The sequence below is a fragment of the Dyella marensis genome, assembly GCF_900112865.1.
GTDB lineage: Bacteria > Pseudomonadota > Gammaproteobacteria > Xanthomonadales > Rhodanobacteraceae > Dyella_D > Dyella_D marensis_A.
Map to the genome: position 1 here is coordinate 1 of NZ_FONH01000003.1, position 54,639 is coordinate 54,639.

The window sequence follows — 54,639 nt, forward strand, 5'->3', positions numbered from 1 at the left end:
GATTCCAGCCTGCGCCGGCATGACGAGCAAAAAAAGGAACGCCCGCTGCGTAGCGGCCAAGTCGCGGCCACGCGACCATCAGGCGACACGGAAACCGGATTCCGGCCTGCGCCGGAATGACCAGCCCCGTCGCGCCAGCGACCTACTTCACCCCCTCCACATACCAATACGTGCGCTTGCGCTTCCCAGTGCCAGGCGGCACCACCTTCTGCGTCCCCAGCGACGACGTATTGTTGCCGCCAACCAGCCCCAGCTGATTGCCACCGCCAATCAACACCGGCGTCAGCAAAGTCCCTCCGCCGGAAGTAGGCAACTGCACCAGTCCGAAGATCGGCGACGGCGGCATGCCGCCACCATCGAACTTCACGAAGCGGTTCGAATTCAAGCCGCTGCCATCCAGGAAACTGATCGCATAACCACGCGCGATACCCAGGTTCGGATAACACATGTTCGGGTTGTTCTGCGGATTCGCCGGCTGGTTCGTACCGAAATAGGTATAGCCGGCCACGGTCAGCGGCGCGTTCACCGCTTTCTCGCCAGCGTTGGTCAGGGTGACGTAGAAGCCGCTGCCGCTGCCGGTGTACAGCGTACTGGTGGCATCGGTCAGGTTGCTCTCGGCGATCGTGCTCCAGGTAGCCGCCACGCTGTTGCCGGTATTGGTATCCCTGAGGCTGTAGAAGCGGTTGATCACGCTGGAGGCGGCGTTGGAGGCCAGCGGGTGTTCGCGGTCGCCGGAAGCGGCGGCCACGGCGTCGTAGCTGGTGGTGGGCACCACGTCCGGCGGATAGAAGAACTTGCGTGCGCTGGTGCCGGTGCCGCCCAGGCTGGCGATCTGGGTCACCGTCCAGTTGGTCGGCGCGGTGAGTGCGTTCGGCTCCAGGTCGACGCGCCAGATGTTGCCGCCGAGGTCGCTGGCGTACAGGCGCTCGATATAGCCGTCGCCGTCACGATCGAGCAGGGTGATGTCGGAGGGGATCGCGTAGGTCATGTTCGCCACGGTCTTGCAGGTGCCGGGCTGGCCGGTGCAGCTCGGTGCCGCCATCCATACCGGCGCGCCGGTGACCGCATCCAGCATCACGATCGAACGGCCCATGCTGTCTGCGCTCTGCACCGGATCGGCATCCTCCGCGCTGTCATAGCCACCGCCCATGATCAGCACAGGGTTGGTGTTGCCCTTGATGCGCGCCACTTTCGGTTGCGACCAGGTCTGGCCCAGCTCGGGAATATCCGCGTTCGACTTCTTCCACAGGAAGCGCGGCGCCGTGGGCGTGGTCACGTCGAAGGCGTAGATGAAGCGGCCGCCGCGGCGCGCGGTGAGGTAGATGTAGGTCGTCGCCGGCGTGACGCGCTGGTCCTGGTACACCGTGGTGGTGCCGTCGAAGAAATAGTCCTTCGGCTGTGCGCTGGCGTCGGTGATGCCGGGCAGCTTGATGATCGGGCTGTTGTCGCGCAGGCGCTTGAGCTTGCCGAAAAATTCCGGCGCGATGAACGACCACAGCTCGCCGCCGGGGCGTACCGTGCCGATGCCCGCGGTCTGGTTGCCGTTGATCGCGCGGTAGAAGCCGTCGTTGGAACCGTAGAACACCACCACGCCGGTGCTGCCGCCGTAGTTGACGATGGCCGGGCGCGAATGCAGCACGTCGCCGTGGATGGACGGACGGATCGTCACCGCGCCGCCGGGGCCGGGCTCGGCTTCGTTGTTGGGGCTGGTGTTGTCGGCGCCGCGCACCCAGTTGATCAGGTTGGACAGGTCCGCGCTGGTGGTGCCGAGCGCGGCGGCGGTCAGCGAGCCGTTGGCGGTGTTGAAATTGGGCATGGCAGTGCTGGTGGGACAGCTGCCCACGCCGTTGCAGGTGTACACCGTGCGGCCCGTCTGCGAGGTCAGGTAATCGGCGCGCAGCATCTCGCCCACGCCGCCTTTTTCCACCACCTCGCCGTCCACCGCGTCGTAGGCCAGCGAGATGCCGGAGGGCTTGTTCACCCAGAAGCCGGAGGTGGGCCAGTTGGTGACCACGCTGCTGCCGGAGGGGAAGGTGAGCGGGCCGTTGCGTGGCGTGCCGGTCTGCTGGTCCGAGGTCCAGAAGCTCAGTGCGTTCGGCGAGATGAAGCCCGAGCCGTTGTTGCTGATCGCGGAATTGCCCAGCGAGTCCTCGGTGACCACGTTGTTGTTGCTGTCCAGGCCGAGCTGGTACTGCTTGAGATTGCCGATCCAGCGCGGCTGCGCGGTGGGGTCGGGACGGAACACGCCGACGTAGACCTGGTTCAGCGATACGCCCTGGCTGTTGACGCTGACCGGCAGGCTGACCGAGGCGAACACGCTGTTGATCGACTGCACTTCGTTGAAGATCTGCAGCAGATCGTTCACCAGCGCATTGAGCGCGTTCGGATCATTGATGTTCACCACGAAGGCCTTGCCGCCGCCGTGGCTGGACATGCTTTGCAGGAACTGCACGTAGTCCGGGTTGCTGCCGTCGGTGACCGCGATGGTGTAGGTGATGATGTTCTGCGGATTGGTGGAGGTGCCGCCGGACAGGTCGGTCTGGTACATGTACTGCGCCCACTCGTCGCCCCAGTTGGCCTGGTATTTGTTGTTGGGCGGCGGTATCACGATCTGGGTGGGGTTGGACTGCCCGGTCACCTGCTGCAGCGAGGACTGCGCGCTCGGCGAATTGCCGGCATCCTGCGGCTTGCCGTTCTTCACCGCGTTGGCGATGTAGATGACGAAGCTCTTCTGGCAGGGGCCGGACAGCGGCGAGCGGTAAGTGACGCCGGACAGGCCGGTCTTGCCGGCGAAGTAGGCCCACATCTCCTGCATGCCGCCGCCGACGGCGGAGTTGTTGGAGTTGTCGGCCTGGCGGTCGAGCGACTTGATGGTGTTCTGGAAACTGGCCACGCCGGCGGCGTTCATCAGCGGCAACGCGCCCGGGTCGGTGGCGCGGCCCACGTTGGGGTAGCGGAACCAGCCGCCGTTGCTCGACGGGTCGAACAGCATCAGGCCCATGTTGATCTTGCCCAGCAGCACCGGGTTGGAACCGATCGCGGTCACCGCCTGGTACAGCGAGCACTGCTCGAAGCCGACGTCCTTGCCGGCGTTATTGGCGGACACCACCCCCGCGGTGGGGCAGCTGAAGCTCACTGAGCCGTTCCACGCGCTGGCGTTGTCCAGCAGGATCAGCAGGTTCGGCGAACCGCCGTTGACCGGCGCGCCGGTGTACAGGTCGATGTCCTCGCTCAAGGCCAGGCCCGGCAGCGCCAGCAGGGCGGCGGCGAACGCCAGCCTGCGCAGACGGCGGCTCACGAATGGGCGCGTATCGGACATGGCGGCATCTCCGCGGGAACAGGCAGGTGAAGTGATCATGGACATGGCGTTCCCACGGGGACGCGCACTGACGCGCCCTGGTGCACGGTGACCGAGGTCGCGCTGTTGCCGGCGTCGGTGACGGAAGACTGGATTTCCCACTGCGTGTCCGAACACAGCGACAGCGTGGCCGCGGCGCCGCTGGAGCCGATCACCAGGTCGCCGCTGCCGCTGGTGGGCGTGCGGCAGACATCGCCCAGTGCCAGGTCGCGATTGAGCACCGGCTTGCTGTCCAGGCAGAACGGCGCGGCCACCTGCGCGACGTAGTCGTTGCTGCCGTCGCCGGTGACGTCCACCGGCACGGAAGAAGCCGGGATCGGGTTGAGCGTGAAAGCCTGGTTCATCACCGATTCGACGCCCTGCTGTGCCACCGCCTTGGCTTCCATGCGGTACTGCTGGTTGGAGGCGACCTTGGTATTGACCAGGCTGGAGCTGGCCATGGACACGGCGAACAGCAGGAAGATGACCAGGAAGATCAGCGTCATCATCAAGGTGAAGCCGCGCTGGCGCCGGGCCGGAGGGATGAAGGGGCGCATGCTCAGTTCTCCCGCACGCCGCCTACGTTCCACAGGCGCGCGACCGCGCTGTAGACGTGGCGCTTGTAGGCGTCGTTGTAGGGGCCGTCCGGCGTTGCGCGACCCAGGTTGTAGGTGCGCGTGTCGGTCCAGCCGGTGGTGGGGTCGAGATTGCGTGCGAGCACCGTCACGCGCACCGCGGTGACATTGGCCCAGTTGGTGGTGACGTTGGTCCAGGCGTAGCCGGCGCTGCCGGTGCACGCGGCGGCGTTGTCGATGGCCGGATTGTCGACATAGCAGTCGGGCGAGCCATTGCCGTCGGTGTCCACGCCGTAGCTCAGGTGCACGTCCTGGATGCCGTCCACCAGCGAGGAGACCTGGATCGAGCCGTTGATGAACTCGGCCACCTTCAGGGTCGGCGTGCTGTCGCCGCCGCTGCCGCAGTTGTCGCAGCCGGCCAGGTAATAGCTGCGCACCACGTACTTGCGCAGTTCCGCCGGGCTGGCGCCGCTGCAGGTCTTGCCGAGCAGGGTGAAGTTGGCGGCGCTGCTGTCGTAGATCAGCTGCTTGGTGTCGGTGGTGCAACTCGATTGCTGCAGGTAGTACTCGGTGCCGGACGCCGTCGCGGACACGTTGCCGGAGGCGTAGTGCACGGTGATCGCTTCGGTGCCGGTGGCCATGTCGGTCAGGCAGGCCGGCGCCGCGCCGCCGGCGGCCACGCCGGACAGCGCCACCGGCACGGTCAGCGGCGAGGTGGTGTTGTCGAAACCCATCGCGCTCTTGGCGGTGGTGCAGGCGCCGGGCAGGTTGTACTGCAAGGTGGCAGACAAGCCGGGGCGGCCGAAGAAGCCCGCCATCTCGATGTCGCGCACCATCGATTGCAGCGCGTAGCGGCCGTTCTCGACCTGCTCGCCGGTCTTGTTGAATTCGGCGCGCGCCTTGGAGGTGGCGACATAGAGCGAACTGAGCGCGGCCAGCATGGCCAGTCCGATGGTCACGCCGATCATCAGCTCGACCAACGACAGGCCGCGTTGGCGGTGGCGAGGCAGGCGGGTGGGCAGGGTGCGCATGGCGGCGGTCACGACAGGCTGGCGATGCGCACCTGCACGCTCACCGCGCGGCGCAGGCTGTCGTCACCGAATCTGTTCTGGCCGCAGGCCAGGCCTGGCGCGGCGGTGGGCATCAGCCCCTGCCACACCACGGTGACGCGATAGACGTTGTTGACCGCATCGATCTGCTCGACGCAGCCGACCGCGCCGATCATGGCGCCGACCTGGTTGCCGCCGGAGGCCTCGCCGGCGCCGAGCAGCGAGTTGCGCCACGCGGCGAGGTCGGCATTGGCGGTGGCGGCCTGCAGCGCGGTGGGCGTCGGCGTGCCGGTGACGCAGGCTGGCGGTGCGGCGGAGCCGGCGCCGGTGACCAGGCCGGTGACGCCATTGGAATAGCACGCCGCCACCTGCCGGTTGGCGTTGATGCGCGACACCATGTCCTGCACCAGGGTGAGCGCCTGCACGCGCTGGTACGACTCCATCTCGTTGCGCGTGGAGCGGGCCATCATCATCACCGTGCCCAGCAAGGCGATCGATGCGATCAGCATCGATACCAGCACTTCGATCAGCAATATGCCGCGCTCGCGCTTCATGAGCAGGCTCCCTTGGTGGTCTGCACGCGCCCGGTGGCGCCCACCGCGACGCACAGCGGCTGCTGTCCCTGTGCGGTGACGGTGGGCTGGAGGGTGAACGACATGCCGGTGCCGGACATGCGTCCGTCGCCGCCGAAGTTGAACGAGGTGTTGCCGCCGCCTTCGCTGATCTGCAGGCCGTCCAGCGCGCTCTGCGCACGGATCGTGCTGGCGGCGGTGACGGTGGCGGCGCTGCTGACCGTCCAGCCCCGGCTCCAGTCGGTGCCGCTGGCGACGACGTAGACATTGCTGTTGCGCTTGATCGCCTCGCTGCGCGCGAAGATCACGCTGGAGGCCATGTCCATGGTGGCGTTCTTCAGCCGTTGGCGCTGCAGGAACGGCCCCATCTGCGGCACGGCCAGCGTGGCCAGTACCAGCAGCACGGAGATCGTGACCATCAGCTCGACCAGGGTGAAGCCTTGGGACGTTTGGCGGCGCATGGCTATTTCTTCCAGCACGTGGTGGAAGTACCCGAGGCGCTCTTGCTCCCGTTGCTGCCGAGCTTGAGCGTGCCGCAGTCGGTATCGCGGGTCTGGCTGCCGATCGGGGTGGCGGTGATGGTGTAGGCGGGCGGCGGGCCGGCGCTGGTCGCCACCGCGATGGTGTAGTTCGGCGAGACCGTGTCCGGCAGGCTGGCGTAGCCCAGCTGCGTGTTGCTGGTGGTGTACTGGCGGCTGTCGATCATGTAGCGCTCCTGCGCGCTGGACATGTCGAGCATCACGTTCTCCGCCGCCACGCGGTTGGCGCGCAGCGTGTAGCGGAAATAGCTGGGAATGGCGACCGCGGCGAGGATGGCGATCACCGCCACCACGATCATCAGCTCGACCAGCGTGAAGCCGTCGACGGCACGGCGCCGCGCCTGCGCGGCGGACGGCGGATTCGTGGCGGGCAATGCTGGCGCGACCATGTGAAAGCTCCCCCTTGAGTCCACCTGGTTACTCCGTGATGGCGCCTTAATGCGGAACGCGTTGTCGGCGATTTTGGAATACGCGTGGAGCGTAGGTTTCGGGAATATCGAATGTCAATTTGCCGGTCGGCCGCCTGGAGCCGTTCGGCATTATGCCGTCAGGCGTAATGGCCTGCGTTTCGTCGCGGCCGGCGGATGGAGCTTATGCATCAGGCGTGCCGGCGAAAGTCAGGCGCAAGCTTGCTCGGATGAAAACGCGCAAAGCAGGGAAATAATGATTTTCCTGCGTGCTCAGGGCATTAATTTTCGATAATCGCGAGGGGTCCGGCTATATCTTTCGATATAGGCCTTTTCCCTATTCTGATAATGCGCCGACCAAAAAATGTCGCCGACGCCTGTTTTGGTCACCCGCCGGCATTCGGTCTATGCAGTGCGAGCAGTGCCGTTCTAAGCATCCGCTAAGCAAAGTGGGTTACCAAGACGGCCACCCGGGCGTCCGTGCTGGCGCAAACCCATGCGGAATATCCGGGCGCAGCGACGAAGTGGTGCCGGTGGTGCCGGGCTTCACGGCGACAGGGGGGGGCGCGAACCGGTCTTGAGAGAGGGTGATCGTTCGTTGACTCTTAACCAGGGAGACCATCATGTTCCTGAAGCAGACCGGTGCCGCGGGCGCCGCGTTGTGTGTCGCCGTCGGCATGGCATGTGCGGGAAGCGTGCGTGCGCAGGACCAGTCCGGTGCGGAAGCCTCGCCGGCCGCGCAGCACGATACCTTGCACTCCTTGCGTGGCGTGATGCCGCGCCCCGACGATTTCTCCAAGAGCCCGCGCGAGCACGGGGCGCGCCCGCTGCCGTGGATCGACGGCCCCGGCTCGCCGCCTGACGGTGCCGTGCAAGGCAGCGCCAGCGGCGCCGCGCCGACCGCCGGCAGCGGCGTGGACGGCGTGGGCCAGGGCTTCAGCGGGCCGCAGGGCACCTTCACGGTGGACAGCGCGCCGCCGGATACCAACGGCGCGGTCGGCGCCACCCAGTACGTGCAACTGGTGAACACCGCCTTCGCCGTGTTCGACAAGGCCACCAAGCAGGTCGTGTACGGACCGGTGCAGACCAACACCTTGTGGTCCGGCTTCGGCGGCCCCTGCGAGAACGACAACGACGGCGATGGCGTGGTGGTGTACGACAAGGCCGCCGGCCGCTGGATCATCACCCAGTTCGCCGTCACCGCGGCGCCGTACTACCAGTGCGTGGCGGTGTCGGCCACCAGCGACGCCACCGGCGCGTATTACCGCTACGCGTTCAACTACGGCAGTGTGTTTCCCGACTATCCGAAGCTGGGCGTGTGGCCGGACGCGTACTACATCACCTTCAACATGTTCAGCGGCAACAGCTTCTCCGGCGCCAAGCTGTGCGCCTACGACCGCAACGCGATGTTGAACGGGCAGGCGGCGACGCAGCAATGCTTCCAGCTTTCCAGCAGCTACGGCAGCGTGCTGCCGGCGGACCTGGACGGCGCCACCGCGCCGCCGGCCGGTGCGCCGAACTACCTGATGAACTTCGGCGTCAACAAGCTCAATCTGTGGAAGTTCCATGTCGACTGGAGCAACAGCGCCAACAGCACGCTGAGCGGGCCGGCCGCCATTGCGGTCGCGTCGTTCTCGGCGGCCTGCAGCGGCGGCACCTGCATCCCGCAGTCGGGCACCAGGCAGAAGCTGGATTCGCTGGCCGACCGGCTGATGTTCCGCCTGGCCTACCGCAATTTCGGCAATCACGAATCGCTGGTGGTCAGCCATTCGGTGAAGGTGGGCACGTCCAAGCAGAACCCGTACACGGGCGTGCGCTGGTACGAGATCCGCAGTCCCGGCGGCACGCCAGCGGTGTATCAGCAATCGACCTATTCGCCCGACACCACCTATCGCTGGCTCGGCTCGGTGGCGATGGACAAGCAGGGCAACATGGCGATGGGTTACAGCGCGTCGAGCAGCACCCTCCATCCGGCGATCCGCTACACCGGGCGCCTGGCCACCGATGCGCTCAGCACCATGCAGGCAGAGGCGAGCATGGTCGAGGGCACCGGTTCGCAGAGCGGCAACAACCTGTCGCGCTGGGGCGACTACAGCGCGATGACGGTCGATCCGGTGGACGACTGCACGTTCTGGTACACCAACGAGTATCTGAAGACGACCGGCTCGTTCAACTGGAATACGCGGCTGGCGTCGTTCAAGTTCCCGACTTGCCAATAGGCATTGCGAGTTGAAGCCCCTCTCCCGCCCGGAGAGGGGGGGAGGGTGCGGGCGAAGCGGAAGCGTGATGTGCACCGCTCCGCCCGCACCCTCATCCGGCTGCCGCCACCTTCTCCCGGAGGGAGAAGGGTTCCAACTTGGAACGATGAGGTGGTCCCCTCTCCCTCCGGGAGAGGGGTTGGGGTGAGGGTACGGGCGGAGCGCAAGGGTGATGTGCACCGCTCCGCCCGCACCCTCATCCGGCTGCCGCCACCTTCTCCCGGAGGGAGAAGGGATCCAGTTTGGAACGGAGAGGTGATCCCCTCTCCCTCCGGGAGAGGGGTTGGGGTGAGGGTACGGGCGGAGCGCAGGAGTGATGCGTACCGCTCTCCGTCAGTCCCCCGGCACGCCACGCAACGTGTCCACGATGCGCGCGAATTCCCCGTCGCGCAGCCAGGGACTGTTGGTGATGGTCAGCGACCGTGCGGCGAAGTCGCGCGCGTTCGGTAATGGCGTGGCGGGCACGAGGTCGCGCAAATAGCCGTAGTCGGGCAGGGCATGGATGAACAGGCGGCTGACGCCGAGGCCGGCGGTCCATAGCCGGTCGAGTGCGGCGTCGCGTGCGGCTGAAGTCGGCAGCGTAAGCAGCAGGAACGGCCAGGCGCCCTGCGTGCCGGGCGCGTCGCCGAAGACCTCCACGCCAGGCAGCGTGCGCAATGCATCCAGGCGCGCCAGCGCTTGCCGGCGCGTGGTGTCGAGGAAAGCCGGCAGGCGCGCGAACGCCGCCGTGCCCACGCCCTGGCGCCAGCGGCCGAGCGGATGCAGCGGGATGTCCGGGCCGAAATCGTCGCCGACCGCCGCGACCGGATCGCCTTGCGCCAGCGCGGCGCGCAAGGGCTTGCCATAGACCGCATAGAGCAGCGAAGGGCGATACGCCACCGCGTAGCCGAGCAGTTCCACCGCGCGCTGCACGCTCCAGCGCAGGCTGGGGCGGATCACTTCGCGCCGGCTTTCGGCAAAGGCGCGACGCAGTTGCGGCTCGCGCGACACCAGCACGCCACCCTCGTACAACGTGAGCCCCTTGCCCACCGCGAGGCTGAAGAAGCCGGCATCGCCGAGCAGGCCGACGCTGGCGCCGTCGCGTCGCGCGCCCAGGGCCTGCGCAGCGTCTTCGAGTACGTAGGCGCCGCAGGCCTGCGCGACGGCCATGGCGGCCGGCACGTCGACGACGCGGCCGGCCAGATGCGTCGGCACGATCGCCAGCGTGCGCGGGCCGCACAAGGCGGCGAGCTGCGCGGCATCCATGTCGATGCCGCCGGGCGCGAGGTCGCACAGCTTCAGCTTCAGTCCGGCGCGGTGGATGGCGAGTGCTACCAGCGGGCAGGTCCACGCCGGCACCACCACTTCGTCGCGCTGCGGGCGCAGGCGGTGCATGGCATGCAGCGCGACCACCATCGCGGCGGTGCCGGAGCATTCGAGCTGGACTTCAGGGAGGGCGAGCCAGGCGGCGAGATCCGCGGCGAAGCTCGCGCGGCGCGGCCACAGGTCCGATGGGTGCAGCGGCAGGCCGGCGGTGGGCGGCAGCTCGCGGCGCATGCGCATCAGTCTCCGGCGGTGACGCCGAGTGCGCCCTTGGCCTCGGTGGGCGCATCGCCTTCGGGATGCGCGCCGCTCTCGGCGAAGGCGAGGCAGACGATGCCGGCCACGATCACCAGCGCGCCGATGACGCGCGCCCAGGTCAGCGGCTCGTTGAACAGCCAGATCGAAAACAGCATCACGCTGACCACTTCCAGGTGCGTCACCGCGAAGGCCGGGCCGATCGGCGCGTGCTTGAGCAGGGTCATCCAGGTGAAGAAGTTGCCGATGTAGCCGACCACCGCCAGGTAGATCCACGGATGGCCGAACACACGCACGATCCAGGCCCAGTTGGCTTCGGGCGGAAACGCGTGGTTGCCGGCGTACTTGAAGGCCAGTTGCACCACGGTGTCGAACGCCACCAGGATCAGGAAGCCGAAGAAATAGAAGCGCCCCAGGCGGGCCGGCGACGATGTCATGCGCTCAGCCTCCACCGGCGATTCCCACGATGCACACGCCGGCGGTGACCAACAGGATGCCGGTGACGCGCAGCGGGGTGAGCTTCTCGCGGAACAGGATGCGTCCGGCGATCATGATCACCACGATATTGATCGAGCCGAGCAGCACGCCCTCGGACAGGTCGACCAGCGAAAGGAAGGCGATCCACACCAGGAACTCGGCGACATAAGAGCCGATGCCGACCCATATCCACGGCCGCGCGGCCATGTAGCGCCAGCGCGCCAGGCCGTCGCCCGCGTCCGGATCGCCAGCGGCGGCCTTGAAGGCCAGCTGGCCTACCGTGTCGAGGGTGACGTTGAGCAGCCACAGCGTGATGGCGAGCGGGCTCATGGCTGCTCCGCGATCAGGCCGCGGCGCGCGCGGCCGCCGCCGCGGCCGGATCGGCGACGCGGCCGAAGAAATCGGCGGAACGATCGATCAGCAGGCGGCGTTCGCGGTCGATGGTGATCATGTGGTAGCTGTCTTCGAGCAACAGCATCTCCACCGGACCGGATACCGCGCGCTCGACCAGGCGCGCATTTTCGAGGCTGGCGATGTCGTCCTCGACGGCATGCGCGATCAGGCAGGGCGCGGTGACCTTGGGCAGGTCGCGCTTCACCACCGCGGCCATCTCGTACATCTGCGCCAGCGACGGCCACGGATTGCCGGGCAGGCCGGCCGCGGCGCTGTCGCCGCCGAGCATCTGCGCGCTGACCTGGGCGCGGATCCGCTCGTCGCGCAGGCCGTAGGGTTCGTTCTCGTGCACCATGCGGTGCTTGCCGAGGCCCAGGCGGCCGATCAGCGGCAGCATGAAAGAGAGCTTGCTGTACCACGGCGTGGCCCAGCCGTCGTAGCGGAAGGTGGCGCCATAGACGCCCACGCCCTTGACCAGGTCGGGACGGTCGGCGGCGAGCTTCAGCGCCAGCACGGCGCCCATCGAGAGGCCGGCGACGAACAGGTGGTCCAGCTCCTGCGCATAGCGCTCGGCGGCGGCCTGCACGCTGGCGTACCAGTCCTTCCAGCCGGTGGCGATGAGATCGTCCGCATCGCCGCAATGGCCGGCGAGCTGCATGCCGTAGACATCGAAACCGGCGCGGTTCAGGCCGCGGCCGACCAGGCGCATCTCGGCCGGGGTGCCGGTCAGGCCGTGGATGAGCATGACGCCGGCACGGCCGCCTTCGAGGCGGAATTCGACGTTCTGGATCACGGCTGCGGGCCCAGGCGGGAAGAAAGGTGAAGCGTAACGGCTGGGCGCATGTTTTCGCGACAAAGGTAAGACTGACCGGCGCAGTCTGGCCGGAGGCTCTTTCTAAAAACTTTCGACCGGCCTTTCGATCCGGGGCTCAGCGCCGCCGGCTCGTAAGGATCAGCGCCCGTTGAAACGGCTGACGCCGATCGACAGGCCGATGCTGCCGGTGGGATGCGAGCAGTCGCCGGTGCGCTGGGTGATGTTCACGGCGCCGCTGTTGTAGGTGCCCGAACCCCAGTGATTGCCGGTGACCACGCCCATGCCCACGCTGCCGTGCACCTGGGGCTGGTTGTAGGTGGCGTCGTCGCAGTGCGGGCGGGCGGCGTCCGCCTCGGCCTCGTCCTGGGCGGCGGTGCGGCCGCTGGTGTCGCCGTAGTAGACGCCAGGGGTGGGACGGCTGGCGGCGGTGGAGGTACCGGCCGGACGGGTGTTCACGGCATCCATGGCCGGCGGGGCGTCGCTGGGCCGGGCGGGGGCGGTGCTGCTGCTGGCGGGGACGCTGCCGGGCGGGAGCTTGAGGTTGAGGCCGCCGCTGGAGGTCTGCGCGTGCGCGGCGGTGGCGAGCAGGACGAGGGCGAGCGCGGTGGGGATGAGCTTGGTGTTCATGGGGAGACTCCGGGGGCGCTGCCGATAACGGGTGGGGCGGGTGGGGCGTGTACAGCAAGCTGTTCGACGGTTGGGCCCGGAAGGAAGTTCCGAGGCGTTGCATCCGAGCGGCGTAGGTTGGGGTGAGCCGCAGGCGAACCCCAACATGGCCTATCCAGGCGCATCGCATTGTTGGGGTTCGCCTGCGGCTCACCCCAACCTACGCCGGTGGGTTGGCGAGGGGCTACGGCACTTCGGCTGTCCACTCGTGCTTGTGGAACTTGTTCGCCGCCAGCTCGCGCGCCCGCGCCAGCTCTTCCGGCTTCAAGGCGTCGTGGCACAGGCCGTGCAGGCGGTCGAAGGTCTCGATCATGCTCCCGATCACCGCCTCGCGCGGCAGGCCGGTCTGGCTGCGCAGCGGGTCCACGCGTTTGGCGGCGCTGGCGGTGCCCTTGTCCGAAAGCTTCTCGCGGCCGATGCGCAGCACCTCGAGCATCTTGGCCGCGTCGATGTCGTAGGCCATGGTCACGTGATGCAGCACCGCGCCGGCGTGGCGTATCTGCGCGGCGCCGGCGATCTTGCCGCCGGCCGAGGCGATGTCGTTGAGCGGCTGGTACCAGGCCTCGATGCCCAGGATCGCCAGCGCATCGATCACCCAGGCGTCCATCAGCGCGTACGACTCCTGGAAGCTCAGCCCTTCCACCAGGCTCAGCGGCGCATAGATCGAATAAGTGATGGTGTTGCCGGGCTCGATGAACATCGCGCCGCCGCCGCTGATCCGCCGCACCACTTCGATGCCGTGGCGATGCGCGGCATCGAGGTCGACCTCGTTGCGCAGCGACTGGAAGCGTCCGATCACCACCGCGGGCGAAGCCCATTCCCATACGCGCAAGGTGGGCGCGCGGCGGCCGGCGGCGACTTCGTCGGTGAGCACCTGGTCCAGCGCCATGTGCAGCGCGGGCGGCTGCGGGTCGTCGTGGATCAGCAGCCAGTCGTGCTGGTTCCAATCGCTGCGGCTCATGCCTGCGCTCCCTCGTGCAGGGCGCGGCGCACGGCCACCGCGATGGCTTCGGGCGAGATGCCGTACATCAGCACGTCGGCGGCGAGCGCGCCCTGGATGGCGAAGGCGAGCGCGGCTTCGTCGCTGCTCGCGTACAAGCCTTCCAGCGCGGCATTGATGTCGCGCAGCGCGCGGTCCGGCTCGAGGAAGAAATCGCCGCTGACCTGCACGCGGCACAGCTGCCCGGCGTGGACATCCAGATCCACCACCACCAGCTTGCCGCCGGGCATCTTGTACTCGCCGTGCATGCCTTGAGCCTCCGGCCGTCGCCGCCCCGGCGAACCGGGACGGCGTATTCGATCAACCCGTGGTCTCGATCCGCTCCACCCGGCGCAGGCCGCGCGGCAGCACGCCGCCGCGGGTGGCGCGGTTGGCGCCGAATTCGACCAGGTCGGACCAGCGCAGGGTCAGCTTGCGCTGGCCGGCATACAGGGTGACCTCGCCCTTGCCTTCGGTCACCACCGCCACGCCGGCGACGCGCTCGTCGCCCGAGGCCAGCTTGTTCTTGGGGATTTCGATCAGCTTGTTGCCCTTGCCCTTGTCCAGCTCGGGCAACTCGGCCACCGAGAACATCAGCAGGTGCCCTTCGGTGGTGACCACCACCAGGCGGTCACGCGCAGGATCGGCGCTGACCTGCGGCGCCAGCACGCGCGCGCCGTCGCCCAGGGTGAGCATCTGCTTGCCCGCCTTGTTGCGGCCGGTGAGCGCCTCGAAGCGGGTGACGAAGCCGTAGCCGAAGTCGGTGGCCAGGATCAGGCGCGTGTCGTTGTCGCCCGCGCACAGCGCGTCGAAGCTGGCGCCGGCCGGCGGGCTGAAGCGGCCGGTGAGCGGCTCGCCGTTGCCGCGCGCCGACGGCAGCGTGTGCGCCGGCGTGGAATAGCTGCGGCCGGTGGAGTCGATCACCGCGATCTGCTGCGTGGTGCGCGCCTTCACCGCGGCGAGCAGGCTGTCGCCCTCGCGGTAGGACAGGCCTTCGGCATCCACGTCGTGGCCCTTGCCGGCGCGGATCCAGCCCTTCTGGCTGAGCACCACGGTGACCGGCTCGCTCGCCACCAGGGCGCTTTCGTCCAGCGCCTGCGCGGCATCGCGCTTGACCAGCGGCGAGCGGCGCTCGTCGCCGTACTTGGCGGCGTCGGCGCGCAGTTCTTCCTTGATCAGGCCCTTGAGCTTGGCCGGCGACTTCAGCAGCACGTTGATGCGGGCGCGTTCTTCTTCCAGCTGGTCGCGCTCGGCATTGATCTTCATTTCCTCGAGGCGGGCCAGCTGGCGCAGCTTCGTTTCGAGGATGTAGTCGGTCTGTTCTTCGCTGAGCTTGAAGCGCGCCATCAGCACCGGCTTGGGCTCGTCCTCGCTGCGGACGATGCGGATCACCTCGTCCAGGTTGAGGTAGGCGATGCGCAGGCCTTCCAACAGGTGCAGGCGGCGCTCGACCTTGGCCAGGCGGTGCTCCAGGCGACGCGTCACCGTGGCGGTGCGGAAGCTCAGCCACTCGCTGAGGATGCGCTTGAGATCCTTGACCTGCGGACGGCCGTCCAGGCCGATCATGTTGAGATTGACGCGGTAGCTCTTTTCCAGGTCCGTGGTGGCGAACAGGTGCTGCATCACCTCGTCCGGATCGATGCGGTTGGAGCGCGGCACCACCACCAGGCGGATCGGGTTCTCGTGGTCGGACTCGTCGCGCAGGTCCTCGATCATCGGCAGCTTCTTCGCGCGCATCTGCGCGGCGATCTGCTCGAGCACCTTGGACGGGCTGACCTGGTGCGGCAGCGCGGTGATCACGATGTTGCTGTCTTCGCGCCGGTACACCGCGCGGGCGCGCAGCGAGCCGTTGCCGGTCTGGTAGATCGCCAGCAGCTCGTTGCGCGGGGTGATGATCTCCGCCTCGGTCGGATAGTCCGGACCCTGGATGTGCTCGCACAGGTCGGCGACCGTCGCATCCGGATCGTCGAGCAGGCGGATGCAGGCGCTGACCACTTCGCGCAGGTTGTGCGGCGGGATGTCGGTGGCCATGCCCACGGCGATGCCCATCGAGCCGTTGAGCAGCACGTGCGGCACGCGCGCCGGCAGCCAGCTGGGTTCTTCCAGGGTGCCGTCGAAGTTCGCCACCCAGTCCACCGTGCCCTGGCCCAGCTCGCCCAGCAGCGCCTCGGCGATGGGGCTGAGCTTGGACTCGGTGTAGCGCATCGCCGCGAAGCTCTTGGGGTCGTCGGGCGAGCCGAAGTTGCCCTGGCCGTCGACCAGCGGATAGCGGTAGGAGAACGGCTGTGCCATCAGCACCATGGCTTCGTAGCAGGAGCTGTCGCCGTGCGGATGGAATTTGCCGATGACGTCGCCGATGGTGCGGGCGGATTTCTTCGGTTTCGAAGTAGCCGACAGGCCCAGTTCGCTCATCGCGTAGACGATGCGGCGCTGGACGGGTTTGAGGCCGTCGCCGACGAAGGGGAGGGCGCGGTCCAGGACCACGTACATGGAGTAGTCGAGGTAGGCGCGCTCGGCGTATTCCTTGAGCGGGATCTGTTCGAAATTGGCTTGCAGATTCATTTAGTTACGAAGGTGGGTGGCGCGCGGGGCGCGCGGGGTTGGCCCGGGATGGTGCCAGATTGGGTGTTTGGCGTCATGCCGACGGGGGCGGGGGGCGATTTTTGCTCGTCATTCCTGCGCAGGGAGGAATCCGGTTTCCGTGTCGCCTGATGGTTGCGTTCCCGTGACCTGGCCGCTTATGCAGCGGGCATTTCGGACGCCTGCCGGCGCCCGAGTTACTTTTTCTTTGCTGGCCCAAAGCAAAAGTAACCAAAAAGAAATGGCCTAAGAGGGGGGGGGGAGGCCAGCTTTTTGCGCTGCGCTTTTGCCACACCCTTTCACCCCTCTCCCCTCCGGGGAGAGGGCAGGGTGAGGGGCCGGGCGGAGCGTTGTGCAGAGCCTCGCGATCCCGGCGTAGGTTGGAGTGAGCCACAGGCGAACTCCAACACCGCGGTGTGCGGAATCATTGCCGCTGGACTTCGATCCCCAGCTTCTCCAACTGCTTCTGCAGGCTGTCCGGCCCTGCCAGGTGGCCGGCGCCGACGGCGACGAAGGTGGTGCCGGGTTGTTTCATGCGCTCGGCAATGGCCTTGGCCCAGGCCTCGTTGCGCTTGACCAGCATGCGCTCGTACAGCTCCGGGGAGCCTTTGCGCAGGTCTTCGTCTTCGATGCGGGCGATTTCGTCGGTATCGCCGCGGCGCCAGGCGTCGATCAGGTCGCGCAGGCGGGCGGGGCCCTGGGCGACTTCGTCGAGGCTCTGGCTGAGGAAAGAGAGCTGCAGGGGTTCGGGCATGTCGGCGAGCATGCGCAGCTGCTGCTCGGCGGTTTCCAGGCCTTCGACCGGTTTGCCGGCTTTTTCCATGCGCGCGCGCAAGGTCTTGTCGACGCCGGCGGCCGGATCCATGCCGGCGCGCACCAGCGGGGCCACGGCCAGGGTGACGGCGGCGAGCCAGGGGCGCATGGCCTGCAGGGTGGCTACGCCGCCGGGGACTTCGGCGTCTTCGGCGGCGCGCTCCAGGCGCGTGCGATCGCGCGGCGAGAGCCTGGTCGACAGCGGATGCGCCGGATCGAGGCCGTACTTGATCACCTGCGCCTGCATGTTGGCGGGGTTGTCGTCGGTCAGTTCGATCAACAGGCGAGCGCTGGCATCCAGGGCGTTGTCCAACTGCTTGGACGACCAGTTGGCATCGTGCGGCAACAGGTGCACGGTGCCGAACAGGTAGACGGTGGCCTGGTCCTTCTTCGCCACCCACAGCGCGGGGTTGGCGAAGGCGGGGGCGGCGAGCAGCAGGCACAGCGCGAACAGGACGCGGATACGGCGGAACGGCTTCAACGGCAACTCCAGGTGGGGCGGCGGGCTGGGCGGGTGTCAGTGGGCGGCGCGCCCGGCTTCGACGTCCTGCAGGAAGCGGGTCAGGCCGTCGAAGTAGGTGCGCTGGTCATCGTACATCGCCATGTGGCTGCCCTTGGGGCACAACAGGAAGCGGCCCTGCGGCAGTTTCTTCGCCATCGCGGCCATGTACGCGGGGTCCATGGTGTCGTACTGCGCGCCGATCACCAGGGTAGGCACGCGGATCTGCCGCAGGTCCTTGCTGCGGTCCCAGTGTTCCAGGCGGCCGCTGGCGCCCAGTTCGCTGGGGCCCTGCATCAGGGTGTACACGCGTTCGTTGAGATGCGCGAAGGCGCGCTGCACCGGATCGGGCCATTGTTCCTGCGGCATGCGCAGCACGTGCTGCTCGTAATGCATCGGCGTGAGGATCTGCATGTAGCGCGGATCGGCGGTGCGGCCACTGGCTTCGAGCTGCTTGGCCTCGGCCAGCAGCTTGGGATCCATCGCCGGCTCCAGCACCTTGCTGGCGTACACGTTATAGGCGGGGATCGAGTCCATCATGTTCGAGATCACCAGGCACTTCAGGTGCTGCTGGTACTTCAGCGCGTACTCCATCGCCAGGATGCCTCCCCAGGAGTGGCCGAGCAGGCAGAAGTTGTCCTTGTCCAGGTGCAGCGCCTGGCGTACCTGCTCGACTTCCTCGACGAAGCGCGCGGTGGTCCACAGCGAGTCGTCCTTGGGCTGGTCGCTGTAAGCGGAGCCGAGCTGGTCGTAGTAGTAGTACTCGACGCCCGCGGCGGGCAGGAAGCTGTCGAAGGCTTCGAAGTATTCGTGGGTGGCGCCGGGACCGCCGTGCAGCAGGAGCAGCTTCAGCTTCGGGTTGTTGCCGACGCGCTTGGTCCATACGCGGAACTTGCCCTTGGGCGTGTCGATCACGATGGTCTTGACGCCGCCGCTCAACACGTCGTCGCGGCCGGTATTGTCGAAGTAGGCGGCGTTGCTCTTGGCCGGAGCTTCCGCCGCATGCGCGGCGCACAGGCCCAGCAGGGCGACCAGGGTGGCAAGCATGCGCTTGATCGGCAGGCCTTTCATCGGTGTGTTCCCCTTCATCGATGCGGATCGAATGCTCCAGGCACTATCCCGCGCCCGTCGCACGGCAGCAAGCACGGTTCAACGCGGCACGCGGTAGCCGCCGGGCACGCCCTCGGGACTCAGCGTCAGCTGCCACAGCTGGTCGCGCCGGCTGCGGAACACCGCGGCCGACACCGACAGGTAGAACTGCCACATGCGGCGGAAGCGCTCGTCGTAGTTGGCGGCCAGCCGCGGCCAGGCGGCGTCGAAGTTCTCGCGCCAGGCAGCCAGCGTGCGGGCATAGTCGGCGCCGAAGTTGTGCCAGTCCTCGACCACGAACAGGTCCTGCAGCGCCGCAGTCACCTGCTGCGCGGACGGGATCATCGAGTTCGGGAAGATGTATTTCTCGATCCATGGATCGGGTCGCGACGGCGTGCCATTGCTGCCGATCGAATGCAGCACGAACAGCCCTTCGTCCTGCAGGCAGCGGCGCGCCACCTGGAAATAGGTGCGGTAGTTGAGCGCGCCGACGTGTTCGAACATGCCGATCGAGAACACCGCGTCAAAACGCTCGTCCAGCTCGCGGTAGTCCTGCAGGCGGATTTCCACCGGCAGGCCGGCGCACAGCTCGCGGGCGAACTCGGCCTGTTCCTGCGAGACGGTGACGCCGACGCCTTCGATGCCGTAGCGCTCGGCGGCGAATTTCAGCGCCTCGCCCCAGCCGCAACCGATGTCCAGCACGCGCTGGCCGGGCTGCAGGCGCAGCTTGCGGCAGACCAGGTCGAGCTTGGCGGCCTGCGCGTCGTCGAGGTTGTCGGCCTGCGCCCAGTAGCCGCAGGAATAGACCAGGCGCTTGCCGAGCATGGCCTGGAACAGGTCGTTGCCCAGGTCGTAGTGGACGCGGCCGATCTCATAGGCATGCTCGCCGCGCTGCAGGTTGACGAAGCGGGCCTTCAGGTGCGCCAGCAGCGTGTCCAGCGTCTTCAGTTCCTGGTCCACATGCGAGCGCAGCAGACGGGTGAACATGCCGGGCAGGTCGTCCGCGTCCCACCAGCCGTCCATATAGGCCTCGCCCAGGCCGAGCGAACCGTGGGCGAACACGCGGGCGTAGAGGTCGTCGTCGTGCACGCGCAGGTCGGTCGGGGCCTGGCCGTCGAGGTGGATGCCGGCGTGTTCCAGCAGGGTGACGGCGCGTTGCTTCAGCGAATCCCGGCTCATGCTTGCCCCTTTCGGTGGACAGACTGCGCGTGGATGGACGACGTGAATGGACGACCGGCTCAGTGCTTGCCGAGCACCTCGAAGCCTGCCGCCAGCGATGCATAGACGACGTCGACATGGGCGGCGCGCACGGCGGCCAGCAGGGTGCCGGCGCGAGCCTCGTCCAGCAGGAATTCGACCTTGACCGGCAGGTCGTCGGCGAGGTCGAAGAACTGTTCCTCGTGCAGCACGCCGTGGCGGCCGTAGCCGGCGATGGCGCGGAAGGCCGAACCGCCGCCGATGCCCTGGCGCCTGGCCAATTCCAGCAGCCATTCGTAGACCAGCATGCCGTCGTGCCGCGCGCGCTGGTGGCAGTAGAAGACCAGCAACCGGCCCGGATGGATGGTGTCGGTGTTCATCGCTGCCTCCTTCAGGCGCGCAGCAGCAGGCGGGTGGCGGCGATGCCGGCCACCGTCATCGCGATCGAGCCGACCAGGTGGAAGGCCACGTGCCCGGCGAACCACAGGTACTGCTGGCGCAGCAGCAGGGTGGTGGCCTCGGCCGAGAAGGTGGAGAACGTGGTCAGGCCGCCGAGGAAGCCGGTGGCCACGAACAGGCGCAGTTCCGGCGGCAGGGTCTGGTAGTGGTCGAACACGCCCAGCACGCAGCCCATCAGCAGGCCGCCGATCAGGTTGGCGGCGAGCGTGCCCATGGGCACGGTGGGGAACAGTGGGTTGAGCATGACGCCGAGGATCCAGCGCAGCCAGCAGCCCAGCGCGCCTCCGATGCCGACGACCAGGAATCCGGAATAACTCAAAGCCAAGTCTCCTGAAGGTTGCTGCCCCTCCGGAACCAGGCATGCGCCTGCGCCCCGGCAGGAGCCGGTGTGCAGGCATCATCAGCGGCGGGCCTCAAGCTAATGCATGGGGCTCCGGCGCGGTTCGTCCGTATCGCGGCACGGAACGGGAGGCATGCCATCTCCCTTGCGTTGCGCATGCTAGCCGAACGGCTTGGCGGCGCGCCAACCCCGCGGTGACGTGCGGACCATGCGGGCCTGGCGGCGCGCCCTTATACTCGCGGGCCTCGCGCCTCTTACGTCCCCCGCCATGCGCGCCGATCCGCTCCATGCCAATTCCCGCGCCGTGCCGCGCAGCCTGCCGGTGCTGCTCGCGGGCCTGTCGATGATCGGCCCGTTCTCGATCGACGCGGTGTTCCCCGCCTTCCCCCTGATCGGGGCGCAGTTCGGCGTGGACAACGCGCAGCTGCAGCAGTTGATCAGCATCTACCTGCTGACCTATGCGGCGATGAGCCTGTTCCATGGCGCGCTGTCGGATGCAGTCGGCCGCAAGCCGGTGCTGGTCACCGGCATCGCGGTGTATGCGCTGGCCTCGGCGGGAGCGGCGCTGGCCACCTCGTTTCCGCTGCTGCTGGCCTGCCGCGGCCTGCAGGGCATGTGCGCCGGCGCCGGCCTGGTGGTCGGCCGCGCCATCGTGCGCGACTGCTACGAAGGCGCCGCGGCGCAGCAGCTGATGTCGCGGGTGATGATGATCTTCAGCATCGCGCCGGTGATCGCGCCGATGGTGGGCGCGCAGATTCTCTACTTCGGCAGCTGGCACGGCATCTTCTGGGTGCTGATGGGCTTTACCGCGGTATTGGCCACCGCGCTGGTACTGCTGCTGCACGAGAGTCATCCGCCGGAAGCGCGTACGGTGTTCGCACCGCGCGCGCTGCTGGCCGGCTATGTCGGCTTCGCCCGCGACCTGCCGTTCCGGCCGCTGCTGGTGTCGTGTTCGGTGAACTTCGCCGGGCTGTTTCTCTATATCGCCTCGGCGCCGCGCATCGTGCGCGACCTGCTGCACCTGTCGGCACAGGGCTTTCCCTGGCTGTTCCTGCCGGTGGTGGCGGGGCTGATGGGCGGCGCCTGGCTGTCCGGCCGCCTCGCGGTGCGGCGCAGCCAGGTCTATACGGTGAACCTCGGTTACTTCTCGATGCTGGCGGCCTGCGCGCTGCATCTGCTGCTGGCGCTGGCCTTGCCGCAGCCGGTGCTGCCGTGGTCGATGCTGCCGCTGATCCTGCATGGCGTGGGTGTGCAGCTGGCGTTTCCCACCTTGACCCTGCTGTTGCTCGACCGCTTTGCGCACCATCGCGGCGGCGCGTCCTCGGTGCAGGCCTTCGCCAGCCTGCTGTTGTGCAGCGTGGTGGCGGGCGTGCTGTCGCCGCTGCTGGCGGACCGGATGCTGTACCTGGCGCTGGGCGCATCCGCGCTCACCGTGATCGGCTGGGTGTCGTGGCGCTGGTATCGGCGTTCGGTGGAGAAGGTGGCGCGCGAGGCGGTCGAAGCGGCTTAGCGTCCGGCGTAGGTTGGGGTGAGCCGGCAGGCGAACCCCAACGGGCCTTGCCCGGATGCGCCATGTTGGGGTTCGCCTGCCGGCTCACCCCAACCTACGGAGTGGGGCGTCCCTGGCTGTCGAGCAGCGCATGCTCGACCAGCCACTGCCGCGCATTCTCCGCATCCCCGGCGAACCACGCCGTCGTCGAGCCGAGCCGGAAGCTGTAGCCCCACGCATCCATGTCCGCCATCAGCCGCGCGCGGCCCACGCCGGGCAGCTCGTCGGCGAGCACGATCTGCAGATAGCAGGTGGCGTCTTCCTCGGCGATGGAATCGGTGGCGTCGGTATGCACCTGGGCGCGGCGCTCCGGCGGCAGCACGATCAGGTGGCCGGCTTCGTGCAGCAACGAATGCACCGGCGTGTCGCCGCGCGCATACACCGTGGTGCCGATGATGCCGGCCTCTTCGTCGCCCCAGAAGCTGCCCGGGATGGGTTGGCCGTCGGGCACGCGCTCCAGGCTCAGGCCGTAGCGGGCGAGCAGGGCGCGCGCATCCGCCTCCTGGAGATCGGCCAGGCGCAGCACGGCGGGTGGGGCGAGTGTTTCTTGCATGCGTCGCGGCGCGGACGGTGTCCTGCGCGGAATTCGATAAGGGGGAAAGAGCCGGCGGGCCGTCGCCCGCCGGCGGCGGATCAGCCGGCGACCGGCGCGGTCGATCCGGGCTTGCTGTTTTCGGGCAGGGCCACGGACAGCTCCAGGATTTCGTGCCCGCTGTCGCGCTCGACGTTGATGTTGATCGCTTCGATGTCCACGTGGACATACTTCTTGATCACTTCGAGCAACTCGTTGCGCAGCAGCGGCAAGTAGTCGGGCGCTCCGCGGGTGGAGCGCTCCTGCGCCACGATGATGCGCAGGCGCTCCTTGGCCACCACGGCGGACGGCTCAGGCCTGCGCTTGAGGAAATCAAGAATACCCATCGCGTTCAACCTCCGAATACGCGCTGGAAGAAGCCCTTCTTCTGCACTTCGAGGAAGCGCAGCGGGCGCTCTTCGCCAAGGATGCGGGCCACGGTGTCGCTGTACGCCTGGCCCGCATGCGAGTTCTCGTCGAGGATCACCGGCACGCCCGAGTTGGACGCGGCCAGCACGTTTTCCGACTCCGGAATGACGCCGACCACCGAGATGCCGAGGATCTCCTCGACGTCCTTGACGCTGAGCATTTCGCCCACCGCGACGCGCGCCGGGTTGTAGCGGGTCAGCAGCAGGTGCTGCTTGATCGCGTCCTCGCCCTTCTCGGCGCGGCGGGTCTTGCTGGCGAGCAGGCCCAGGATGCGGTCGGAGTCGCGCACCGAGGACACCTCGGGGTTGACCACCACCACGGCGTGGTCGGCGAAGTACATCGCCAGGTGCGCGCCCTTCTCGATGCCGGCGGGCGAATCGCACACGACGTAGTCGAAGCCTTCCTCGGACAGGCCCTGCAGCACCTTCTCCACGCCCTCCTGGGTCAGCGCGTCCTTGTCGCGCGTCTGGCTGGCGGCCAGCACGTAGAGGGTTTCGTAGCGCTTGTCCTTGATCAGGGCCTGCTTGAGCGTGGCTTCGCCGTGCACGACGTTGACGAAGTCGTACACCACGCGGCGCTCGCAGCCCATGATCAGGTCGAGATTGCGCAGGCCGACGTCGAAGTCGATCACGGCGACCTTCTTGCCCTGGGCGGCCAGGCCGGTGGCGAGCGAGGCGCTGGTCGTGGTCTTGCCCACGCCACCTTTGCCCGAGGTGACAACGATGATCTCTGCGGTCAAGGGTTCATCTCCCGGAATATGTTTTTTGTAATGGTGTTGCGATTAGTAGTGTCGCGATCGTTGCAGGCGGGCGGCGCCGCGTCAAAGTTTCGCGATCAGCAATTTTTCCCCGTCGAGCCAGCATTGCACAGCCTGGCCTTCGAGGTCCTTCGGCAATTGTTCAAACACGCGGTAGTGGCCGGCGATGGCCACCAGTTCCGCGCGGAAGTCGGACACGTAGATGCGCGCCTTGGCATCGCCCTGGGCACCGGCCATCGCGCGGCCGCGCAGGCCGCCGTAGATGTGGATGCTGCCGTCGGCGATCACTTCGGCGCCGTTGGCCACGCCGCCGGTGACGATCAGGTCGCGTTCGCGCGCATAGATCTGCTGGCCCGAGCGCACGGTGCCGTCGTGGTATTGGCCGCCCAGGCCGGCGGCGGGTTCGGCCTCGCGCGCGACCGGAGCAGGCGCCGGGGCCGGCGCGGCGGCAGGCGTGGGAGCCGCCGGGGCGGGAGCCGGCGGCTCGATGCTGCCGCCGTCGGCGGGTTCGTAGGCGGCGCGGAACTTGGCGATCAGCGGCAGGCCCATGCGGCGCGACAGCGCCTCGGTCTCGCTGGTGCCGTAGGCCAGGCCCACCGGCAGCATGCCGGCACTGCGGATCGCCTCGAGCAGGGCGTCGACGGTGCCGTCGTCGGGCAGGTTGAGCAGGTGGCTGAGGTCCAGGATCACCGCCGCGCGGGAAAACAGCTGCGGGGCGGTGCGCACGCGGCGCTCCAGCTCCTCGTAGAGCGCGGCGGCGTCGGCGCGGCGTACGCGCACGCTGGAGATTCCGACCTGGCCAAAGCGCAGGTCGCAGACATCGGTGGTATCCATGCGGGCATTCATGGGCGCCGCTCTCCGGCGAGGCGGCGCTTGTCGTTGTTATGGGTGGGGCGGGGACGCTCGGCCAGCCAGCTCACGTCGGGCAGGCCGTCGCGCTCCAGGTAGGTCTCGCGCACATAGGGATAGCTGGGCAGTTCCTTGGCCAGCAGGCTGACCTGCGGACCTTCCTCGCCCATGCGCTGCTGGCCGACTTCCTGGAAGCCGTAGGTGCCGTGGAACAGCAGGACCTTGTCGTCGCGCGGCTCCAGGAACACTTCGCAGGTCAGCAGCGGGGCGCGCACTTCCGCATAGCTGGTGGCGTCGCAATAGAAGATGCGACCCAGGCCGTGGCGGCGGTAGGCGTTGGCGATGACGATGCGGTCGATGTAGACGAACTGCGCATAGCGCTCGCCGAACCACTGGTAGTTGGTGCTGGCGTACCCGCCGCCTTCGCGCAGGGCGATCAGGAAACCGGCGATGTGGCCGTCGATCTCGGCCACGCGGAAATAATCGGCGTGCTCGTAGAAGTAGCGCAGTTGCCCGGCGTCCAGGGCGAGGATGGTGCGCCCGGCGGCGTTGTTGAGCGCCAGTACGGCATCCAGGTCGTGCTCGCGCACGTCGCGGATGGCAAGGGCCATTCGTTGCTCCGCAATAGTGTGTTGCTTGGATCTTGCTCAGGGATGTCGCCGGACCGGCTGACGGCCCCGCGTAACGGGGCGCATTATGGCACGGGGGCAGGGGGCGCACATATCACGGCGCACCATGTAAAACCTTTGTAAAGCCGGCGCCGGCATGGCTTCCGGCAGGGGTGGGCCAGTGACTTCTCGCGCATTGCACCACGCTGGCCGCCGGCCGAAGATGGTGCGCATGGCATGGTCCAACATCAATCACATCCGGCTGCTGCGCTACGCCGGGCTCACCACGTATCTGTGCGTCGCGCTGCCGCTGCTGCCGGGCAGCTGGAGCCTGGCGCGGGTCAGTTCCTGGTGGAGCAACCCCAATATCTCCGGCTGGGTGTTCTCCTACCTGATGTTCGGCGTCACCTACGTGCTGCTGACCCGCAGTTCCACCCTGAACCGCCAGGAAGGGCTGCCCACCATCAGCCGCCTGATGGGCCTGACCGTGCTGACCGTGTCGGCGATCGCCATGGGCTGGTTCAGCCAGAGCGGCCTCTCCGCCATGCTGATGCTGGTGATCGCCGTGGTGCTGCCGTGGCAGCTGCCGGCCGGTATGGGGCTGGTGTGGATGCTGCTGCAGAATCTGATGCTGATCCCGATCATCGCCAACTACCGCGAGTGGACCCTGATCCAGGCGGTGCTGCAGGTCTGCATGTACCTGGCGATTTCCGCGCTGGTCTACTTCACCTCGATGATCGCCAGCCAACAGGCCGAGGAGCGCGAGATCCAGCGCCGGCTCAATTCCGAGCTGCGCGCCACCCGCGCCCTGCTGGCCGAATCGACCCGCATCGCCGAGCGCATGCGCATCGCGCGCGACCTGCACGACCTGGTCGGCCACCACCTGACCGCGCTGAGCCTGAACCTGGAAGTGGCCAGCCACCTGAGCAATCCCGCCGCGGCCGAGCACGTGCTCAAGGCCCAGGCCACCGCCAAGCACCTGCTGCGCGACGTGCGCGAGGTGGTCAGCGAGCTGCGCCAGGACGACGCCATCGATTTGACCCAGGCCCTGCGCAGCCTGGTCGAGGGCGTGCCGGGCTTGAACGTGCACGTGGAGACGCCGCCGCGCTTCAGCGTGGAGGATCCGCGCCGGGCCCAGGTGCTGCTGCGCGTCGCGCAGGAAATCATCACCAATACCGCCCGCCATGCGGGGGCGCGCAACCTGTGGCTGGACTTCGCCTATGACGAGGCCGGCCTGCTGGAACTGCACGCCCGCGACGATGGCCGCGGCGCCGACCAGTTCCGCCCCGGCAATGGCCTGTCGGGCATGCGCGAGCGGCTGGCGGAGTTCGGCGGCACGGTCAATGTGGACACCGCCGCCGGCCAGGGTTTCGCCCTCAACGTGAGCCTGCCGCTGGGCGAGGAATCGGCCCTGGCGCATGCGCCGACCCGCTTCGAGCCGCCCGCCCTGAGCGTGTCGTGAGTCCGCGCCGCCTGTCTTCAGCCATGCCAGAATGGGCGGCCGGCCCGGATGGCCGCACCGTTGTTTACACCGTCGTTCCCGGCGATGGCGCCGGGGGACGCAATCGCTCCGAGGAACCGCGATGATTTCCGTGTGTCTTGTCGACGACCAGAACCTGGTACGCCAGGGCGTCCGCTCGCTGCTGGATCTGGCTGAGGACATCCGCGTTGTGGCCGAGTGCGCCGACGGCGCCCAGGCCGTGCAGGACATTCCCCGCATCAAGCCCGACGTGGTGCTGCTGGACCTGCGCATGCCGAACATGAGCGGCCTGGAAGTGCTGCAGGCGCTGTCCGCCCGCAACGAACTGCCGCCGACCATCATCCTGACCACCTTCGACGACGACCAGCTGGTGCTGCAGGGCCTGAAGGCCGGCGCGCGCGGTTATCTGCTGAAGGACGTCTCGCTGGAGCAACTGGTCGAAGCGGTGCGCACCGTCGCCGCCGGCGGCTCGCTGGTCGCGCCGATGGTGACCCAGCGGCTGCTGGCCGGCGTCGGCCGCATGCAGAACCAGTTCACCAGCCTCGAGCAGCCCGATCCGCTGACCGAGCGCGAGACCGAGATCCTGCGCCTGCTCTCCGGCGGCTACAGCAACAAGGAGATCGCCAACTCCCTGAAAGTGGCGGAGGGCACCGTGAAGAACCACGTGTCCAACATTCTCTCCAAGCTCGGCGTGCGCGACCGCACCCGCGCCGTGCTCAAGGCACTCGAGCTGGGCATCGTCTAAGGCCCTGCAAGGCCCTGCACGGAGCCCGGAAGGCCCATCCGGCGGCCTTCCGGGGGCCTCTCCGAAGCGGATAGCGTTCCAGGCCATGAACCGGTACCATCGGTGGCTTCGGCGCTGGCCGACCCCTGTCACGAATGCGATTCCTTCGGGCTTTTTCTAAGGAAGCGCCTCCGTGGCGGACCGGTCTCCGGCGACGCACTCGTGCCGCCAAGAGAGATGTTCGGAGAGCCCTGGAATGATGCGTGTTCTTGAATTCATTGTTGCCCTAGTCATCGTCGTCGTCGTCGGCGTCGTGGTGGGCGTGATCATGCCTGGCAGTGGCCATGTGGAGAGGTCGCTGGTGGTCGGCAAGGACATGCGTCAGGTGTACGACGTGCTCGCCAATTTCCGTCGCTACCCCGATTTCACGGTGCAGCGCAAATACGACCGCAATACCCAGTTCACCTTCTCCGGCAAGCCCTATGGCCCCGGTGCGGAGATCAGCTGGAGCAGCAACGACGACAAGGTGGGCAAGGGCAAGCTGACCGTTGCCAGCGCCGATCCGTCGTTCGACAAGATCGACCCGAGCGCCAAGTCCGCCAAGATCGTCTGGAACCTGGACAACGACTGGCGCGGCCAGGACAAGCACTTCACGCTGGACCTGGATCGCCAGGGCAGCCGCGGCCAGCTGACCAAGGTCACCTGGTCGTATGACGTGGCCTACGGCTTCAACCTGATCGACCGCTACTCGAACCTGTACATCCACGGCGACCCGGATGCCTTCATCCAGTTCAGCCTGAGCGATCTGCAGAACGTGCTGGCCTCGGTGCAGAACATCGACTACGGCAAGCTGATCCCGTACATCGAGCAGACCCAGCCGACGCCGGTGCTGCTGGTGTCCAGCTCGATCGAGCGCAAGGGCGGCCTCGAGGCGCTGAACGAAGCGACCGACAAGGCCGAGGCGCAGATCCAGGCCACCGCCAAGAAGCTGGGCGTGACCGTCACCGGTCCGCGCATCATCTACACCACCAACTACGGCGACCAGACCTACTCGTTCGACGTGGCCCTGCCGATCAGCGCGACCAGCCTGACCGTCAACGGCCAGAGCCACGAGCTGACCGCTGCCAAGGCGCCGGACCTGAGCGCCGCCGCGCCGGCCAGCAGCAGCACCGCCGCCGCTCCGGCCCAGGACAACACCCCGGGCAGCACCGACCGCTTCGGCCGCCTGATCGTCGACAACGACGTGCGTGGCGTGCTGGCCTTCGGCGGCCCGGCGCTCAAGGGCATCTGGAACGGTACCGCCGCCGGCGTGCCGCAGACCCGCGACATGCTGAAGGCCTACTCGCAGACCCACGGCTACAAGTTCGACGAAGTGGTCAACCGCCCGTACGACATCCTGGTCAAGCCGGAAGTGAAGCAGGGCGACCAGGTGACCAGCTACGCGCAGTTCGCCATCTACCTGCCGCTGACCGGCGATGCACCGGAGAAGACCCCGGAGCAGGAAGCCAACCTGCAGCCGCCGTCGCTGGACGCCGGCACGTCGCAGGCCCCGGCCTCGTCGGGCACTGCCGCCGCCCCGGCCTCGGCCGCCAGCGCCGGCCAGCAGTAAGCCGAAGCCTTAGCAAGACACGAAAGGCCCTTCGTTCGCGAAGGGCCTTTTTCTTTAGGCGTTATCTTCAACTTGGAACCCTTCTCCCTCCGGCGACCCGAAGGGAGAGGGGCTTCTTGCGGCGCGAACTTTTGCATCCCGATGGGGTACATTGCTTCGTCGTTGCGCCGCTCGGGCCCAAGACCGCTCCGCCGCTTCTCTTTCCGCCCCGGACATGATCGAAACCGAACAGCTCACCCGGCGCTACGGCACGCTCACTGCGGTCGACGCGCTCAGCTTCCGCGCCGAACCGGGGCAGGTATTGGGCCTGCTGGGTCCCAATGGCGCCGGCAAATCCACCGTGATGCGCATGATCGCCGGCTTCCTGCGGCCGACCGCGGGCACCGCGCGGGTGTGCGGCCACGACGTGCGCAAGGAGTCGCTGAAGGCCAAGCGCGCGCTCGGCTACCTCCCCGAAGGCGCACCGAGCTACGGCGAACTGACGGTGCGCGAGTTCCTCACCTTCATCGTGCGCTCGCGCGGCCTGTCGGCCGACCAGGGCTACCGGCGCTTCGAGGAAGTGGTCGGGCACCTGCAGCTGGAGACCGTGCTCGATACCTGCATCGAGACCTTGTCCAAGGGCCTGCGCCGCCGCGTCGGCCTGGCCCAGGCGATCGTGCACAACCCGCCGGTGCTGATGCTGGACGAACCCACCGATGGCCTCGATCCGAACCAGAAGCATGCCGTGCGCCAGCTGATCGATACGATGGCGCGCGAGCGCACCATCCTGATCTCCACCCATCTGCTCGAAGAAGTGCACGCGCTGTGCAACCGCGTGGTGATCATCGCCGACGGCCGCCTGCTCGCCGACGCCACGCCGGCGGAGCTGGAGGCGCGCTCGCGCTATCACGGCGCGGTGTCCTTCAGCGCGCCGGGCAGCGGCGTCTCGCAGGAGATGCTGGGCCGCCTGCCGCAGGTGGCATCGATCGAAGTCGATCCGCTGGATGGCCGCATCACCGTGTTCCCGCGGCCGGGCGAACGCATCCTGGAGCCGGTCGAATCGCTGCTGCGCCAGCAGGGCCTGGAAGTCTCGGAGATCCAGCTCGAACGCGGCCGCCTCGACGAGGTGTTTCGCCAGATCACCACCGGCCAGGCCGGGCCGGAGCCCGCGCGCGAGGCCAGTCCATGAGCCCGGTGATGGCGGTGGCGCGCCGCGAACTGCGCAGTTATTTCGTGACGCCGGTGGCCTATGTATTCCTGGTCATCTTCCTGGTGCTGGCCGGCATCCTCACTTTCTATGCCGGCGATTTCTACGATCGCGGCCAGGCCGACCTGCAACCGTTCTTCGTGATGCATCCCTGGCTCTACCTGCTGCTGGCGCCGGCGGTGTCGATGCGCATGTGGGCGGAGGAGGCCAAGGGCGGCACGCTGGAGCTGCTGCTCAGCCTGCCGATGACGCTGGCGCAGGCGATGCTCGGCAAGTTCCTCGCCGCCTGGCTGTTCATGGGTATCGGCCTGTTGCTGACCTTCCCGATCTGGATCACGGTGAACTACCTGGGTTCGCCCGACAACGGCGTGATCGTGGCGGGCTATCTCGGCAGCTGGCTGATGGCCGGCGCCTTCCTGGCCATCGGCGCCTGCCTGTCGGCGCTGACGCAGAGCCAGGTGGTCGCCTTCATCCTGACCATGGTGGTGTGCTTCCTGCTGCTGCTCGCGGGCCAGCCGCAGGTGCTGGATTTCCTGCAGGGCTCGATGCCGCGCCGGCTGCTCAATGGCGTCGCCCACCTGAGCCTGCTGCGCCACTTCGAGGCGATCGCGCGCGGCGTGCTGGACGTGCGCGACGTGCTGTACTTCGTGCTGTGCATCGCCTCCTGGCTCACCGCCGGCGTGCTGGTGCTCGACCTGAAGCGGACACCCTGACCGATGCGCCGCCTGACCTTCACCCGCCGTGTCCGCGTGATCGGCCTGCTGGTCCTGCTGGTGGCCGTGTCGGTGACGCTGGCCATGGCCGGCAGCCGCTGGATGCGCGCCACGCGCTTCGATCTCACCTCCGACCGGCTGTACACGCTGACGCCCGGCACCGTGCGGATCGTCGACAAGCTGCGCGCGCCGCTGCGCCTGACCCTGTATTTCTCCGAACACTCCACCCGTGACCTGCCGCAGCTGCGCAGCTACGAGCAGCGCGTGCGCGAGCTGCTGCAGGAGATGGTGGCGCGCTCGCACGGCCGCCTGCGCCTGCAGGTGGTGGACCCGGTGCCGTACTCGGACGACGAGGCCGCCGCCGAAGGCAACGGCCTGAGCCCGCTGAGCGGCGGCACCAACGGCGAGCGCGTGTTCTTCGGCCTGGTCGGCACCACCTTGCCGGGCACGCAGGACGGCGAGGCCGACAACGAAACGCGACCCGGCGCCAAGACCCTGGCGATCCCGCTGTTCGATCCGGGCCGCGAGACCTTCCTCGAATACGACGTGGCCAAGCTGTTGTACGAGCTCAACGAGCCGGCCAAGCCGCACATCGGCGTGATCAGCAGCCTGGCGGTGCAGGGCAATCCGGTGCTCGGCGAGGAGCCGTGGACGGTGATCCGCCAGCTCGGCCAGCTGTTCGAGGTGAAGACGCTGGACCCGAACAAGCTCGACCGCGTCGGCGACGACATCCAGGTGCTGCTGCTGATCCATCCCAAGCACCTGTCCGAGTCGGCGCTGTACGCGATCGACCAGTACGTGCTGCGCGGCGGGCACCTGGTCGCCTTCGTCGATCCGTATTCGGAGCTGGACACCACGCCGTTCGTGGACAGCAACGGCGTGATCGACGACCACGACTCCGACCTGCGGCGCCTGTTCGATGCCTGGGGCGTGCAGTTCGATCCGCAGAAAGTAGTGCTGGACCGCTCGCGCGCGCTGCGCATCGAGCTGGCCGACAACAGCGCGGCCAACCATCCGGCCATGCTCGGCCTCACCGGGCAGGAGCTCAACCACGGCGACGTCACCACGGCGAGCCTGCAGCGCATCAATCTGTCCAGCGTGGGTTACCTCGACCTCTCGCCGAAGGCCACCTCGCGCCTGATCCCGCTGATGCAGACCAGCACCGACGCCGAGGTGGTGCCGGCGCAGCGCGTGCGCGAGGCGACCACCGACCCCAATGCGCTGCTGGACGGCTACAAGGCGGACAACACCCGCTACGTGGTGGCGGCGCGCGTGCGCGGCGCCTTCACTTCGGCCTTCCCGGAGCGGGCGAAGCAGCCCGGCTACATCGCGCAGGCGAAGGGCAATGCCGAGGTGGTGCTGGTGGCGGACACGGACCTGCTCACCGACCGCCTGTGGGTGTCGTACTCGCAGAGCCTGCTCGGCCCGCTGCAGTTGAGCGCGCTGGCCAACAACGGCGACTTCGTCACCAACCTGGCGGATAACCTCAGCGGCTCCTCCGAGCTGCTGTCGATCCGCGGCCGCACCAGTTCGCAGCGGCCGTTCACGCGCGTGCAGGCGCTGCAGGCGGCGGCGGACCAGAAATTCCTGGCCAAGAAGCAGGAGCTGCAGCGTGAGCTGGCGGTCACGCGCAGCCGCCTGTCCGAGCTGCAGCCGGCCAAGGCGGCGCGCGGCGACAACGCCGGCAGCGAGCAGCGCACGGAGATCGAACAGTTCCTGCAGCGCCAGCTGGCGATCAACAAGGAACTGCGCGACGTGCAGCACCAGCTCAACGGCGAAATCGATGCGCTGGGCATGCGCCTGAAGTTCCTCAACATCGTGCTGGTGCCTGCGCTGGTGACGCTGTTCGGCCTGGCCTACGGCTGGCGGCGCTCGCGCCGCAACCGACGCCGGGCATGAGGCTGGCGGCCATTCGCCGCAGCCCGGCGGTGCACACGCGGGACTATGCTTGGCGCTTGCCGTAAGCGCGGACCCGACGACCGATGATGACCAGCCTGCTCAAGTGGATCGTGCCCTGGGAGTTCTCCTGGGTGTTCCTGTTGAGCTTCGCGGCGATCTGCGTGCTGTACGTGCGCGGCTGTGCCCGCCTGCCGGTGAGCGGTGGGCGCCGTCTGGCGTTCTGGACCGGCATGGCTATCGTGTACGTGTCGCTGCACACCTACTTCGATTACTACGCGGAGCACGAATTCTTCATGCACCGCATCCAGCAGGTGCTGCTGCATCACCTGGCGCCGCTGCTGCTGGTCGGCTCCTATCCCGGCACGGTGCTGCGCGCCGGCCTGCCGCTGGCGTGGCGCGCACGCGCGCTGCGGCCGCTGGAGCGCTCATGGCCGTGGCGCGCCATGACCGGCGTGCTGCTGAACCCGGCGGTGGCCACCGTGCTGTTCGTCGGCTTCATCCTGATCTGGCTGATCCCGTCGATGCAGACGCTGGCCATGCTGGACTGGCGCATCTACCGCTTCATGAACTGGACGATGATGCTCAGCGGGCTGAGCTACTGGTGGCTGGTGCTGGACCACCGCCCGCGTCCGCCGGGACGGATGACGCCCGGCCTGCGCGTGCTGTCGCCGGCCATCACCATGAGCCCGCAGATCCTCGCCGGCGCCATCGTGACGTTTTCCAAGACCGACCTTTATCCGATCTTCGAGATCTGCGGCCGCGCCTTCACCTTCAACGTGCTCACCGGCCAGCTCGCCGGCGGCGTGATCATGTGGGTGCCGGCGGCGATGATCGAATCGATCGGCGGCCTGCTGGCGCTGCGGCAGTGGGTCCGCCTGTCGCGCAACGGGCGGATCAAGTCGAAGCGGCAGCTGCAGCTCGAACGTAGATTGGGGTGACAACCCCAACGTCGTTCATCTGTTTATGCACCGCCTGTTGGGGTTGTTACCCCAACCTACGTCAGTGGTGATGCATCTGCGACATGTCGCCGCCGTCCACCGTATTGGCCGGCTTCGCCTCGAACTCCGTGTCCAGCGTGCTGCCGTCGGCGAAGCGCAGGGTGACGCGCACCTTGTCGCCGACCTTCACCGGCGCCGCCGCCTTCATCAGCATCAGGTGATAGCCGCCGGGTGACAGCGCCGCCTTGCCGTGCGCGGGGATCGACAGCGCGTCCACTTTCTCCATGCGGCCCATGCCGGTGTCGGTGCTGCTCTTGTGCAGCATCACCTCGGCATAGGCCGGGCTGCTGGCGGCGCTCAGCGACACCGCGCGGTCGCCATGGTTTTCCAGCACCACGTAGCCGCCGGCGGGCAGGGCGCCGGGCATCACGCGGATCCAGCCGTGGCTCGCCGCGACGCGGTCGGCATCGCCGGCCATGGCGGCGCCGGCGCACAGCAGGCCCGTCATCAGAAGCGCGAAACGTGCATTCATGGCTTGGCTCCAGTGTCGAGCAGCAGGTGCAGGTCGTGGACGAGATCGTCCTGGGCGTCGGCGGCGGTGGAGAGCAGGCGCGCCTTGCCGTCGCGATCGAAGAGATAGATGGCCGAGCTGTGGCTGACTTCGTACTGGCCGTCGCCCTTGTCCGGCTCGCGTGTGTAGGCGGAGCGATAGCGCTTGCTCAGCGCCTCCAGCGCTCGCGGCTCGCCGGACAGGCCGACCGCGCGCGGATCGAAGGCGTTGACGTAGGCGTGCATCACCTCGGGCGTGTCGCGCGCGGGATCGACGCTGACGAACAGGATGCGCGCGTCGTCGGCCAGCGGCCCCAGGCGCTGCATCACCACGTGCAGCTGGGCAAGGGTGAGCGGGCAGACATCCGGGCAATGCGTATAGCCGAAATACATCAGCACCACCTTGCCGCGGTAGTCGGCGCCGCTGACCGGCTTGCCGTGATCGTCGACCAGCTTGAAGTCGAGGTCCGGCATGTGGCCGCTGACATTGGTGAGCTTCCACGGCAGCTCGCCGCCGCGCTGGCAGCCGGCCAGCAGGAAGGCACCGAGCAGTACCGACAACAGGAGCAGGGCGCGGACGAGGCGGCGGGGCTTCATGCGAGAATCCTGGTTCGACATCGCGCCAGCATACGACAGCGGCGCCGCCGCCAGCCCGAGGACGGTTCCCCCATGCGACAAACTGTCAGCTCCGCTACCGGCCTGCTGGCCGGCCTCGCCGGCGCCAGCGCGGTGCTGCTGGGCGCATTCGGCGCGCATGCGCTGCGCGGCGTGCTCGACGAGCGCGGTATCGAGCTGTGGCATACCGCGGTGAACTACCACTTCTGGCATGCGCTGGCGTTATGGCTCGCCTTGCTGTGCCTGGGCGCGCCGCATCGGCGCCGCGCCATCGTGGCGTTCGGCCTGGGCATCGTGCTGTTCAGCGGCAGCCTGTATGCGCTGGCGCTGGGTGCGCCGCGCTGGTTCGGGGCGATCACGCCGCTGGGCGGCGTGGCGTTTATCGCGGGGTGGTTGCTGCTGGGCTGGGGTGTCGGCCGCCGCGGCGGCTGACGCAAGCTCAGGCCAGCGCGGCCAGCGCCAGTTGCGCGCCGACATGCAGCACCAGGTCGGCGCTGAAGTGCGCGACCATCGCGTGTTCCAGTCCGTACTTCCAGAACAGCCAGCCAAAGGGCAGGCCGACCAGCGCGTTCAGCAGGATGATGCGGCCGATCGACAGCGGGCCGTGCGCCATGCCGGCGGAAAACGCCGCCGGCAGGTGGCCGGCGCCGAACAGCAGCGCGGCGAGCACGATCGCCGCCCCGTACATCCATGGCCGCACGCCGCCGCCCACGCGCGCCAGCAGCCACAGCAGCAGGCTCATCAGGAACAGGCGGCACTGCGTTTCCTCGGCGATGCCTCCGTAGAACGAAGCGAGCGCGCCACGCCAGGCCTGGTCCAGCAGCCGCGAAGCGGGAGCGTGCACCTGGCCATGCCAGTCGAGCGCGAGTACGAGCACGGCTGAAACGATGCCGAGCAGCACCGCCCACAGCCATTTTCCCCGCGCCGGTGGCGGCGCTTCGCGATAGATCCATGCACGCAGCCATGGCGCGCCCAGGCCATAACGCTCGCCCAGCCACAAGCCGAGCCAGGCGAGCACACCGCACAGCGCGCCTGCCTGCAGCGATTGCGTGATGGCCAGCAGCGGGACCGATATGGGCAACCGGGTGAGCCGCGGCATCAGCACGATCAGGTAGGGGAACAGCGCCAGCGTGGCGATGGCCGAAGCGATGCCCAGCGCCAGGGCCAGTTTCAGCCGCGGCGCGCGGGTGGCGGGCAGGGCGGGCATGGTGGTGTCCTCGGGCTCAGTGATGCGGTTGGATGAAGAATCCGGCCACCTTGCCTTGCGCGTCGCAGGTGACCTTGGCGTCGATCAGGTTCGGGCCGTAGTGCAGCGTGGTGAGCACCAGCGTGCGGTCGCCGGCCGGTGTGACAATGGCAGCGTCGCGCGGTCCGCGCTCGCCGAATCGCTGCAGCATCTCCGGCCAGAGCTGGCCGAACTTTTCCGGCAGCTGCCTGGCTTTCATGATGTCGTTGAAGTCGCTGGTGGCGCCGGCGTAGTCGCCCTTGTCCAGCGCGTCGAGCAGGTGCGTCGAGGCGGTTTCGCATACCGATTCGGCATGCGCCCCCGCGGCGGCGGCCAAGCCGATCCCAAGGCAGGCGATCGCTGCCAGTTGCTTCTTCATGTGGTGGTGCCCCTGTTTGCCTGCGTGGAATTAAGTGGAGTCGTCCTGGTCGTCCGCCACCGGCGCGGCCTGGCCGGGCTTGAGGCGTCCGCTCTTGCGCAGCGCTTCGCGCAGTACGTATTCGATCTGCGCGTTCACGCTGCGCAAGTCGTCGTCGGCCCAGCGCTGCATCGCCTCCAGCACGGCGGGGCTGATGCGCAGCGGATAGGCTTTCTTCTCGGCCGGCACGCGCGTCTCGCTCAGCCGCCGTAGAGCGTGCCGGTGTTGACCACCGGTTGCGTGGCGCGGTCGCCGCACAACACCACCAGCAGGTTGCTGACCATGGCGGCCTTGCGCTCTTCGTCCAGTTCGACCACGCCCTGCTCGCGCAGGCTGTCCAGCGCCATCGCGACCATGCCGACGGCACCTTCGACGATGCGTCCGCGCGCCGCCACGATCGCGCTCGCCTGCTGGCGCTGCAGCATGGCCTGGGCGATTTCCTGGGCGTAGGCGAGGTGGCTGATGCGCGCTTCGATCACGCTGACGCCGGCCTTGTCCAGGCGCGCCTGGATCTCGTCGCGCAGATGGTTGTTGATCACTTCGCCGTGGCTGCGCAGCGAGGGCTTGCCGTCGTCGTGCGCGTCGTAGGGATAGTTCTGCGCCATCTGGCGCAGCGCCGATTCGCTCTGGATGTGCACGAAGTTCTCGTAGTCGTCGACCTGGAATACCGCCTCGGCCGTGTCGACCACCTGCCACACCACCACCGCGGCGATCTCGATCGGATTGCCGTCGCTGTCGTTGACCTTGAGCTTGCCGCTCTCGAAGTTGCGCACGCGCAGCGAGACACGGCGCCGGGAATAGAACGGGTTGGTCCAGCGCAGGCCTTCCTCGCGCACGGTGCCGGCGTACTTGCCGAACAGCTGCATGACCTGGCCTTCGTTGGGAGCGACCTGGAAGAAACCCTTCAGCAGGAACGCGGTGAACACCAGCACGACCACTCCGCCGAAGAAGCTGGCCAGTGGCGGCTGGTGGCCGGCCGAGCTGAGCACCAGCCAGATGCCGAAAGCGGCCAGCAACAGGCAGAAACCGACGAACGGGATGCCGGCAAGCGAAAAACCCTGACGCTCATTCATGGTGGATACCTCCCTTGGATGGGAGGTATCTGATATCAAAATGATGTCACTTGCAAGTGCCTACTGGCCGCCGCCGCCCCCGTTGCCGACCGGGGCGCTGGGGGCCGCCACTACGGGGGCGGTGTTCATGAACTCCCACGAGGGCATCACGTCCACGATCTGCATGGCATTGAACAGGTTGGTGACCGCGAAGAAATGCCAGGGATCGCCATCGCCGGTGTCCAGCGCGATATGGGTGCTGTCGAAATGGCGCAGGGCCGCGTCGTAGCTTTGCCAGCGCCCGTTGATCCAGGCCTGGACCCATTCGTGCGGCACGAACACCCGCGAGGTGCTGGCATAGCGGTCGGCGTAGACCATGCCGGTGACCACCCGCGCCGGAATGCCTTGGGCGCGCGCCATCGCGGCCAGCAGCACGGCGTACTCGGTGCAGTCGCCCTGGCGCGTGTTCACCACTTCCAGGGCCGAGGCATAGCCGACGTCCAGGCCGTGCTGGGTGATGTAGTGGCTGACGAAGCTGCGCAGCCGGCGCATCTTCTGCCGGTCGTCGACCGCGCTGCCCACCGCCTCGGCGGCGAGCATGCGGATAGCCGGCGCATCCGACTGCAGCCAGTCGTTGGCGCGCAGGTCTTCCGGCTGCGGCGGCGGCTGCCCGCCGGCATAGGCGTTGCCGACATCGATCTGCCAGTCGCGGCCGCCCAGGTGCAGCACGCGCTGCTCATCGGTGTTGATCAGCGGCACGGCGACGTCGCCCTGGATGGTCAGGCGATAGCGCAGGAAGGAGTCGCGCAGGTTCGGCGTGAGCGGCCGCGGCGAATCGACCATGGCGGCGCGGAACATGTCCACGTCCTGCTCCGGCGCGAGCGCGCAGGCCTGGTCGCAGGCGATCATTTCGAGCTGGCGCCCGAGCATCGAGATGATGCCCTTGCGCGCCCGGCCCCGGCCGTCCAGCCACAAGTCCAGGATCTGGTCGCCGCGGTCCTGGTGCAGGCGCTGGCGCTGGTGGCTGAGCGTCTCGGTGCCACCGGGCAGGTTCACCGGCTCGTTGCCCAGCACTTCCACGCCCACGTCCATCACCTGCTGGGTGGCGGGGTCGAACATCTGCAGGCGGTAGTGCAGGCCCGGCTGCCTGGCGGCATCGAGCATGGCCTTGCGCTGGCCGTCGTTGAGCAGGGCCTGGCCGGGCCAGGCGATGTAGCTGTAGCGGGTGGAACCGCCCACCGTGGTGGCGATCCGGAACGAACCGTCCGACTGGCGCTCGCCGTTCACCGTGCTGTCCATCGAGGACATCGAGGTGCGCGTGGAGAAGCCCAGCGGCTCGCCGCCGGTGGTCTCCACGCTGCGGATCATATTGGCCAGCGGAATGCTCTTGCCGCTGCGGTTGAGCAGAATCGACAGCGTCTGGGTGGTGGTCACCGTACCTTGCGCGGTCTCGCGGTCGATGCGCAGGTGGCCGATCTTGCGGCCGCCCAGCAGGACGCTCATCCAGGTGGTGTCGGCGGAGGTTGCGGGCACGGCGTCGGCGGCCAGCGTCCCGGCGAAGGGACACGGCAACAGCAACAGCACCAGCAATAGCTTGGCGGTCTTCAGTCGCATATGCGTATCCGTGGGGACGGCTTGGATGACAGTGAATGCCGACTTAAGGCTGCCGTCAATCCGCAATGCAGCGAGGTTTCCGGCAGGCTTGCGGCATGCTGACGACGGCGTTTGTTTTTGCGTCCGGCGAGGCCGTTTGGCCGCCTGGCGGTTGTGCGAGGATGACCGGTCTCATCCAACCCATCGGCGCGGCGCCGGCCGCATCCTCAAGGCAGGAGCAAGCATGCAGTCCTCGGCATTCGCACACTGGCTGGTCGTCCTGGTGGAGACCTTCGCGGCGCTGTTCCTGCTGCTGCTGGCGATCGGCGTGATGGTGGTGCTGGTGGTGTGGCTGGTGGACCGCAACCAGACTTCCAACTCGGTGTTGCGCAACTTCCCGGTGATCGGGCACTTCCGCTACTGGTTCCTGCACCTGGGCGAATTCTTCCGCCAGTACCTGTATTCCAGCGACCGCGAGGAAATGCCGTTCAACCGCGCCCAGCGCATGTGGGTGTACCGCGCTGCCAAGGACGTGGAGAACACCAATGCCTTCGGCTCCACCCGCGACCTGCACGCGGAAGGCCTGCCGTTCTTCGTCAATGCGCCGTTTCCCTCACTGGGCCAGCAGCATGTGGTGCCCAGGCCGATCACCCTCGGCCCGTATGCGCGCGAGCCGTACAGCCACTCGGCCTTCTTCAACATCTCGGCGATGAGCTTCGGCGCGCTGTCGGCGCCGGCGGTGCGTGCGCTGTCGATCGGCGCGGCCAAGGCCGGCATCTGGATGGATACGGGCGAGGGCGGGCTGGCGCCGTATCACCTGGAAGGCGGCTGCGACATCGTGTTCGAGATCGGCACCGCCAAGTACGGCGTGCGCACGCCCGAGGGCAGGCTGGACGACCAGAAGCTGCTGGAGATCTGCCGGCACCCGCAGGTGAAGATGGTCAGCATCAAGCTGGGCCAGGGCGCCAAGCCGGGCATGGGCGGCCTGCTGCCGGGCGCGAAGGTGACGCCGGAGATCGCCGCGATCCGCGGCATTCCGGTGGGCGAGGATTCGCAGAGTCCCAATCGCCACCTCGACATCGGCAACGTGCGCGAGCTGATGGATGCAGTCGTGCACATCCGCGAGCTGACCGGCAAGCCTACCGGCTTCAAGGCGGTGTTCGGCGGCATGGAATGGATCGACGAGCTGTGCGAGGAAGTGCGCCGCCGCGGCATCGAGAGCGCGCCGGACTTCATCATCGTCGACGGCTCCGAAGGCGGCACCGGCGCCGCGCCGCAGACCCTGATGGAAGGCGTCGGCCTGCCGCTGCGCGAGGCGCTGCCGGCGTTGCTGAACACGCTGATCCGCCAGGGCCTGCGCGAGCGCATCAAGGTGATCTGCTCGGGCAAGTGCATCACCGCCTACGACGTGGCCTGGGCGCTGTCGATGGGCGCGGACTTCGTCAACTCGGCGCGCGGCTTCATGCTGGCGCTGGGCTGCATCCAGTCGCTGCAGTGCAACCGCAACACCTGTCCCACCGGCATCACCACGCAAAACCCCAAGCTGCAGCGCGGCCTGGTGGTCACCGACAAGAGCGAGCGCGTGTACCACTACGCCAAGAACGTGATGCACGAAGTGGGCATCATCGCGCACAGCTGCGGCGTGGACGAACCGCGCGAACTGGACCGCACGCATTGCCGCGTGATGGGCGACGACGGCATCTCGGTGCCGCTGGTACGGCTGTTCCCCTATCCGGAAGGCTACGTACCCGGCGTATGAGGCGTAGGTTGGGGTGAGCCGAAGGCGAACCCCAACGGCGCGACATCCGCATGCGCCTGTCGGGGTTCGCCTTCGGCTCACCCCAACCTACGGCATGTCCACCCAGCCATCGATGGTGCGGATCTGCAGCGGGCGGAAGTGGCGCTTGTAGTCCATCTTCGGGTGCCCTTCGATCCAGAAGCCCAGGTAGATCCATGGAATGCCGCGGCGCCGCGCCAGTTCCACCTGCTGCAGGATGGCGAAGGTGCCCAGGCCGCGCTCGGTCTCGTCGGGGTCGAAGAAGGTGTAGACCGCCGACAGGCCGTGCAGGGACAGGTCCGTCACCGCCACGCCGAGCAGGCGCGGGCCCTGGCGCAGTTCCAGGAACAGGGTGGGGCTCCACGGTGCGGTGAGGAAGCGGCGGAAGTCGCTGGCGTCGGCTTCGTCCATGCCGCCGCCGGGATGGCGCTGGCGCAGGTAGCGCTCATACAGCGCATGGCGCTCGCTGTTGTAGCCGGCCATGGACTCGACCACCTGCAGGTCGGCGTTGCGCTTCAGGCAGCGCCGCTGCGAGCGGCTGGGTTGGAAGCGTTCCACGTCGATGCGGCAGGGCGTGCAGGCCCGGCAGCTGCTGCAATAGGGGAAGTACAGGTGCCCGCCGGCGCGGCGGAAGCCGCGCTCCAGCGCCGGCCCGTACAGCTGGTCCAGGTGCGGGGCGGCCGGATCGATGACCAGGTTCTGCGCCGTGCGGTCGGGAAAATACCCGCAGGCGTGAGGCAGGGTCTGGAAAAGGCGGACGCGGTCGGAGCGCATGGCAGATTCTATGTCCGAGGCGGCTTGCCGTGACAAGCGTCTCAAATCCGCTGGGGCGGCCATACGGCCTAGCACGGAAGGCGCCGCCGGCGCCTCCGGCTCAGATCAGGCCCATGTAGCGCAGCATCACCACCACGAAGGCCCCCGCCACGGCCAGCATCACGATCCGGCGCACCCGGTTGGCCACGCTGCCGCGGCGCATCTCGGGGGTGGGGTTGCGGGCCAGGGCCAGCTCCTCGCCGTGGCGGATCACCGGCTCGATGCCCACCTCGCGCAGCAGGGTGCGGGCGCGGGTGTAGTCATCGGCCTTGCTGACCCAGACCTGCTCCCAGCGGTCGCGGTTTTCCTTGCGCTGGGAGTAGCTGAAGCGCTCGTAGCTGCGCTTGTTCCAGTTGGAGCGGTTTTCGATCGAGCATTCGATGCCGTGCTCGCCGAGCATGGCGGCGACGCGGTCGATGTTCTCGGGGCGGGGCGAGGTATAGATCTGGCGCATGCGACGAGTTTACTCCGCCCAGTCAGCTGCGCAGGCGGATCAGGCCTTCCTGCGCGGTCGAGGCGACCAGCCGCCCGTCGCGGCTGAAGATCTGCCCGCGCGCCAGGCCGCGCGCACCCTGCGCGGTGGGGCTGTCGAAGGAGTACAGCAGCCACTCGTCCACGCGGAACGGGCGGTGGAACCACAGCGCATGGTCCAGGCTGGCCATCTGCACGTTGTGCGTGTAGTACGAGATGCCGTGCGGCAGGGTGGCGGTGCCGATCAGATTGAAATCGGAAGCGTAGGCCAGCAGGGCGCGGTGCAGCACGTCCGAGTCGCCCACCGGCGCGGCCACGCGGAACCAGATGTGCTGGTAAGGCGGGCGCTTGCTCGGGTGCAGCTTGTCCTGCGGCCACACGTGGCGGAACTCGATCGGCGCCTCCAGGCCCAGCCAGCGCTGCAGCTTCTCCGGCAGCTTGGCCAGCTTGTCCGGCGGCAGCGGCTGCATCGGCGCGATGTCTTCCGGCGCCGGTACCTCGGGCATGGCGGTCTGGTGCTCGAAGCCGCTTTCCTCGATCTGGAACGAGATCGAGCCGTTCAAGATCGGCTGGCCGTGCTGGATCGCCACCACCCGGCGCGAGGAGAACGTGCCGCCGTCGCGGGTGCGTTCCACGCTGTAGACGATCGGCGCGTCGATGTCGCCGGCGCGCAGGAAATAGGCATGCAGCGAATGCGCCGCACGCGAGGGCTCCACCGTCTGCTGCGCCGCCGACAGCGCCTGTCCCAGCACCTGCCCGCCGAACACGAAACGGGTGCCGATGTCGCGGCTCTGGCCGCGGAACAGATTGTCTTCCAGGCGTTCGAGCTGCAGCAGATCGACCAGCTCGCGGACGTGGTTTTCCGTCATGTCAGAGAAATCCAGGGGATAGTGCCGAGGCAGCGCGAATTATAGCCGCCGGCCGGAATCCTCACCCTTGCGCCGTCCGAGCCGGCAGGCGATTCAGGCCGCTGCCGGCCAGCACCTGGACCCAGGGGAACATCGGACCCGGGTCGAGCTTGCGCGGCACCTCGCGGCCGGGATCGTCGCTGGCCGGCAGGCGGGCCAGGTCCAGGTCCTCGTGGCCGGCGATGTCTCTCAGATGCGGGAACTCGCCGCGCAACCGGGCCAGCAGGGCGCGCAGCGCCTCGATCTGCGCGGCCGGGTAAGGCTCGGTCATGGTCTGGTGGTCGGCATGCCACCAGTGCGGATAGCGGCCGAGGTTGACCAGCTCGATGCCGATCGAGTGCGGATTGAAGCCGCGCACGTGGTGCGCCACCCGCGTGCCGGGCACGTAGCGCCAGGTCGTGCCGTCGCGGTCGATGTAGTAATGCCCGCAGTTGCCGGTGCCGCTGTCGTGCACGATGCGTTCGCCGTACTCGCGCGCGGTGGCCAGGTCGGGCAGTTCGGTGCAGTGGATCACCACCAGGTCGACGGCGGTGGCGGGGCGCTCGGGCAGGCGGTCGACGTAGGGCAGGAAGTGGTCGCGGATGGTCGGTTCGGGCATGCGGGCGAGTCTCGCATGCGGCCCGGTATCATAGGCAACCTGCATACCCCGCTTTTGGAGACCGCGATGCGCGGCCAGATCATTCTTTCCCACGGTTCGGATTCCGGCCCGGATGCCACCAAGGTCAGCGCGCTGGCCGCCATCGCCGAATCGCTGGGCTGGACCACGCAGCGGCCCGACTACCGCGAGGACGACCGCCTGGGCTACGCCGGCTCGGTGGTCCCGCGCGTGGCGCGCCTGCGCGCGGCGATCGACGCGCTGGACGCGCCGCCGGTGCTGGTCGGTTCCAGCATGGGCGCGTTCGCCTCCGGCCTGGCTTCGCTGGAGCGGCCGGTGGCCGGGATGTTCCTGCTGGCCACGCCGGTGGCCATTCCCGGCTACCAGGCGGCCTTCGACCTGCGCCAGGACGTGCCCAGCTTGCTGATCCACGGCTGGCACGACGAGATGTGCCCGCTCGACGACCTGCACGACTTCGCCCGCCGGCGCAGCCTGCCGCTGCTGGTGCTGGACGACGTCCATCGCCTCAGTTCCAGCGTCGAGACGATCGGCGCGCAGTTCCGTCTGTTCCTCGACAGCATGGCGAGCGGCCAGTGAGCGCCTACTTCGCCACCTGCCCGAAGGGCCTCGAATACCTGCTGCGCGACGAACTGGCCGCGCTGGGCGCGGAAGACGTGCGCGAAGCGCTGGCCGGCGTGTACTTCTCCGGTCCGCTGGAGATCGCCTACCGCGCCTGCCTGTGGTCGCGCCTGGCCAGCCGCGTGCTGCTGCCGCTGGCGGAGTTCGATGCCGCGGACGGCGACGCGCTGTACGCCGGCGTGGAAGCGATCGACTGGTCGAAGCACCTGGCGGCGCACGGCACGCTGGCGGTGGAGGCGGTCACCGCGCAGAGCAAGCTCACGCATAGCCAGTTCGTCGCGCTGCGCGTCAAAGATGCCGTGGTCGACCAATTCCGCCAGCGCGACGGTTCGCGTCCCGACGTCGACACCGAGGAACCGGACGTACGCATCCACCTGCGCCTGCGCCGCGACCGCGCCACGCTGTCGATCGACCTGGCCGGCGCGCCGCTGCACCGCCGCGGCTGGCGCGAGCTGCAGGGCGACGCGCCGCTGAAGGAAAACCTCGCCGCCGCCATGCTGATCCGCGCCGGCTGGCCCGCCATGTATGCGCAGGGCGGCGCGCTGCTGGATCCGATGTGCGGCTCCGGCACGCTGCTGATCGAAGGCGCGCTGATGGCGGCCGACGTGGCGCCGGGCCTGCGCCGCGAGTATTTCGGCTTCCTCGGCTGGCTCGGCCACGACATCGCGCTGTGGCGCGGCCTGCTGGAAGAAGCGCAGGGCCGCGCCGAGACCGGCCTGCGTGCGCTGCGCCCGTGCTTCTTCGGCAGCGACGCCGACCCGCGCATGGTGCAGACCGCCAAGCGCAATGCGCAGGAGGCCGGCGTGTCCGGTTTCCTCACCCTGGATCGCCACGACGCGCTGCATGTCGCGCCGCCGCCGGGTTTCGAGCGCGGCCTGGTGATCACCAATCCGCCCTACGGCGAGCGCCTGGGCGAACGCGATGCGATGCCCAAGCTGTACCGCGCGCTGGGCGAAGCGCTGAAGCAGCGCTTCGCCGGCTGGCATGCGGCAGTGCTGGCCGGCGACGCCGAGCTGGGCCACGCCATCCCGCTGCGCGCGAGCAAGAAGTACGCGCTGTACAACGGCGCGCTGGAAACCGTGCTGCTGCTGTTCGAACTGCGTGCAGCCGATGACACGCAGCGCGAAGTAAAGCCGCTGTCGGCCGGCGCGCAGATGCTGAAGAACCGGCTGGAAAAGAACGTCCGCCACCTGCGCAAGCGGCTGGAGCGCGAGGCCATCCATTGCTGGCGCGCCTACGACCAGGACCTGCCGGAATACGCTGCGGCGATCGACGTCTACGGCAACGCCAAGGGCGGCTTGTGGCTGCACGTGCAGGAATACCGCGCCCCGGCCGACGTGCCCGCGGAGACCGCGCGCCTGCGCCTGCGCGAGATCGTGCGCGTGGCCGGCGAAGTGTTCGGCGTGCCGCGCGAGCGCATCGCGCTGAAGACGCGCGAGCGCGGCAAGGGTGGTTCCAAGTACGGGCAGTTCGACCAGCGTGGCGAATTCGTCGAGGTGGACGAGGGCGGCCTGCGCTTCCTGGTCAATCTCACCGATTACCTGGATACCGGCCTGTTCCTCGACCACCGCCTGGTGCGCGCGCGCCTGCGCGAGCTGGCGCAGGGGCGGCGCTTCCTCAACCTGTTCGCCTACACCGCCACCGCCAGCGTCTACGCGGCCGCGGGCGGGGCGCGGGATACCACCAGCGTGGACCTGTCCGGCACCTATCTGGACTGGGCCTCGCGCAATCTCGCCCTGAACGGATTCACCGGGACGAAATACCGGCTGATGCAGGCCGACGCGCTGGAGTTCCTGCGCCACGAGCGCGAGCGCTACGGCTTGATCTACGTCGATCCGCCGACGTTCTCCAATTCCAAGCGGGCCGAGGACTTCGACGTGCAGCGCGACCACGCCCGCCTGCTGCTGGCCTGCGCGGACCGGCTGGCCGGCGACGGGGTGATCCTGTTCTCCAACAATTTCCGCCGTTTCGAACTGGACCGCGCGGCGCTGGAAGAGCGCTTCGAGATCGAGGACTGGAGCGCGGCCAGCATCCCGTTCGACTTCGCCCGCCGGGCCGACATCCACGGCTGCTGGCTGCTGCGCCTGCGGGCGCAGGAGTCGCCCTGGGGCGACAGCGTGCGGCACCTGCAGAACCGAGGTAAACGGTAGGAAACCGGGCGGAAAATGCTCAGTCCGGATTCAGCCCTCCGGCCCGAGCATGAGCCCCGGCAGACAACGCCGGAACGGCCCTTTCACCTCCTTCCCGGACCGCCCGCACCGTTGCCGCCGCTCTCTCGGAGACCGAACGCCATGAACAAGTCGAAGCCTTCCAGCCTCAAGCGCGTGGTCCTGGCCGCCGCCGTGCTGCTGGGTTGCGCCGCCGCCGCCCCGTCCTTCGCCCGCAGCCACGTCAGCGTGGGTATCGGCGTCAACCTGCCGGGCGTGAGCATCGGCTACTCCGACGGCTATCGCGGTCACTATCGCCCGTACTACGGCGGCGGCTACTACGCCCCCGCGTACGCCCCGCCGGTGTACTACCGTCCGGCGCCGCGCGTGGTGTACTACGACGAGCCGGTGGTGGTGGAGCGTCCGGTGTATGTGCGCCGCGTGTACGAAGAGCGCGGCTACTACAGCGACGGCTATCGCTCGCGCCGCTACTACGACGGCGATTGATCCTCGCCGTAACGCGCAAAAAGAGAGCCCGGCCCAGGCCGGGCTCTTTCGTTTCCGCTGTCGGCGTTACGGCTTGTCGCCGTTGCTGAGGAAGCCATGCTGCTTGGCGTGCTTCTCCATGTCCTTGTACTGCGCCGCGTCGATCTTGCTCACCGACTGGATCGCGCAGGGCGGCTGGTCGCGCGAACTCACCGTTTCGCCGACCTCGCCGCAGACCGGTCCGATCGGGCCGAGGCCGATCGCACGGTTGGATTCGTTGGGACGGAAACGCAGGCTCTGGCCTATCCCTAAGCGCGGGCAATCGGCGCTGAGTTTCACCAGGTAGCGTTCCGGCCCGTTCTGCACGATCACGGTGCGCTTGTCGATCACGGCCCAGTTATTGATGCGGTCCGGACGCATGCATTCGCTGACCGGACGCATGGGTTGCCGATCGGATGCCGGGCCGTCGGCATGGGCGACGCCGGCGGCGGTCAGTGCGAGCAACAGCATGGCGGTGACGGTTTTCATGGGTTTACCTCGCTGGGGTTGATGGAACTCCCTGGTGCCACCCGTTGCCGGGGCTCTTGCATGGCGAAACCACCTACGATGATGCGCGGCATTTGAGCGCCGCCGGCCCGTCGCGTGTCAAGCCTTGGCCCTCGCCGGATCACGGAAAATGAACGGCTGCTGCGGCAAGGTATTCGGATGCGGGTCCACGAGTCGCCAAGCCCTATCCATAACGTTCGAAGGGGCATTTCGTTGCAATGGAGGCACGCGTGAGCTTGTCCGATCTCGCCGTTCGCGCCGCATCGCTGGCGCAGCGTTTCCAGCGGATCCGCAGCCGCACCCTGGGACTGTGCGTCGGCTTGAGCGCCGAGGACATGATGGTGCAGTCCATGCCCGATGCCAGCCCGGCGAAATGGCATCTGGCGCATACCACCTGGTTCTTCGAGCAGTTCCTGCTCGGCCGCGATCCGGTCTGGCGCCCGCGCCATCCCGAATGGCATTACCTGTTCAATTCCTACTACCAGACCGTGGGCCCGATGCATGCCCGCCCGCGCCGCGGCCTGCTCTCGCGTCCAAGCCTGGACGAAGTGTTGGACTATCGGCGCCGCATCGAGGACGCCGTCGCGGCACGCCTCCACGCCGGCCTCGATGAAGCCGGCGAAGCGATCGTCGAACTCGGCCTGCAGCACGAACAGCAGCACCAGGAATTGCTGCTCACCGATATCCAGCACGCGCTGTGGTGCCATCCGCTGCATCCGGCCTACGACGAAGCGCTCCCCTCGGCGCAAACGTCCACGCCCGCCACCGGCATGCGCTATGTCGACGGCCGCGAGGGCATCGTCGAGATCGGCCACAGCGGCGACGGGTTCTGCTTCGACAACGAAGGCCCGCGCCATCGCACGCTGTTGCAGGCGCACGCGCTCGCTAACCGTCCGGTGACGAACGAGGAGTTCCGCCTGTTCGTGCAGGACGGCGGCTACCGCGAATCCTCGCTGTGGCTTTCCGACGGCTGGGCCACGGTGCAGGCCGAAGGCTGGCAGCATCCGTTGTACTGGCAGGATGACCTCGACAGCGCCTATGGCCTCGGCGGCATCCGCGCGCTCGATCCGGCCGCGCCGGTCACCCAGCTCAGTTATTTCGAAGCCGATGCGTTCGCCCGCTGGGCCGGCGCGCGCCTGCCCACCGAAGCGGAATGGGAAAGCGCCGCCGCCGCGCAACCGTTGCGTGGCAATCTGCTGGACGAGCGTGCACAACCGCCGCGCGCCGCCACCGGCGACGGCCTACTGCAGATGTACGGCGACGTGTGGGAGTGGACCGCCTCGCCCTATGTCAGCTATCCCGGCTTCCAGCCGTTGCCCGGTGCGCTGGGCGAATACAACGGCAAGTTCATGAACGCGCAATGGGTGCTGCGCGGCGGCTCCTGCGCCACGCCGCGCGAGCATGTCCGCGCCACCTACCGCAACTTCTTTCCCGCCCAGGCGCGCTGGCAGTTCGCCGGCTTGCGCCTCGCACGCGACCGGTAAGAGAGCCACTCACGATGAGCCTGCAAGCCCTGGAACCCCGCGACGACGACCGTCGCCCACCTGCCAGCGAACTCCTGGAGATCGTCCAGCGCGGCCTGCGCGCGCAACCGAAGCGCCTGCCGTCCTGGCTGTTCTACGACGAGCGTGGCAGCGAACTGTTCGAGCAGATCTGCGAGCAGCCGGAGTACTACCTCACCCGCGCCGAAATCGCCCTGCTCGAAACGCATGCCGGCGATATCGCGCGGACCCTGGGGCCGGACGTGCGCCTGGTCGAATACGGCAGCGGCAATGCGGTGAAGACGCGCCAGCTGCTGGAGCACCTGGCCTTCCCGGTGTGCTACGTGCCGGTGGAGATCGCCTCCGAGGCCCTGGCCGCCAGTGTGCGGCGCCTGGCCGAACGCTTCCCGTCGCTGCCGATGCAACCGCTGCATGCCGACTTCACCCGCCCGCTGCGCCTGCCGATCCCGCCGCGCGCGCCGCGGCGCACGGTGATCTATTTCCCCGGCTCGACCATCGGCAACTTCGAGCAGCGCGAGGCGATCCAGCTGCTGCGCACCATGCGCGACGAGATGGGCGAGGCCGGTGGTGTATTGATCGGCGTGGACCTGAAGAAGGATGCCGCGCGCATCGAGGCCGCCTACAACGACGCCGCCGGCATCACCGCCGAGTTCACCCTCAACATGCTGGCACGCCTCAATCGCGAGCTGGGCAGCGACTTCCATCTCGATGCGTACCGCCACCGTGCGCACTACAACCCGCTGGCCGGGCGCATCGAGACGCACATCATCAGCACGCGCGAGCAGAAGGTGCGGGTGGGCCGCATGCTCGCCAGCTTCGGCGAGGACGAGGCGATGCTGGTGGAGTACAGCTGCAAGTATTCGCCGGAAGACTTCGCCGCGATGGCGCACAAGGCGGGGCTGGAAGTGGCGAAGGTCTGGGTGGATCCGGAGCAGTTGTTCTCCGTGCAGTACCTCGTCCGCCGCGCCGGATAATCCGGCGCAGGTTGGGGTGAGCCGAAGGCGAACCCCAGCATGGCGGTACTCGTGCGAGGCCCGTTGGGGTTCGCCTGCGGCTCACCCCAACCTACGCGACTCAGCGTCATCCCGGCGCAGGCCGGGATCCAGTAACGGCGTCGCTTGATTGTCGCGATATATTCAAAGGCCGCGCTTCCGGCGCTGTGGCTCGCATGAAGCATGACGCCACTGGATCCCGGCCTGCGCCGGGATGACGAGCTTCAAGCCGGCCGCCGCGCGCCCAGCTGCACCAGAATCTCCTGCGCCGTGCGGATCCGCTCCGCCGCCCCCGGCAATTCCAGCAGCACCTTCAGCTTGTCCTGCCCATCCAGCTTGTAGACGCGCGGCTGCCCCTGGATCAGGCGGATGATCGCCATCGGGTCGACTTCGGGCTTGTCGCGGAAAGTGATGCGCCCGCCGTTCGGCCCGAAGTCCAGCTTGCGGATGCCCAGCGGCGTCGCCATCAGCTTGAGGCCGGCGATGGCGAACAGCGTCTTGGTCGGTTCCGGCAGCAGGCCGAAGCGGTCGATCATTTCCACCTGCAGGTCGCGCAGCGCTTCGTCGTGGCGCGCGCTGGCGATGCGCTTGTACAGGGTCAGGCGGGTGTGCACGTCGGGCAGGTAGTCGTCGGGGATCAGCGCCGGCAGGTGCAGTTCCACTTCGGTCTCGTGCTCGGAGCTGAGGTCGAAGTCCGGCACCTTGCCCGACTTCAGCGCGCGCACCGCGCGCTCCAGCAGTTCGGTGTACAGCCCGAAGCCGATCTCCTGGATCTGGCCCGACTGCTCGTCGCCCAGCAGCTCGCCCGCGCCGCGGATTTCCAGGTCGTGCGTGGCCAGCGTGAAACCCGCGCCCAGTTCCTCCAGCGAGGCGAGTGCTTCCAGGCGCTTCTCCGCATCGGCGGTCATCGCCTTGCGGTCCGGCACGATCAGGTAGGCATAGGCACGATGGTGCGAACGGCCGACGCGGCCGCGCAGCTGGTGCAGCTGGGCCAAGCCGAAGCGGTCGGCGCGGTCGATGATGATGGTGTTGGCGGTGGGGATGTCGATGCCGGTCTCGATGATAGTGGTGCACACCAGCACGTTGAAGCGCTGGCGATGGAAATCCGCCATCACCTGTTCCAGTTCGCGCTCGGCCATCTGGCCGTGGGCGATGCCGATGCGCGCCTCCGGAATCAGCTCCTGCAGCTCGCGCGCGGTGCGCTCGATGCTCTCCACTTCGTTGTGCAGGAAATACACCTGGCCGCCGCGCGCCAGCTCGCGCTGGAACGCCTCGCGCACGGTGGCCGGGTCCCAGGCATTGACGAAGGTGCGCACCGCCATGCGATGCGCCGGCGGCGTGGCGATCAGCGACAGATCGCGCAGCCCGCTCATCGCCATGTTCAGCGTGCGCGGGATCGGCGTGGCGGTCATGGTGAGCAGGTCCACCTCGGCGCGCAGTTTTTTAAGCTGCTCCTTCTGGCGCACGCCGAAGCGCTGCTCCTCGTCGACGATCACCAGGCCGAGATCCTTGAAGCGGATATCCGGCTGCAGCAGCTTGTGCGTGCCCACGATCACGTCGATCTGGCCGTCGGCCAGGCGCTTCAGCGCCTCGTTCACTTCCTTGCTCGACTTGAAGCGCGACAGCACGTCCACGCGCACCGGCCAGTCGGCGAAGCGGTCGGCGAAGTTGCGGAAGTGCTGCTGCGCCAGCAGGGTGGTCGGCACCAGCACGGCAACCTGCTTGCCGGCGGTAGCCGCGGCGAAGGCGGCGCGCAATGCCACTTCGGTCTTGCCGAAGCCGACGTCGCCGCAGATCACTCGGTCCATCGCGCGCGGCGCGGCGAGGTCGCCGAGCACGGCATCGATCGCCTGCGCCTGGTCCGGCGTTTCCTCGAACGGGAAGGTGGCGCCGAATTCCTCCACCAGCTGGCGGTCGATCGGCAGCGATTGGCCGCCGCGCGCTTCGCGCTGCGCATAGATGGCCAGCAGTTCCGCGGCCACGTCGCGCACCTTCTCTGCGGCCTTGCGGCGCGCGCGTTCCCAGGCGTCGCCGCCCAGCGAATGCAGCGGCGCCAGTTCCGGCGCGGTGCCGGTGTAGCGGCTGACCAGGCCCAGCTGGGCCACGGGAACGTAGAGCTTGTCGCCCTTGGCGTATTCGATGGTGAGGAACTCGCCCTCGGTGCCGCCCAGCTCCATCGAGACCAGGCCCTGGTAGCGGCCCACGCCGTGGTCGACGTGCACGATCGGCGCGCCGATGGTCAGCTCGGTCAGGTCGCGGATGATCGCGTCCGGATCGCGCGCGGCGCCGCGGCGGCGCTTGCGCTCGGTGCGCACGCGCTCGCCGTACAGCTCGCGCTCGGTCAGCACGGTGATGGCCGGCGACTTCAGCGCGAAGCCCTGCTCCAGGCCCGCGATGGCGATGGCGAACTTCGGGCCGGCGCCGTCAGCCGCCAGGAAGCGCGGCCAGCCGTCGATGCTGTCGGGCTTCAGGCCCGCCGCGGCCAGCGTCTCGATCAGCGCCTCGCGGCGGCCGGCCGAATCGGCGGCGATCAGCACGCGGCCCGGATAGCTGGCGAGGAAATGCCGCAGCGAGGTGCCGGGTTCTTCGCCCTTGCGGTTGAGCGGCAGTTCCGGCGCCGGCTGGGTGCCGACGTCGGCGGCGTGTTCGTGGCCGCTGGCGACCACTTCCACGCGCAGCCGGCGGTTGAGCTGCTCGCGCAGCTGTTCCGGCGGCAGATAGAGCTCCGCCGGCGGCAGCACCGGGCGCTCGATGTCGTGCGCGCGCTGGTCGTAGCGCTCGCCGGTCTGCTGCCAGAACTGTTCGGCCGATTCCAGCGTACCTTCGCCGAGCAGGAACACCGCGCCGTCGCCGAGGTAATCGAACAGGGTGGCGGTCTGCTCGAAGAACAGCGGCAGGTAGTACTCGATGCCGCCGGGCGTCACGCCTTCCTTCATGTCCTGGTAGAGCGGGCAGCGGCGCACGTCGATCGGGAAGCGCTCGCGCAGCTTGCCGCGGAAATCCTTGGCGGCCTGCTCGGTGAGCGGGAATTCGCGCGCCGGCAGCAGCTCGACTTTTTCCACCGGCTGTTGCGAGCGCTGCGTTTCCGGATCGAAGCTGCGGATCGATTCCACTTCGTCGTCGAACAGCTCGATGCGGTAGGGCTCGCCCGCGCCCATCGGGTAGATGTCGATCAGCGCGCCGCGCACGGCGAAGTCGCCCGGCTCGGCCACCTGCGGCACGTTGCGGTAGCCGGCCGCTTCCAGGCGGCGCTGCTCGGTGGACAGGTCCAGTTTCTGGCCCTTCTTCAGCACCAGGCCGGAACCGGTGACGTGGCTGTGCGGCGCGATGCGCTGCATCAGCGTGGCCACCGGCACCACCAGCACGCCGCGCCGGGTCGAGGGCAGGCTGTACAGGGTGGCGATGCGCTGCGAGACGATCTCCGGATGCGGGCTGAAGATGTCGTAGGGCAGGGTTTCCCAGTCGGGGAAATGCAGCACCGGCAGGTCGCCGGCGAACAGCCGCAGTTCGTCCTCCAGCGCGTGGGCGCGCTGCGTGTCGCGCGTCACGGCTACCAGCAGCCCGGCATGCGCGCGGGCGGTTTCGGCGACCAGCAGGGCGCGCGCCGAGCCATGTGGCGGCGTCCAGTAGCGGCGATGCTTGGGCGTGGTGGGAAGCGGCGGAAAGGGAATGGGGCTGGGCATGTGGCGCTGGCGTTTCCGTGGCGCTGCCGGGACGGCCGCACCGGTGAAAGCGGGCAAGTGTAACGCGAGCGCCCCGGCTGGCCGGGGCGTCGGAAGTCATATGGGAGTTTGCCGCCGCGTGTGCGAGACCCGCGTGGAATGCTCTGCCGGAGCCGGCCGGATCAGAGCCGCAGCGCGATCTGCGTGGTGCCGGGCTCTTCCGGGCTCAGGCGGCGCACGAAGCCCAGTTCCTTGCACAGTTGCAGCATCGGGCGGTTTTCCACCAGCACATAGCCCCACAGCTCGGACAGGCCACGGCGGCGGCAGTCGTCGACCAGGCGCTGCATCAACAGGGCGCCCAAGCCGACGCGGGCCCAGTCGCGTTCCACCAGCACCGAGAACTCGGCGCTGTTGGCCGCCTCGTCCACATAGATGCGGCCCACGCCGCGCATTTCCGCCGGCTGCACGGTCTCGTCCATCAGCACATAGGCGCTTTCGATGGCCGGATCGACCCGGCTCAGCCGCTGCGCCATCGGCGCCGGCAGCTCGGACATGGCGTGCAGGAAGCGACGGCGGATGTCTTCCGGCGACAGCCGGCCGAAGCAGCGCTGCAGGGCGGCCACGTCGCCCGGCTCGATCGCGCGCAGGCGCAGCTCGCGGCCGTCGCGGGTCGTTACCAGCTCGCCCTTGGCGGACGTGCGGACCTCGGCCAGCCGGGGGCGGGCGAAACGTTCGCT

The 54,639-nt window shown here is 68.1% G+C and carries 54 protein-coding genes and 1 riboswitch (1 of these 55 only partly in view); of the genes, 16 read left to right on the forward strand and 38 right to left on the reverse strand.

Annotated features, from left to right (window positions below):
• Positions 1-142: 142 nt before the first annotated feature.
• Genes BM172_RS05645 through BM172_RS05670 form a run of 6 tightly spaced genes read right to left on the reverse strand, consistent with a single transcriptional unit; the run spans position 143 to position 6,461 of the window.
• Positions 143-3,319: a pilus assembly protein gene (locus BM172_RS05645; RefSeq protein WP_035323707.1), complete on the reverse strand. Its 3,177-nt coding sequence runs from the start codon at positions 3,317-3,319 to the stop codon at positions 143-145.
• A gap of 35 nt (positions 3,320-3,354) precedes the next feature.
• Entirely contained in the window at positions 3,355-3,894 is a 540-nt protein-coding gene (locus tag BM172_RS05650; RefSeq protein ID WP_026635914.1) for a pilus assembly PilX family protein, read from the reverse strand.
• A 2-nt stretch (positions 3,895-3,896) separates the two neighbouring features.
• Positions 3,897-4,943, reverse strand: coding sequence for a PilW family protein (locus tag BM172_RS05655; protein WP_026635915.1), 1,047 nt, complete (start codon positions 4,941-4,943; stop codon positions 3,897-3,899).
• Between the two features lie 8 nt (positions 4,944-4,951).
• The gene (gene pilV, locus BM172_RS05660) at positions 4,952-5,515 is read right to left on the reverse strand and encodes a type IV pilus modification protein PilV (RefSeq protein ID WP_026635916.1); all 564 of its coding nucleotides are present in this window, start codon (positions 5,513-5,515) and stop codon (positions 4,952-4,954) included.
• Entirely contained in the window at positions 5,512-5,994 is a 483-nt protein-coding gene (locus BM172_RS05665; RefSeq protein WP_026635917.1) for a GspH/FimT family pseudopilin, read from the reverse strand. The genes pilV and BM172_RS05665 overlap by 4 nt, the downstream gene beginning before the upstream one ends.
• 2 nt (positions 5,995-5,996) lie before the next feature.
• Positions 5,997-6,461 carry a type IV pilin protein gene (locus BM172_RS05670; protein ID WP_051548857.1) on the reverse strand — a complete coding sequence of 155 codons (465 nt, stop codon included), beginning with the start codon at positions 6,459-6,461 and terminating at the stop codon, positions 5,997-5,999.
• Positions 6,462-7,102: 641 nt separating this feature from the next.
• Here BM172_RS05670 and BM172_RS05675 point away from each other — a divergent pair.
• Positions 7,103-8,698 carry a hypothetical protein gene (locus tag BM172_RS05675; RefSeq protein WP_026635918.1) on the forward strand — a complete coding sequence of 532 codons (1,596 nt, stop codon included), beginning with the start codon at positions 7,103-7,105 and terminating at the stop codon, positions 8,696-8,698.
• Between the two features lie 372 nt (positions 8,699-9,070).
• On the opposite strand, the gene BM172_RS05680 is transcribed toward BM172_RS05675, so the two are convergent.
• The 13 genes from BM172_RS05680 to crcB all read right to left on the reverse strand — a co-directional run bounded on the left by BM172_RS05680 (position 9,071) and on the right by crcB (position 20,579).
• Complete coding sequence (locus tag BM172_RS05680) at positions 9,071-10,273, reverse strand: DegT/DnrJ/EryC1/StrS family aminotransferase (protein ID WP_026635919.1); 1,203 nt, start codon at positions 10,271-10,273, stop codon at positions 9,071-9,073.
• Between the two features lie 5 nt (positions 10,274-10,278).
• Positions 10,279-10,731 (reverse strand): DMT family transporter, encoded by a 453-nt coding sequence (locus BM172_RS05685; RefSeq protein WP_197022876.1) that lies wholly within the window; start codon positions 10,729-10,731, stop codon positions 10,279-10,281.
• Between the two features lie 4 nt (positions 10,732-10,735).
• On the reverse strand, positions 10,736-11,101 hold the full coding sequence (locus BM172_RS05690) for an EamA family transporter (RefSeq protein ID WP_026635921.1): 366 nt from the start codon (positions 11,099-11,101) through the stop codon (positions 10,736-10,738).
• A gap of 13 nt (positions 11,102-11,114) precedes the next feature.
• Positions 11,115-11,957, reverse strand: coding sequence for an alpha/beta hydrolase (locus tag BM172_RS05695; RefSeq protein WP_026635922.1), 843 nt, complete (start codon positions 11,955-11,957; stop codon positions 11,115-11,117).
• Between the two features lie 159 nt (positions 11,958-12,116).
• On the reverse strand, positions 12,117-12,605 hold the full coding sequence (locus BM172_RS05700) for a hypothetical protein (protein ID WP_026635923.1): 489 nt from the start codon (positions 12,603-12,605) through the stop codon (positions 12,117-12,119).
• 223 nt (positions 12,606-12,828) lie between these two features.
• Positions 12,829-13,605 carry a lipoate--protein ligase family protein gene (locus tag BM172_RS05705; RefSeq protein ID WP_026635924.1) on the reverse strand — a complete coding sequence of 259 codons (777 nt, stop codon included), beginning with the start codon at positions 13,603-13,605 and terminating at the stop codon, positions 12,829-12,831.
• Positions 13,602-13,892: a lipoate-protein ligase small subunit gene (locus BM172_RS05710; protein ID WP_026635925.1), complete on the reverse strand. Its 291-nt coding sequence runs from the start codon at positions 13,890-13,892 to the stop codon at positions 13,602-13,604. Before BM172_RS05710 ends, BM172_RS05705 begins: the two co-directional genes overlap by 4 nt.
• 52 nt (positions 13,893-13,944) lie before the next feature.
• Entirely contained in the window at positions 13,945-16,185 is a 2,241-nt protein-coding gene (gene parC, locus BM172_RS05715; RefSeq protein ID WP_026635926.1) for a DNA topoisomerase IV subunit A, read from the reverse strand.
• 442 nt (positions 16,186-16,627) lie between these two features.
• Entirely contained in the window at positions 16,628-17,497 is an 870-nt protein-coding gene (locus BM172_RS05720; protein WP_026635927.1) for a TraB/GumN family protein, read from the reverse strand.
• A gap of 36 nt (positions 17,498-17,533) precedes the next feature.
• A complete protein-coding gene (locus BM172_RS05725) occupies positions 17,534-18,586 on the reverse strand; it encodes a proline iminopeptidase-family hydrolase (RefSeq protein WP_231504222.1) in 1,053 nt (350 codons plus the stop codon).
• A gap of 78 nt (positions 18,587-18,664) precedes the next feature.
• Positions 18,665-19,783, reverse strand: a complete 1,119-nt coding sequence (gene cfa / locus BM172_RS05730; RefSeq protein ID WP_026635929.1) for a cyclopropane fatty acyl phospholipid synthase — start codon at positions 19,781-19,783, stop codon at positions 18,665-18,667.
• Between the two features lie 59 nt (positions 19,784-19,842).
• On the reverse strand, positions 19,843-20,181 hold the full coding sequence (locus BM172_RS05735; protein WP_026635930.1) for a DUF190 domain-containing protein: 339 nt from the start codon (positions 20,179-20,181) through the stop codon (positions 19,843-19,845).
• 11 nt (positions 20,182-20,192) lie between these two features.
• A complete protein-coding gene (crcB, locus tag BM172_RS05740; RefSeq protein WP_026635931.1) occupies positions 20,193-20,579 on the reverse strand; it encodes a fluoride efflux transporter CrcB in 387 nt (128 codons plus the stop codon).
• 65 nt (positions 20,580-20,644) lie between these two features.
• Positions 20,645-20,753, reverse strand: a riboswitch (Fluoride riboswitch).
• Positions 20,754-20,868: 115 nt separating this feature from the next.
• Between crcB and BM172_RS05745 the strand changes: the two genes are divergently transcribed.
• On the forward strand, positions 20,869-22,110 hold the full coding sequence (locus tag BM172_RS05745) for a multidrug effflux MFS transporter (protein ID WP_035323714.1): 1,242 nt from the start codon (positions 20,869-20,871) through the stop codon (positions 22,108-22,110).
• A 94-nt stretch (positions 22,111-22,204) separates the two neighbouring features.
• On the opposite strand, the gene BM172_RS05750 is transcribed toward BM172_RS05745, so the two are convergent.
• The 5 genes from BM172_RS05750 to BM172_RS05770 form a co-directional block, all read right to left on the reverse strand.
• Positions 22,205-22,702: a hypothetical protein gene (locus BM172_RS05750; RefSeq protein WP_026635933.1), complete on the reverse strand. Its 498-nt coding sequence runs from the start codon at positions 22,700-22,702 to the stop codon at positions 22,205-22,207.
• A gap of 80 nt (positions 22,703-22,782) precedes the next feature.
• Complete coding sequence (gene minE, locus BM172_RS05755) at positions 22,783-23,067, reverse strand: cell division topological specificity factor MinE (RefSeq protein ID WP_026635934.1); 285 nt, start codon at positions 23,065-23,067, stop codon at positions 22,783-22,785.
• 5 nt (positions 23,068-23,072) lie between these two features.
• A complete protein-coding gene (gene minD, locus BM172_RS05760; RefSeq protein WP_026635935.1) occupies positions 23,073-23,888 on the reverse strand; it encodes a septum site-determining protein MinD in 816 nt (271 codons plus the stop codon).
• 81 nt (positions 23,889-23,969) lie between these two features.
• Positions 23,970-24,752, reverse strand: a complete 783-nt coding sequence (gene minC / locus BM172_RS05765) for a septum site-determining protein MinC (RefSeq protein ID WP_026635936.1) — start codon at positions 24,750-24,752, stop codon at positions 23,970-23,972.
• Positions 24,749-25,366, reverse strand: a complete 618-nt coding sequence (locus BM172_RS05770) for a GNAT family N-acetyltransferase (RefSeq protein WP_026635937.1) — start codon at positions 25,364-25,366, stop codon at positions 24,749-24,751. The genes minC and BM172_RS05770 overlap by 4 nt, the downstream gene beginning before the upstream one ends.
• Before the next feature lie 229 nt (positions 25,367-25,595).
• On the opposite strand from BM172_RS05770, the gene BM172_RS05775 reads away from it, so the two are divergent.
• The 7 genes from BM172_RS05775 (at position 25,596) to BM172_RS05805 (ending at position 33,912) form a co-directional block, all read left to right on the forward strand.
• A complete protein-coding gene (locus tag BM172_RS05775; protein ID WP_026635938.1) occupies positions 25,596-26,825 on the forward strand; it encodes a sensor histidine kinase in 1,230 nt (409 codons plus the stop codon).
• A gap of 121 nt (positions 26,826-26,946) precedes the next feature.
• On the forward strand, positions 26,947-27,588 hold the full coding sequence (locus BM172_RS05780) for a response regulator (RefSeq protein WP_026635939.1): 642 nt from the start codon (positions 26,947-26,949) through the stop codon (positions 27,586-27,588).
• 235 nt (positions 27,589-27,823) lie between these two features.
• On the forward strand, positions 27,824-29,176 hold the full coding sequence (locus tag BM172_RS05785) for an SRPBCC family protein (RefSeq protein ID WP_026635940.1): 1,353 nt from the start codon (positions 27,824-27,826) through the stop codon (positions 29,174-29,176).
• A gap of 214 nt (positions 29,177-29,390) precedes the next feature.
• Complete coding sequence (locus BM172_RS05790; protein ID WP_035323718.1) at positions 29,391-30,344, forward strand: ABC transporter ATP-binding protein; 954 nt, start codon at positions 29,391-29,393, stop codon at positions 30,342-30,344.
• Entirely contained in the window at positions 30,341-31,075 is a 735-nt protein-coding gene (locus BM172_RS05795; protein ID WP_026635941.1) for an ABC transporter permease subunit, read from the forward strand. The genes BM172_RS05790 and BM172_RS05795 overlap by 4 nt, the downstream gene beginning before the upstream one ends.
• Positions 31,076-31,078: 3 nt before the next feature.
• Positions 31,079-32,974, forward strand: a complete 1,896-nt coding sequence (locus BM172_RS05800; protein WP_026635942.1) for a GldG family protein — start codon at positions 31,079-31,081, stop codon at positions 32,972-32,974.
• An 83-nt stretch (positions 32,975-33,057) separates the two neighbouring features.
• Positions 33,058-33,912, forward strand: coding sequence for a cytochrome c oxidase assembly protein (locus BM172_RS05805; protein WP_035323721.1), 855 nt, complete (start codon positions 33,058-33,060; stop codon positions 33,910-33,912).
• 61 nt (positions 33,913-33,973) lie between these two features.
• On the opposite strand, the gene BM172_RS05810 is transcribed toward BM172_RS05805, so the two are convergent.
• Both BM172_RS05810 and BM172_RS05815 read right to left on the reverse strand, forming a co-directional pair.
• On the reverse strand, positions 33,974-34,444 hold the full coding sequence (locus tag BM172_RS05810) for a copper chaperone PCu(A)C (protein WP_026635943.1): 471 nt from the start codon (positions 34,442-34,444) through the stop codon (positions 33,974-33,976).
• Positions 34,441-35,058: an SCO family protein gene (locus tag BM172_RS05815; RefSeq protein WP_026635944.1), complete on the reverse strand. Its 618-nt coding sequence runs from the start codon at positions 35,056-35,058 to the stop codon at positions 34,441-34,443. Before BM172_RS05815 ends, BM172_RS05810 begins: the two co-directional genes overlap by 4 nt.
• 72 nt (positions 35,059-35,130) lie before the next feature.
• Between BM172_RS05815 and BM172_RS05820 the strand changes: the two genes are divergently transcribed.
• On the forward strand, positions 35,131-35,508 hold the full coding sequence (locus BM172_RS05820) for a DUF423 domain-containing protein (protein WP_035323724.1): 378 nt from the start codon (positions 35,131-35,133) through the stop codon (positions 35,506-35,508).
• 7 nt (positions 35,509-35,515) lie between these two features.
• On the opposite strand, the gene BM172_RS05825 is transcribed toward BM172_RS05820, so the two are convergent.
• From BM172_RS05825 to BM172_RS05845, 5 genes are read right to left on the reverse strand one after another with little or no spacing between them, the layout of a single operon-like run.
• A complete protein-coding gene (locus BM172_RS05825) occupies positions 35,516-36,283 on the reverse strand; it encodes a CPBP family glutamic-type intramembrane protease (RefSeq protein ID WP_026635946.1) in 768 nt (255 codons plus the stop codon).
• Positions 36,284-36,299: 16 nt separating this feature from the next.
• Entirely contained in the window at positions 36,300-36,680 is a 381-nt protein-coding gene (locus tag BM172_RS05830) for a hypothetical protein (protein ID WP_026635947.1), read from the reverse strand.
• 30 nt (positions 36,681-36,710) lie between these two features.
• Positions 36,711-36,908 (reverse strand): type II toxin-antitoxin system antitoxin, encoded by a 198-nt coding sequence (locus tag BM172_RS05835; protein WP_026635948.1) that lies wholly within the window; start codon positions 36,906-36,908, stop codon positions 36,711-36,713.
• A gap of 11 nt (positions 36,909-36,919) precedes the next feature.
• Entirely contained in the window at positions 36,920-37,792 is an 873-nt protein-coding gene (locus BM172_RS05840; protein WP_026635949.1) for an SPFH domain-containing protein, read from the reverse strand.
• Between the two features lie 60 nt (positions 37,793-37,852).
• Positions 37,853-39,385, reverse strand: a complete 1,533-nt coding sequence (locus tag BM172_RS05845; protein ID WP_026635950.1) for a transglutaminase-like domain-containing protein — start codon at positions 39,383-39,385, stop codon at positions 37,853-37,855.
• Positions 39,386-39,608: 223 nt separating this feature from the next.
• Here BM172_RS05845 and BM172_RS05850 point away from each other — a divergent pair, with 223 nt between their 5' ends.
• Positions 39,609-41,123: an FMN-binding glutamate synthase family protein gene (locus BM172_RS05850; protein ID WP_026635951.1), complete on the forward strand. Its 1,515-nt coding sequence runs from the start codon at positions 39,609-39,611 to the stop codon at positions 41,121-41,123.
• Positions 41,124-41,210: 87 nt separating this feature from the next.
• On the opposite strand, the gene BM172_RS05855 is transcribed toward BM172_RS05850, so the two are convergent.
• The 4 genes from BM172_RS05855 to BM172_RS05870 form a co-directional block, all read right to left on the reverse strand.
• Entirely contained in the window at positions 41,211-41,978 is a 768-nt protein-coding gene (locus BM172_RS05855; RefSeq protein WP_081805220.1) for an arginyltransferase, read from the reverse strand.
• Between the two features lie 37 nt (positions 41,979-42,015).
• The gene (locus BM172_RS05860; protein WP_026635953.1) at positions 42,016-42,408 is read right to left on the reverse strand and encodes a putative signal transducing protein; all 393 of its coding nucleotides are present in this window, start codon (positions 42,406-42,408) and stop codon (positions 42,016-42,018) included.
• Between the two features lie 22 nt (positions 42,409-42,430).
• Positions 42,431-43,294, reverse strand: coding sequence for an acyl-CoA thioesterase II (tesB, locus tag BM172_RS05865; RefSeq protein WP_026635954.1), 864 nt, complete (start codon positions 43,292-43,294; stop codon positions 42,431-42,433).
• Positions 43,295-43,355: 61 nt separating this feature from the next.
• Positions 43,356-43,931: an N-acetylmuramoyl-L-alanine amidase gene (locus BM172_RS05870; RefSeq protein ID WP_026635955.1), complete on the reverse strand. Its 576-nt coding sequence runs from the start codon at positions 43,929-43,931 to the stop codon at positions 43,356-43,358.
• A gap of 66 nt (positions 43,932-43,997) precedes the next feature.
• On the opposite strand from BM172_RS05870, the gene BM172_RS05875 reads away from it, so the two are divergent.
• The 3 genes from BM172_RS05875 (at position 43,998) to BM172_RS05885 (ending at position 47,221) form a co-directional block, all read left to right on the forward strand.
• On the forward strand, positions 43,998-44,525 hold the full coding sequence (locus BM172_RS05875; protein ID WP_026635956.1) for an alpha/beta fold hydrolase: 528 nt from the start codon (positions 43,998-44,000) through the stop codon (positions 44,523-44,525).
• Entirely contained in the window at positions 44,522-46,717 is a 2,196-nt protein-coding gene (gene rlmKL, locus BM172_RS05880) for a bifunctional 23S rRNA (guanine(2069)-N(7))-methyltransferase RlmK/23S rRNA (guanine(2445)-N(2))-methyltransferase RlmL (RefSeq protein WP_026635957.1), read from the forward strand. Before BM172_RS05875 ends, rlmKL begins: the two co-directional genes overlap by 4 nt.
• A gap of 141 nt (positions 46,718-46,858) precedes the next feature.
• Positions 46,859-47,221 (forward strand): hypothetical protein, encoded by a 363-nt coding sequence (locus BM172_RS05885; RefSeq protein ID WP_051548860.1) that lies wholly within the window; start codon positions 46,859-46,861, stop codon positions 47,219-47,221.
• A gap of 66 nt (positions 47,222-47,287) precedes the next feature.
• Here the strand turns inward: BM172_RS05885 and BM172_RS05890 are convergent, their stop codons facing one another.
• Positions 47,288-47,728 (reverse strand): DUF6491 family protein, encoded by a 441-nt coding sequence (locus BM172_RS05890; protein ID WP_026635958.1) that lies wholly within the window; start codon positions 47,726-47,728, stop codon positions 47,288-47,290.
• A gap of 236 nt (positions 47,729-47,964) precedes the next feature.
• On the opposite strand from BM172_RS05890, the gene egtB reads away from it, so the two are divergent.
• Positions 47,965-49,230, forward strand: a complete 1,266-nt coding sequence (gene egtB, locus BM172_RS05895; protein WP_035323728.1) for an ergothioneine biosynthesis protein EgtB — start codon at positions 47,965-47,967, stop codon at positions 49,228-49,230.
• 14 nt (positions 49,231-49,244) lie between these two features.
• A complete protein-coding gene (egtD, locus tag BM172_RS05900; protein WP_026635960.1) occupies positions 49,245-50,222 on the forward strand; it encodes an L-histidine N(alpha)-methyltransferase in 978 nt (325 codons plus the stop codon).
• Between the two features lie 242 nt (positions 50,223-50,464).
• Here egtD and mfd read toward each other — a convergent pair whose 3' ends face one another.
• Together mfd and BM172_RS05910 are read right to left on the reverse strand one after the other, a co-directional pair.
• A complete protein-coding gene (gene mfd / locus BM172_RS05905) occupies positions 50,465-53,923 on the reverse strand; it encodes a transcription-repair coupling factor (protein WP_026635961.1) in 3,459 nt (1,152 codons plus the stop codon).
• Positions 53,924-54,084: 161 nt separating this feature from the next.
• On the reverse strand, positions 54,085-54,639 hold the 3' portion of the coding sequence (locus tag BM172_RS05910; RefSeq protein ID WP_051548862.1) for a GNAT family N-acetyltransferase. The gene runs 60 nt beyond the window's last position; the window shows 555 of its 615 coding nt (coding positions 61-615); its start codon lies off the right edge, out of view; the stop codon is at positions 54,085-54,087.

Bases quoted from the DNA above. Each gene is read 5' to 3' on its own strand.
- BM172_RS05645 (WP_035323707.1), bottom strand. From the start codon at position 3,319: ATGTCCGATACGCGCCCATTCGTGAGCCGCCGTCTGCGCAGGCTGGCG.
- BM172_RS05650 (WP_026635914.1), bottom strand. From the start codon at position 3,894: ATGCGCCCCTTCATCCCTCCGGCCCGGCGCCAGCGCGGCTTCACCTTG.
- BM172_RS05655 (WP_026635915.1), bottom strand. From the start codon at position 4,943: ATGCGCACCCTGCCCACCCGCCTGCCTCGCCACCGCCAACGCGGCCTG.
- pilV (WP_026635916.1), bottom strand. From the start codon at position 5,515: ATGAAGCGCGAGCGCGGCATATTGCTGATCGAAGTGCTGGTATCGATG.
- BM172_RS05665 (WP_026635917.1), bottom strand. From the start codon at position 5,994: ATGCGCCGCCAAACGTCCCAAGGCTTCACCCTGGTCGAGCTGATGGTC.
- BM172_RS05670 (WP_051548857.1), bottom strand. From the start codon at position 6,461: ATGGTCGCGCCAGCATTGCCCGCCACGAATCCGCCGTCCGCCGCGCAG.
- BM172_RS05675 (WP_026635918.1), top strand. From the start codon at position 7,103: ATGTTCCTGAAGCAGACCGGTGCCGCGGGCGCCGCGTTGTGTGTCGCC.
- BM172_RS05680 (WP_026635919.1), bottom strand. From the start codon at position 10,273: ATGCGCCGCGAGCTGCCGCCCACCGCCGGCCTGCCGCTGCACCCATCG.
- BM172_RS05685 (WP_197022876.1), bottom strand. From the start codon at position 10,731: ATGACATCGTCGCCGGCCCGCCTGGGGCGCTTCTATTTCTTCGGCTTC.
- BM172_RS05690 (WP_026635921.1), bottom strand. From the start codon at position 11,101: ATGAGCCCGCTCGCCATCACGCTGTGGCTGCTCAACGTCACCCTCGAC.
- BM172_RS05700 (WP_026635923.1), bottom strand. From the start codon at position 12,605: ATGAACACCAAGCTCATCCCCACCGCGCTCGCCCTCGTCCTGCTCGCC.
- BM172_RS05705 (WP_026635924.1), bottom strand. From the start codon at position 13,605: ATGAGCCGCAGCGATTGGAACCAGCACGACTGGCTGCTGATCCACGAC.
- BM172_RS05710 (WP_026635925.1), bottom strand. From the start codon at position 13,892: ATGCACGGCGAGTACAAGATGCCCGGCGGCAAGCTGGTGGTGGTGGAT.
- parC (WP_026635926.1), bottom strand. From the start codon at position 16,185: ATGAATCTGCAAGCCAATTTCGAACAGATCCCGCTCAAGGAATACGCC.
- BM172_RS05725 (WP_231504222.1), bottom strand. From the start codon at position 18,586: ATGAAAGGCCTGCCGATCAAGCGCATGCTTGCCACCCTGGTCGCCCTG.
- cfa (WP_026635929.1), bottom strand. From the start codon at position 19,783: ATGAGCCGGGATTCGCTGAAGCAACGCGCCGTCACCCTGCTGGAACAC.
- BM172_RS05735 (WP_026635930.1), bottom strand. From the start codon at position 20,181: ATGAACACCGACACCATCCATCCGGGCCGGTTGCTGGTCTTCTACTGC.
- BM172_RS05745 (WP_035323714.1), top strand. From the start codon at position 20,869: ATGCGCGCCGATCCGCTCCATGCCAATTCCCGCGCCGTGCCGCGCAGC.
- BM172_RS05750 (WP_026635933.1), bottom strand. From the start codon at position 22,702: ATGCAAGAAACACTCGCCCCACCCGCCGTGCTGCGCCTGGCCGATCTC.
- minE (WP_026635934.1), bottom strand. From the start codon at position 23,067: ATGGGTATTCTTGATTTCCTCAAGCGCAGGCCTGAGCCGTCCGCCGTG.
- minC (WP_026635936.1), bottom strand. From the start codon at position 24,752: ATGAATGCCCGCATGGATACCACCGATGTCTGCGACCTGCGCTTTGGC.
- BM172_RS05770 (WP_026635937.1), bottom strand. From the start codon at position 25,366: ATGGCCCTTGCCATCCGCGACGTGCGCGAGCACGACCTGGATGCCGTA.
- BM172_RS05775 (WP_026635938.1), top strand. From the start codon at position 25,596: ATGGCATGGTCCAACATCAATCACATCCGGCTGCTGCGCTACGCCGGG.
- BM172_RS05780 (WP_026635939.1), top strand. From the start codon at position 26,947: ATGATTTCCGTGTGTCTTGTCGACGACCAGAACCTGGTACGCCAGGGC.
- BM172_RS05785 (WP_026635940.1), top strand. From the start codon at position 27,824: ATGATGCGTGTTCTTGAATTCATTGTTGCCCTAGTCATCGTCGTCGTC.
- BM172_RS05790 (WP_035323718.1), top strand. From the start codon at position 29,391: ATGATCGAAACCGAACAGCTCACCCGGCGCTACGGCACGCTCACTGCG.
- BM172_RS05795 (WP_026635941.1), top strand. From the start codon at position 30,341: ATGAGCCCGGTGATGGCGGTGGCGCGCCGCGAACTGCGCAGTTATTTC.
- BM172_RS05800 (WP_026635942.1), top strand. From the start codon at position 31,079: ATGCGCCGCCTGACCTTCACCCGCCGTGTCCGCGTGATCGGCCTGCTG.
- BM172_RS05805 (WP_035323721.1), top strand. From the start codon at position 33,058: ATGATGACCAGCCTGCTCAAGTGGATCGTGCCCTGGGAGTTCTCCTGG.
- BM172_RS05810 (WP_026635943.1), bottom strand. From the start codon at position 34,444: ATGAATGCACGTTTCGCGCTTCTGATGACGGGCCTGCTGTGCGCCGGC.
- BM172_RS05815 (WP_026635944.1), bottom strand. From the start codon at position 35,058: ATGAAGCCCCGCCGCCTCGTCCGCGCCCTGCTCCTGTTGTCGGTACTG.
- BM172_RS05820 (WP_035323724.1), top strand. From the start codon at position 35,131: ATGCGACAAACTGTCAGCTCCGCTACCGGCCTGCTGGCCGGCCTCGCC.
- BM172_RS05825 (WP_026635946.1), bottom strand. From the start codon at position 36,283: ATGCCCGCCCTGCCCGCCACCCGCGCGCCGCGGCTGAAACTGGCCCTG.
- BM172_RS05830 (WP_026635947.1), bottom strand. From the start codon at position 36,680: ATGAAGAAGCAACTGGCAGCGATCGCCTGCCTTGGGATCGGCTTGGCC.
- BM172_RS05840 (WP_026635949.1), bottom strand. From the start codon at position 37,792: ATGAATGAGCGTCAGGGTTTTTCGCTTGCCGGCATCCCGTTCGTCGGT.
- BM172_RS05845 (WP_026635950.1), bottom strand. From the start codon at position 39,385: ATGCGACTGAAGACCGCCAAGCTATTGCTGGTGCTGTTGCTGTTGCCG.
- BM172_RS05850 (WP_026635951.1), top strand. From the start codon at position 39,609: ATGCAGTCCTCGGCATTCGCACACTGGCTGGTCGTCCTGGTGGAGACC.
- BM172_RS05855 (WP_081805220.1), bottom strand. From the start codon at position 41,978: ATGGCCGCCCCAGCGGATTTGAGACGCTTGTCACGGCAAGCCGCCTCG.
- BM172_RS05860 (WP_026635953.1), bottom strand. From the start codon at position 42,408: ATGCGCCAGATCTATACCTCGCCCCGCCCCGAGAACATCGACCGCGTC.
- tesB (WP_026635954.1), bottom strand. From the start codon at position 43,294: ATGACGGAAAACCACGTCCGCGAGCTGGTCGATCTGCTGCAGCTCGAA.
- BM172_RS05870 (WP_026635955.1), bottom strand. From the start codon at position 43,931: ATGCCCGAACCGACCATCCGCGACCACTTCCTGCCCTACGTCGACCGC.
- BM172_RS05875 (WP_026635956.1), top strand. From the start codon at position 43,998: ATGCGCGGCCAGATCATTCTTTCCCACGGTTCGGATTCCGGCCCGGAT.
- BM172_RS05885 (WP_051548860.1), top strand. From the start codon at position 46,859: ATGAACAAGTCGAAGCCTTCCAGCCTCAAGCGCGTGGTCCTGGCCGCC.
- BM172_RS05890 (WP_026635958.1), bottom strand. From the start codon at position 47,728: ATGAAAACCGTCACCGCCATGCTGTTGCTCGCACTGACCGCCGCCGGC.
- egtB (WP_035323728.1), top strand. From the start codon at position 47,965: ATGGAGGCACGCGTGAGCTTGTCCGATCTCGCCGTTCGCGCCGCATCG.
- egtD (WP_026635960.1), top strand. From the start codon at position 49,245: ATGAGCCTGCAAGCCCTGGAACCCCGCGACGACGACCGTCGCCCACCT.
- mfd (WP_026635961.1), bottom strand. From the start codon at position 53,923: ATGCCCAGCCCCATTCCCTTTCCGCCGCTTCCCACCACGCCCAAGCAT.